The sequence below is a fragment of the Clostridium sp. D53t1_180928_C8 genome (assembly GCF_015667795.1).
In the GTDB taxonomy this organism is placed as follows: Bacteria; Bacillota; Clostridia; order Clostridiales; family Clostridiaceae; genus Clostridium.
The window spans coordinates 1-57671 of sequence record NZ_JADPEL010000021.1 but is presented as its reverse complement, the minus strand read 5'-3'; the positions used below and the strand labels follow the sequence as shown (position 1 = coordinate 57671).

The 57671-nt window shown below is 28.2% G+C and carries 56 protein-coding genes and 1 riboswitch (1 of these 57 running past the window's edge); of the genes, 48 read left to right on the top strand and 8 right to left on the bottom strand.

What is annotated here, in order from left to right; genetic code table 11:
- The 9 genes from I4V51_RS13025 to I4V51_RS12985 form a co-directional block, all read left to right on the top strand.
- Positions 1 to 524: the 3' portion of an ABC-2 family transporter protein gene (locus tag I4V51_RS13025; protein ID WP_195988867.1), read on the top strand. It extends 268 nt beyond the left edge of the window; 524 of the gene's 792 nt are visible here — the last part of the coding sequence; its start codon lies off the left edge, out of view; it ends in the stop codon at positions 522 to 524.
- 172 nt (positions 525 to 696) lie between these two features.
- A complete protein-coding gene (locus I4V51_RS13020) occupies positions 697 to 1407 on the top strand; it encodes a GNAT family N-acetyltransferase (RefSeq protein ID WP_195988866.1) in 711 nt (236 codons plus the stop codon).
- A gap of 341 nt (positions 1408 to 1748) precedes the next feature.
- Complete coding sequence (gene asrA, locus I4V51_RS13015; RefSeq protein ID WP_195988865.1) at positions 1749 to 2792, top strand: anaerobic sulfite reductase subunit AsrA; 1044 nt, start codon at positions 1749 to 1751, stop codon at positions 2790 to 2792.
- Positions 2785 to 3576, top strand: coding sequence for an anaerobic sulfite reductase subunit AsrB (gene asrB, locus I4V51_RS13010; RefSeq protein WP_195988864.1), 792 nt, complete (start codon positions 2785 to 2787; stop codon positions 3574 to 3576). Before asrA ends, asrB begins: the two co-directional genes overlap by 8 nt.
- 13 nt (positions 3577 to 3589) lie before the next feature.
- Positions 3590 to 4639 (top strand): sulfite reductase subunit C, encoded by a 1050-nt coding sequence (gene asrC / locus I4V51_RS13005; RefSeq protein WP_195988863.1) that lies wholly within the window; start codon positions 3590 to 3592, stop codon positions 4637 to 4639.
- A gap of 124 nt (positions 4640 to 4763) precedes the next feature.
- Entirely contained in the window at positions 4764 to 5804 is a 1041-nt protein-coding gene (locus I4V51_RS13000) for a LacI family DNA-binding transcriptional regulator (RefSeq protein ID WP_195988862.1), read from the top strand.
- A gap of 229 nt (positions 5805 to 6033) precedes the next feature.
- A complete protein-coding gene (locus I4V51_RS12995; protein ID WP_195988861.1) occupies positions 6034 to 7692 on the top strand; it encodes an alpha-glucosidase in 1659 nt (552 codons plus the stop codon).
- A 99-nt stretch (positions 7693 to 7791) separates the two neighbouring features.
- Entirely contained in the window at positions 7792 to 9459 is a 1668-nt protein-coding gene (locus tag I4V51_RS12990) for a PTS transporter subunit IIBC (protein WP_195988860.1), read from the top strand.
- A gap of 1 nt (position 9460) precedes the next feature.
- Positions 9461 to 10246, top strand: coding sequence for an endonuclease/exonuclease/phosphatase family protein (locus tag I4V51_RS12985; RefSeq protein WP_195988859.1), 786 nt, complete (start codon positions 9461 to 9463; stop codon positions 10244 to 10246).
- Positions 10247 to 10341: 95 nt separating this feature from the next.
- Here I4V51_RS12985 and I4V51_RS12980 read toward each other — a convergent pair whose 3' ends face one another.
- On the bottom strand, positions 10342 to 10524 hold the full coding sequence (locus I4V51_RS12980; RefSeq protein WP_133015732.1) for an alpha/beta-type small acid-soluble spore protein: 183 nt from the start codon (positions 10522 to 10524) through the stop codon (positions 10342 to 10344).
- 226 nt (positions 10525 to 10750) lie between these two features.
- Positions 10751 to 11341, bottom strand: coding sequence for an ECF transporter S component (locus I4V51_RS12975; RefSeq protein WP_195988858.1), 591 nt, complete (start codon positions 11339 to 11341; stop codon positions 10751 to 10753).
- Between the two features lie 258 nt (positions 11342 to 11599).
- Here I4V51_RS12975 and I4V51_RS12970 point away from each other — a divergent pair, with 258 nt between their 5' ends.
- The 14 genes from I4V51_RS12970 to I4V51_RS12905 all read left to right on the top strand — a co-directional run bounded on the left by I4V51_RS12970 (position 11600) and on the right by I4V51_RS12905 (position 25966).
- A complete protein-coding gene (locus I4V51_RS12970; protein ID WP_195988857.1) occupies positions 11600 to 11938 on the top strand; it encodes a hypothetical protein in 339 nt (112 codons plus the stop codon).
- 7 nt (positions 11939 to 11945) lie between these two features.
- On the top strand, positions 11946 to 13208 hold the full coding sequence (locus I4V51_RS12965; protein WP_195988856.1) for a hypothetical protein: 1263 nt from the start codon (positions 11946 to 11948) through the stop codon (positions 13206 to 13208).
- A gap of 26 nt (positions 13209 to 13234) precedes the next feature.
- Positions 13235 to 14521, top strand: coding sequence for a peptidoglycan DD-metalloendopeptidase family protein (locus tag I4V51_RS21405; protein WP_279325454.1), 1287 nt, complete (start codon positions 13235 to 13237; stop codon positions 14519 to 14521).
- A gap of 397 nt (positions 14522 to 14918) precedes the next feature.
- The gene (locus I4V51_RS12955; protein WP_195988855.1) at positions 14919 to 15113 is read left to right on the top strand and encodes a hypothetical protein; all 195 of its coding nucleotides are present in this window, start codon (positions 14919 to 14921) and stop codon (positions 15111 to 15113) included.
- 147 nt (positions 15114 to 15260) lie between these two features.
- Positions 15261 to 15965: a hypothetical protein gene (locus tag I4V51_RS12950; RefSeq protein WP_195988854.1), complete on the top strand. Its 705-nt coding sequence runs from the start codon at positions 15261 to 15263 to the stop codon at positions 15963 to 15965.
- A 109-nt stretch (positions 15966 to 16074) separates the two neighbouring features.
- Positions 16075 to 17358 (top strand): trigger factor, encoded by a 1284-nt coding sequence (gene tig, locus I4V51_RS12945; RefSeq protein WP_195988853.1) that lies wholly within the window; start codon positions 16075 to 16077, stop codon positions 17356 to 17358.
- A 157-nt stretch (positions 17359 to 17515) separates the two neighbouring features.
- Positions 17516 to 18112 carry an ATP-dependent Clp endopeptidase proteolytic subunit ClpP gene (clpP, locus tag I4V51_RS12940; RefSeq protein WP_195988852.1) on the top strand — a complete coding sequence of 199 codons (597 nt, stop codon included), beginning with the start codon at positions 17516 to 17518 and terminating at the stop codon, positions 18110 to 18112.
- Positions 18113 to 18151: 39 nt separating this feature from the next.
- Positions 18152 to 19447 (top strand): ATP-dependent Clp protease ATP-binding subunit ClpX, encoded by a 1296-nt coding sequence (gene clpX, locus I4V51_RS12935; protein WP_195988851.1) that lies wholly within the window; start codon positions 18152 to 18154, stop codon positions 19445 to 19447.
- Positions 19448 to 19589: 142 nt separating this feature from the next.
- Positions 19590 to 21242 (top strand): ATP-dependent protease LonB, encoded by a 1653-nt coding sequence (lonB, locus tag I4V51_RS12930; protein WP_195988850.1) that lies wholly within the window; start codon positions 19590 to 19592, stop codon positions 21240 to 21242.
- A gap of 249 nt (positions 21243 to 21491) precedes the next feature.
- A complete protein-coding gene (lon, locus tag I4V51_RS12925; protein WP_195988849.1) occupies positions 21492 to 23822 on the top strand; it encodes an endopeptidase La in 2331 nt (776 codons plus the stop codon).
- Positions 23812 to 24411 carry a ribosome biogenesis GTP-binding protein YihA/YsxC gene (gene yihA / locus I4V51_RS12920; protein WP_195988848.1) on the top strand — a complete coding sequence of 200 codons (600 nt, stop codon included), beginning with the start codon at positions 23812 to 23814 and terminating at the stop codon, positions 24409 to 24411. Before lon ends, yihA begins: the two co-directional genes overlap by 11 nt.
- Before the next feature lie 242 nt (positions 24412 to 24653).
- Positions 24654 to 25016, top strand: a complete 363-nt coding sequence (locus I4V51_RS12915) for a hypothetical protein (protein ID WP_243281506.1) — start codon at positions 24654 to 24656, stop codon at positions 25014 to 25016.
- Positions 25017 to 25039: 23 nt separating this feature from the next.
- Positions 25040 to 25351 carry a hypothetical protein gene (locus I4V51_RS12910; protein ID WP_195988846.1) on the top strand — a complete coding sequence of 104 codons (312 nt, stop codon included), beginning with the start codon at positions 25040 to 25042 and terminating at the stop codon, positions 25349 to 25351.
- A gap of 108 nt (positions 25352 to 25459) precedes the next feature.
- Positions 25460 to 25966: a hypothetical protein gene (locus tag I4V51_RS12905; RefSeq protein WP_195988845.1), complete on the top strand. Its 507-nt coding sequence runs from the start codon at positions 25460 to 25462 to the stop codon at positions 25964 to 25966.
- Between the two features lie 146 nt (positions 25967 to 26112).
- Here the strand turns inward: I4V51_RS12905 and I4V51_RS12900 are convergent, their stop codons facing one another.
- Complete coding sequence (locus tag I4V51_RS12900; protein WP_195988844.1) at positions 26113 to 27036, bottom strand: hypothetical protein; 924 nt, start codon at positions 27034 to 27036, stop codon at positions 26113 to 26115.
- Positions 27037 to 27110: 74 nt separating this feature from the next.
- Positions 27111 to 27518: a Fur family transcriptional regulator gene (locus I4V51_RS12895; protein WP_195988843.1), complete on the bottom strand. Its 408-nt coding sequence runs from the start codon at positions 27516 to 27518 to the stop codon at positions 27111 to 27113.
- Between the two features lie 232 nt (positions 27519 to 27750).
- Between I4V51_RS12895 and I4V51_RS12890 the strand changes: the two genes are divergently transcribed.
- Complete coding sequence (locus I4V51_RS12890; RefSeq protein WP_195988842.1) at positions 27751 to 28077, top strand: hypothetical protein; 327 nt, start codon at positions 27751 to 27753, stop codon at positions 28075 to 28077.
- A gap of 216 nt (positions 28078 to 28293) precedes the next feature.
- Entirely contained in the window at positions 28294 to 28518 is a 225-nt protein-coding gene (locus I4V51_RS12885; RefSeq protein ID WP_195988841.1) for a hypothetical protein, read from the top strand.
- 45 nt (positions 28519 to 28563) lie between these two features.
- Here I4V51_RS12885 and I4V51_RS12880 read toward each other — a convergent pair whose 3' ends face one another.
- On the bottom strand, positions 28564 to 30030 hold the full coding sequence (locus I4V51_RS12880; protein WP_195988840.1) for a nicotinate phosphoribosyltransferase: 1467 nt from the start codon (positions 30028 to 30030) through the stop codon (positions 28564 to 28566).
- A 123-nt stretch (positions 30031 to 30153) separates the two neighbouring features.
- Here I4V51_RS12880 and I4V51_RS12875 point away from each other — a divergent pair, with 123 nt between their 5' ends.
- The 5 genes from I4V51_RS12875 (at position 30154) to I4V51_RS12855 (ending at position 36686) form a co-directional block, all read left to right on the top strand.
- Positions 30154 to 32148, top strand: a complete 1995-nt coding sequence (locus I4V51_RS12875) for an ATP-dependent helicase (RefSeq protein ID WP_195988839.1) — start codon at positions 30154 to 30156, stop codon at positions 32146 to 32148.
- 66 nt (positions 32149 to 32214) lie between these two features.
- On the top strand, positions 32215 to 32601 hold the full coding sequence (locus I4V51_RS12870; RefSeq protein ID WP_195988838.1) for a hypothetical protein: 387 nt from the start codon (positions 32215 to 32217) through the stop codon (positions 32599 to 32601).
- 129 nt (positions 32602 to 32730) lie between these two features.
- Entirely contained in the window at positions 32731 to 33915 is a 1185-nt protein-coding gene (locus I4V51_RS12865; protein WP_195988837.1) for a M20 family metallopeptidase, read from the top strand.
- Positions 33916 to 34092: 177 nt separating this feature from the next.
- Positions 34093 to 35061, top strand: coding sequence for an RluA family pseudouridine synthase (locus I4V51_RS12860; RefSeq protein ID WP_195988836.1), 969 nt, complete (start codon positions 34093 to 34095; stop codon positions 35059 to 35061).
- Positions 35062 to 35081: 20 nt separating this feature from the next.
- Positions 35082 to 36686 carry a polysaccharide biosynthesis protein gene (locus tag I4V51_RS12855; RefSeq protein WP_195988835.1) on the top strand — a complete coding sequence of 535 codons (1605 nt, stop codon included), beginning with the start codon at positions 35082 to 35084 and terminating at the stop codon, positions 36684 to 36686.
- A 70-nt stretch (positions 36687 to 36756) separates the two neighbouring features.
- Here I4V51_RS12855 and spoVB read toward each other — a convergent pair whose 3' ends face one another.
- Entirely contained in the window at positions 36757 to 38256 is a 1500-nt protein-coding gene (gene spoVB, locus I4V51_RS12850; protein WP_195988834.1) for a stage V sporulation protein B, read from the bottom strand.
- A gap of 287 nt (positions 38257 to 38543) precedes the next feature.
- Here spoVB and I4V51_RS12845 point away from each other — a divergent pair, with 287 nt between their 5' ends.
- The 17 genes from I4V51_RS12845 (at position 38544) to I4V51_RS12765 (ending at position 56128) form a co-directional block, all read left to right on the top strand.
- Positions 38544 to 39824, top strand: coding sequence for a hypothetical protein (locus I4V51_RS12845; RefSeq protein WP_195988833.1), 1281 nt, complete (start codon positions 38544 to 38546; stop codon positions 39822 to 39824).
- A 198-nt stretch (positions 39825 to 40022) separates the two neighbouring features.
- Positions 40023 to 40517 carry a hypothetical protein gene (locus tag I4V51_RS12840; protein ID WP_195988832.1) on the top strand — a complete coding sequence of 165 codons (495 nt, stop codon included), beginning with the start codon at positions 40023 to 40025 and terminating at the stop codon, positions 40515 to 40517.
- A 25-nt stretch (positions 40518 to 40542) separates the two neighbouring features.
- The gene (locus I4V51_RS12835; protein WP_195988831.1) at positions 40543 to 42219 is read left to right on the top strand and encodes a B12-binding domain-containing radical SAM protein; all 1677 of its coding nucleotides are present in this window, start codon (positions 40543 to 40545) and stop codon (positions 42217 to 42219) included.
- A 221-nt stretch (positions 42220 to 42440) separates the two neighbouring features.
- The gene (locus tag I4V51_RS12830; RefSeq protein WP_195988830.1) at positions 42441 to 42767 is read left to right on the top strand and encodes an ATPase; all 327 of its coding nucleotides are present in this window, start codon (positions 42441 to 42443) and stop codon (positions 42765 to 42767) included.
- The gene (locus tag I4V51_RS12825) at positions 42754 to 44703 is read left to right on the top strand and encodes a V-type ATP synthase subunit I (protein WP_195988829.1); all 1950 of its coding nucleotides are present in this window, start codon (positions 42754 to 42756) and stop codon (positions 44701 to 44703) included. The genes I4V51_RS12830 and I4V51_RS12825 overlap by 14 nt, the downstream gene beginning before the upstream one ends.
- A gap of 12 nt (positions 44704 to 44715) precedes the next feature.
- Positions 44716 to 45198, top strand: a complete 483-nt coding sequence (locus tag I4V51_RS12820) for a V-type ATP synthase subunit K (protein WP_042396194.1) — start codon at positions 44716 to 44718, stop codon at positions 45196 to 45198.
- 52 nt (positions 45199 to 45250) lie between these two features.
- On the top strand, positions 45251 to 45835 hold the full coding sequence (locus I4V51_RS12815; RefSeq protein ID WP_195988828.1) for a V-type ATP synthase subunit E family protein: 585 nt from the start codon (positions 45251 to 45253) through the stop codon (positions 45833 to 45835).
- An 11-nt stretch (positions 45836 to 45846) separates the two neighbouring features.
- Entirely contained in the window at positions 45847 to 46848 is a 1002-nt protein-coding gene (locus I4V51_RS12810; RefSeq protein WP_195988827.1) for a V-type ATP synthase subunit C, read from the top strand.
- Positions 46841 to 47152: a V-type ATP synthase subunit F gene (locus I4V51_RS12805; RefSeq protein ID WP_195988870.1), complete on the top strand. Its 312-nt coding sequence runs from the start codon at positions 46841 to 46843 to the stop codon at positions 47150 to 47152. The genes I4V51_RS12810 and I4V51_RS12805 overlap by 8 nt, the downstream gene beginning before the upstream one ends.
- 17 nt (positions 47153 to 47169) lie before the next feature.
- Positions 47170 to 48945, top strand: coding sequence for a V-type ATP synthase subunit A (locus tag I4V51_RS12800; RefSeq protein ID WP_195988826.1), 1776 nt, complete (start codon positions 47170 to 47172; stop codon positions 48943 to 48945).
- Positions 48938 to 50320, top strand: a complete 1383-nt coding sequence (locus tag I4V51_RS12795; RefSeq protein ID WP_195988825.1) for a V-type ATP synthase subunit B — start codon at positions 48938 to 48940, stop codon at positions 50318 to 50320. The genes I4V51_RS12800 and I4V51_RS12795 overlap by 8 nt, the downstream gene beginning before the upstream one ends.
- A 3-nt stretch (positions 50321 to 50323) precedes the next feature.
- A complete protein-coding gene (locus I4V51_RS12790) occupies positions 50324 to 50971 on the top strand; it encodes a V-type ATP synthase subunit D (RefSeq protein ID WP_195988824.1) in 648 nt (215 codons plus the stop codon).
- 202 nt (positions 50972 to 51173) lie between these two features.
- Positions 51174 to 52127: an MraY family glycosyltransferase gene (locus tag I4V51_RS12785; protein WP_195988823.1), complete on the top strand. Its 954-nt coding sequence runs from the start codon at positions 51174 to 51176 to the stop codon at positions 52125 to 52127.
- A 60-nt stretch (positions 52128 to 52187) separates the two neighbouring features.
- A riboswitch (SAM riboswitch) is annotated at positions 52188 to 52388 on the top strand.
- Between the two features lie 158 nt (positions 52389 to 52546).
- A complete protein-coding gene (gene metF / locus I4V51_RS12780) occupies positions 52547 to 53434 on the top strand; it encodes a methylenetetrahydrofolate reductase [NAD(P)H] (protein ID WP_195988822.1) in 888 nt (295 codons plus the stop codon).
- Positions 53435 to 53450: 16 nt separating this feature from the next.
- Positions 53451 to 53906 (top strand): S-ribosylhomocysteine lyase, encoded by a 456-nt coding sequence (locus I4V51_RS12775; RefSeq protein ID WP_195988821.1) that lies wholly within the window; start codon positions 53451 to 53453, stop codon positions 53904 to 53906.
- Positions 53907 to 54140: 234 nt separating this feature from the next.
- Positions 54141 to 54860, top strand: coding sequence for a LytTR family DNA-binding domain-containing protein (locus I4V51_RS12770; protein WP_195988820.1), 720 nt, complete (start codon positions 54141 to 54143; stop codon positions 54858 to 54860).
- The gene (locus tag I4V51_RS12765) at positions 54860 to 56128 is read left to right on the top strand and encodes a GHKL domain-containing protein (RefSeq protein ID WP_195988819.1); all 1269 of its coding nucleotides are present in this window, start codon (positions 54860 to 54862) and stop codon (positions 56126 to 56128) included. Before I4V51_RS12770 ends, I4V51_RS12765 begins: the two co-directional genes overlap by 1 nt.
- A 71-nt stretch (positions 56129 to 56199) precedes the next feature.
- Here the strand turns inward: I4V51_RS12765 and I4V51_RS12760 are convergent, their stop codons facing one another.
- Both I4V51_RS12760 and I4V51_RS12755 read right to left on the bottom strand, forming a co-directional pair.
- Positions 56200 to 56340, bottom strand: coding sequence for a hypothetical protein (locus I4V51_RS12760; RefSeq protein WP_195988818.1), 141 nt, complete (start codon positions 56338 to 56340; stop codon positions 56200 to 56202).
- Positions 56318 to 56899 carry an accessory gene regulator B family protein gene (locus I4V51_RS12755; RefSeq protein WP_195988817.1) on the bottom strand — a complete coding sequence of 194 codons (582 nt, stop codon included), beginning with the start codon at positions 56897 to 56899 and terminating at the stop codon, positions 56318 to 56320. Before I4V51_RS12755 ends, I4V51_RS12760 begins: the two co-directional genes overlap by 23 nt.
- A gap of 267 nt (positions 56900 to 57166) precedes the next feature.
- Here I4V51_RS12755 and I4V51_RS12750 point away from each other — a divergent pair.
- Positions 57167 to 57671: hypothetical protein (locus I4V51_RS12750; RefSeq protein WP_195988816.1), on the top strand; the 505-nt coding region annotated here is incomplete at its 3' end.

Below are 57671 nucleotides of genomic sequence, written 5' to 3'. Positions count from 1 at the left end.
CTATAGTTGAAGGTAAATTTGATAAATATTTAGTTAGGCCATTAAATCCATTATTTCAAGTAATAGTAGAAAAATTTCAACCAGATGGGTTTGGAGAGATAATTATAGGAACTATTCTTTTGATTATTTCATGGGTAAAATTAAATTTAGATATATCTATAGGTAAAGTTATTTCATTAATAGTTGTTATAATATTTGCAAGTTTCATATATACAGCTATAAAGCTTGCAGTAACATCTATTGCATTTTGGGTTAAATTTGCTCAAAGTTATCTATTTATGGTTTATCAATTAAGCACCTTTGTTAAATATCCTATTACTATCTATCCAGCATGGGTTAAGGGAATATTAACATTTATAATACCATTTGCCTTTACAGGATATTTTCCTAGTGCTTATTTCTTAGGAAGAGAAAGTTTTATTACAGGGATATTATTAACTTGCATAGTGGGAGTGGTTAGCTTGTTTGTTGCTTATAGAATTTGGTTAATTGGAATGAAGCGATATGAAAGTAGTGGTAGCTAAATTAAATATAATACCCCAAATAATAAATAAGATTATATATTAGATAAAATATTAAAGTTAACAGGATTATATGATGGTAAAAGTGATATAGTCTTGTTTTATTTTATATATTTATAAATTAAACTTTGAATGTGGTATAATAAACCATATTGTTTTAATGGGAGGGTATATGATGAACAATGAATTAAAGTTTTTATATAGTAATTATTTGCTTCATGTTGATATGATAGAGTGTATTAAAAATCAAGGATATAGAGTAATAGAGTCAAATAATAAAGGGATATTAATTAGTGATAAAGATAATGTAGTAGTGATGTTAAGTGTTATAGATATTAATAGTGGAAAAGAGTTTATAAGTAAAATACCTAAGGAAGCTAAAATGATTGTTGCACATCAAGAGTTTTATATAAACTATTTAAAAGAAATATTTAATGTAACAGATGAAATGAAGTGTTATCAAAGTGTTTATACTAAAAAATCTCCATTAACTATAGAGAATAGTAATATTGAAATAAGAATATTAAATGAAGAGTATGCTGAATATGTATTTAATAATTATTCAAGTAAAGATACTATTGATATGGAGTATATAAGAGATAGAATTAATACTAATACTATGTTAGGAGCCTTTATCGATGAAAATCTTGTTGGATTTATTGGAACTCATGAAGAAGGTTCTATTGGGATATTAGAGGTATTACCATACTATAGGAATAGAGGTATAGGAGAATGTTTGCAGAAATATGCAACTAATTTGGCTTTGTCGCAAGATAGAATACCTTATGGACAAATTAAAATTAATAATTTAGAGTCTATTAGACTACAAGAAAGATTAGGATTTGAAATTTCAAAAGATATTGTTTGGTGGTTAATGATAGAATAAAAATAACAAGAAACCTAGAATAAGTGCTTCTAATTAAGTAGTTATCCTAGGTTTTTTGTATAAGTAGATTTTTTATTATCTTTCATTTTATAACTTATATAGAATTAGGGTAATTAAAATTTTTGTTTTGTATAATGTTAATTTATAAATATATTTTTATATAGAAATTTGATTAACTGAATTGTTGGAAAATTAATGTAATCATAAAATTTTTAAATGATAATTATCATAAAGTTCAATTGTTAATTTAATAACAAAAGTAGTATAGTGAAATTGTAGGAAGCAAATAAATAAAAAATAAAGCTTTTTACATCGTTAAACTAAGTTTTGGAGGGATACATATGGGATATAAATTATTATCAAATGAGATAAATAGTTTGTTTGAAGAATTAAAAAAGGAATACAGGATATATGCACCAAAGAGATTTACAAAGCAGGGAAGATATTCAGATACGGATATAATTAAGTATGATGAGATTAATTCTTTTGAAGAGATTATTTATAGGGAAAAATCAACATATCCAGCAAAAGAGATAATTACACCAATTAACCAAACGTTATACTTCTTTACTGAAGATGAATTTAGAGAAAGTAAAAATCCATATGGTGATAAAAAGATATTAATATTTGCAAGACCTTGCGATATAAATGCACAAAAAAGACAAGATAAAATTTATTTAGAAAACGGTGGATTTGAAGATGTCTTTTATAAAAGAATTAGAGAAAAAGTTAAATTTGTATGTATGGAATGTGTTGAAGGGTTTGATACTTGTTTCTGTACAGTTATGAATAGTAATAAGACAGATGATTATAGCCTAGCTGTTAGATTTGACGAGAATTCGGCATTATTCAACATTAATGATGACGAATTTGATAAGTATTTCACAAATTTTGTTGAAGAAGAATTTGAACTTAAATTTATAGAGAAAAATATTGCAGAGGTAAATCTTCCAGAAATAGAAAGTAAAGAAGTGTTAAATAAATTAAAAGAGCACGCAATGTGGAAAGAATATGATAAAAGATGTATTCAATGTGGAAGTTGTACTGTAGCTTGTCCTACATGTTCTTGCTATACAACTAGAGATATAATTTATAATGAAAATGCTAATGTTGGAGAAAGAAAAAGAGTACAAGCATCTTGTCATATTGATGGTTTTGATGAAATGGCAGGAGGTCATAAGTTTAGAACTACTGCTGGTGATAAAATGAGATATAAGGTATTACACAAAATACATGATTATAAAGAAAAGTTTGGAGATACTCATATGTGTGTAGGTTGTGGAAGATGTACAGATAGATGTCCAGAAAATATTTCTATTACAGCAACTATAAATAAAGTAGATAAGGCAGTTAAAGAAATTATTGGAGGGGAAAGTAATGAGTAATATATTAACACCAAAGGCATGTAAGATTATTGATATAAGAAAAGAAAGTAATTTAGAATATACATTTAGGGTTGAGACTGATATTAAGGTTGAACATGGACAATTTTTACAACTATCAATTCCTAAAGTTGGAGAAGCGCCAATATCAGTTAGTGGATTTGGTGATGGGTATTTAGATTTTACTATTCGTTCAGTAGGAAAAGTAACAGATAAAATTTTCACTTTACAACCAGGAGATACATTATTTTTAAGAGGTTCTTATGGTAAGGGATGGCCAGTTGAAAAGTTGAAGGATAAGAATGTAATCATAGTAGCAGGGGGGACAGGAGTTGCTCCAGTAAGAAGTATGATAAATATGTTTTATAATGATGAAACATATGCAGAAAGTGTTAATTTAATATTTGGTTTTAAAGATGAAAATTCAGTGCTTTTTAAAGATGAATTAGGATTATGGAAAGAAAAGTTTAATACTATATATACATTAGATAAAGGTGAAAAAGAAGGGTTTGAAAATGGATTAGTTACAACACATTTATCTAAGTTACCATTAGAAAGATTTAAAGATAACTATGAAGTAATAATAGTAGGACCACCAATGATGATGAAGTTTACAGCTTTAGAGTTTGTAAAATTAGGAGTTCCAGAAGATAAAATATATGTTTCGTTTGAAAGAAAAATGTCTTGTGCAATAGGAAAGTGTGGACACTGTAGAATAGATGAGACTTATGTTTGTTTAGAAGGACCAGTATTTAACTATACTAAAGCAAAGAGCTTATTAGACTAGGAGGAGTTTTATTATGAATCATGATATAGATATAAAGAAAACTAGAGTAAATTGTTTCCGTCAATCAAAGGTTCCTGGAGAGTTTATGTTACAAATGCGTATTCCAGGTGGAACAATAAATGCAAAATATTTAAGTGATGTAGAGCATATAGCATTAACTTGGGGAAATGGAACTTTTCATATAGGAATGAGACAAACTTTTAATATTCCAGGAATAAAATATGAAAATATACCGGCAGTAAATGAATATATAAAAGAGTATATTAAAGAAGTAGAAGTTGATGAATGTAACTGTGATATGCCTATAAATGATAAAGGATACCCTACAATAGGTGCTAGAAATATAATGGCATGTATAGGAAATACTCATTGTATAAAAGCAAATGTAAATACAAAAGAATTAGCTACAAAAGTAGAAAATTTAATCTTCCCATCACATTATCATATTAAGGTATCAATATCTGGTTGTCCAAATGATTGTGGAAAAGGGCATTTTCAGGATTTTGGAATAATAGGACAAGCAAGAATGGAATATCATAAAGATAGATGTATAGGATGTGGAGCTTGTGTAAGAGCTTGTGAGCACCATGCAACAAGAGTTTTAAGTTTAAATGAAAACGGATTAGTTGATAAAGATCCTTGTTGTTGTGTAGGATGTGGAGAATGTGTATTAGCATGTCCAACAAGTGCTTGGACACGTAGTCCTAAAAAGTTCTACAGAATAGTTATAGGAGGTAGAACTGGAAAACAAAATCCTAGAATGGGTAAAACATTTGTTAATTTTGCAAGTGAAGAAACTGTACTTGGTATATTTGCAAATTGGCAAAAATTCTCTGAATGGGCTTTGGATTATAAACCAGAATATTTACATGGTGGACATTTAATTGATAGAGCAGGATATAATAAGTTTAAAGAAATAATTTTAGATGGAGTTGAACTTAATAAAGAGGCCTTAGTAGCAGAAAATATATATTGGGCAGAAACAGAATATAGATCAAATATAAATGTTAAACCAATAGGTATGCATAAATCAATAAGCAGTACAAGACCAATTAGAAAATAATTAATTTAGATATAGCACAGTATAATATTCAAATTAACCAAGAATATTATACTGTGCTTCTATTTATTTTATAAGAAATTTATACTATAATAAGGCTGAGATGAGAAAGAAATATGGAGGGTTTATGAAGGTAACAATAAAAGATGTAGCAAGAGAAGCTAAAGTGGCAACGTCTACAGTTTCTAGAGTTTTGGCAAATAGTAGTAAAATAAGTGAAGAAACAAAAGAAAGAGTAAATGAAGCAATAAAGAAGTTAAATTATACACCAAGTGTTGTAGCGAGAAGCCTTGCAAATAATAAAACAAGAATATTAGCTGTTTTATTACCAGGAGGAGCAGAGGTATCTTTTGAAAATCCGTTTTTTGTTCAAGCCATGAAAGGTATAAGTATGTATTCTCAAAAGGAGAATTATTATATAATGTATGCTTTTAACGATAGCAAAAAAGATGATGAAGAATGGATAAAAAAATTTACAGAAGGAAATCTTGTAGATGGTTTATGCTTATTTAATGTAAAAGAGAATGATATAACTATTAATTATTTAAAAGAGAAGTGTTTTCCATTTGTGGTAATAGGGAGACCAGATGAAATTGATGATGTTTTATGGGTTGACAATGATAACTTTGCAGCTATGTATAATCTAACTCAAAACTTAATAAAAAAAGGTAATAAAGAAATAGCATTTATAGGTGCCAAAAAGGAAATGAATGTTTCTAAAGATAGGTTAAATGGATATAAGCAAGCTTTATTTAGTAGAAATGTAGAAGTGAAAGATTCATTAATAATAGAGATGGATGATTTCTCGGAAGAAAATGGATACATAGGTGCTAGGAAAATCTTAGAGAAAAATAAAGTATCAGCATTTGTGACAACAGATGATTTATTGGCTTTTGGAGTTCAAAGGGCTATTAAAGAATTAGGTAATGAAGATATAGCTATAGTTGGATTTAACAATATTCCCATGGCTCAATATAAAAATCCACCATTAGCTTCAGTTGATATTAATTCAGAAAAGCTAGGAAAGTATGCAACAAAATTACTAATTGATAAATTAGAAAATAGAGAAAGTAAAGGATATTATGTTGTTGAAACTAATCTTATAGAGAGAGAATCGTTGTTGAAAAAAGGTAATGTAAAGTTTAATGCAACCGATTGCATAAATTAAAGAAAAAGAGAGATAATTAAGTATAATTTAAAAATTTGGCTGAAAATGGGATAATTTAATTCTTGTAAACAATTTCTGAAGGTGTTATAGTAAATTCATGGAACTGGTAACGATTTAGTAAGTTGTAAAACAGTTGGACAAGTTAAAAATAAAAATATGTACAGTAGTTAATACTGTACATATTATTTAAATAGTTGTGCAACCGATTGCACGTAAGAGGGGTGTTTTAATGAAAAGAGTTTGGTGGAAAGAAGCAGTAGGATATCAAATATATCCTAGAAGTTTTAAGGATTCCAATGGGGATGGAATAGGAGATTTAAAGGGAATAACTTCTAAGTTAGATTATTTGAAAGAGTTAGGTATTGATGTAATTTGGATATGTCCTATGTATAAATCACCAAATGATGACAATGGTTATGATATAAGTGATTATCAAGATATTATGGATGATTTTGGAACAATGGATGATTTTGATGAATTACTAGGAGAAGTTCATAAAAGGGATATGAAACTTATAATAGATTTAGTTGTAAATCATACTAGTGATGAACATAAATGGTTTATAGAATCTAAGTCATCAAAGGATAATCCAAAAAGGGATTGGTATATTTGGAGAGAAGGAAAAGAGGGGAATGAACCTAATAATTGGGAAAGTATTTTCAAGGGGTCTGCATGGGAGTTTGATGAAAATACTAAAGAATATTTTTTACACTTATTTACAAAAAGACAGCCGGATTTAAATTGGGAAAATAAAGAACTAAGAGAAGCTATTTATAGTATGATAAATTGGTGGTTGGATAAAGGGATTGATGGTTTTAGAGTTGATGCAATAAGTCATATAAAAAAAGAAGAAGGATTAATGGATATGGATAATCCGGAAGGGTTAAAATATGTAGAATCTTTTCAAAAACATATGAATGTAGAAGGAATACATAAATACTTAGGTGAATTAAAAGAAAGAACTTTTGATAACTACGATATTATGACAGTAGGAGAGGCTAATGGAGTAGAGGCTGAAGAAGCGGATCTTTGGGTTGGAGAAGAGAATGGAAAGTTTAATATGATATTTCAATTTGAACATTTACACCTATGGGGAGCTGAAAGTGAAAATAACTTTAATGTAAAAAACTATAAAAAGGTATTAACAAAATGGCAAAAGGCATTAGATGGAAATGGATGGAATGCGCTATATATAGAAAATCATGATATTCCTAGAGTGATTTCTACATGGGGAAATGATGAGGAATATTTAAGAGAATGTGCCACAGCTTTTGGGTTAATGTATTTTATGCAACAAGGAACACCGTTTATATATCAAGGTCAAGAAATTGGAATGACAAACGTAAAATTTGATTCAATTTATGATTATAATGATGTAAAAGGGATAAATATATATAAAGAAAAGATAGATGAAGGCTTAAGTAAAGAAGAGGCTTTAAAGTATGTATGGGCAGTATCAAGAGATAATTCTCGTACACCAATGCAATGGGATGATAGCGCTAATTCAGGATTTACTGAAGGAAAACCATGGATTAATATTAATGAAAATTATAAAAATATAAATGTAAAGGTACAACTAGAAAATAAAAATTCAATTTTAAATTTCTATAAAGAAATGATTAAAATAAGAAAAGAAAACAAGACATTAGTTTATGGTAGTTATGATCTTATTTTAGAGGATGATGAAAAAATTTATGCTTATACAAGAACTATGGAAAATGAAAAATTCATTATAATAGTGAATTTATCACATGATAAAGTGAGATACTCATATAATGAAGAGTTAAAGTATGATAATTTACTATTAAGTAATTATATTGTAAATTATCATGAAAATATTAATGAATTCATTCTAAAACCATATGAAGCAAGGCTTTACATGATATAAGTTATGAAGAGAAAAAATTAAGAATTATAGTATTTTAAATATTAAAAAAATTATATAATGAAGAATTTATAAAATTATTCATTGAAAAGGGGAATTAACATGGGTAAATCTAAGAAAAAAGGAAAATTATTATCTTTCGACTTTTGGCAAAAATTTGGTAAAGCATTATTAGTAGTTATTGCTGTTATGCCGGCAGCAGGTTTAATGATAACCATAGGAAAATTATTGGGAATGTATTTTGAGGCCGATATAATTCAAGCAATATCTAGAGTAATGGATAATATAGGATGGGGAATTATTGGAAACCTACATATATTATTTGCAGTTGCAATAGGTGGATCATGGGCTAAAGAAAGAGCTGGTGGAGCTTTTGCAGGTCTACTATCATTTGTTCTTATTAATCGTATTACAGGTGCAATTTTTGGTGTAAGCAGTGAAATGTTAGCAGATAGCACCGCTACAGTTAAATCTTTATTAGGTGCAACATTAGTTGTTCCAGATTACTTTACAAGTGTTTTAGGATCACCAGCACTTAATATGGGAGTATTTATAGGTATTATTTCAGGTTTCTTAGGAGCAACATTATTTAATAAATATTATAATTACAATAAGTTACCACAAGCATTAAATTTCTTTAATGGAAAAAGATTTGTTCCTTTTGTTGTTATTTTATGGTCAACAGTTACAGCTTTAATTCTTTCTATAGTTTGGCCTTTTGCACAAGGTGCTTTAAATAGTTTTGGTATATGGCTTGCTAATTCAAAAGATACAGCCCCTGTATTAGCACCATTTGTATATGGAGCATTAGAACGTTTATTACTACCATTTGGACTACATCATATGTTAACAATTCCAGTAAATTATACTGAATTAGGTGGCGTTTATACATCATTAACAGGTGCAGCAGCAGGCACAGTAATTGCAGGGCAAGATCCATTATGGTTTGCATGGATAACAGATTTAATTAACTTTAAGTCTGCAGGTAATATGTCTGAATATAATAATTTATTAGCAACAGTAACTCCAGCAAGATTTAAGGTTGGGCAAGTAATTTTATCAACGGCATCATTATTAGGGGTTGCATTAGCAATGTATAAAAATGTAGATCCAGATAAAAAGAAAAAATATAAATCAATGTTTATTTCAATTGGATTAGCAGTGTTCTTAACAGGGGTAAGTGAACCAATAGAATTCTTATTTATGTTTATATCACCAGTGCTTTATGTTGTATATGCAATATTAACAGGTTTAGCATTTGCATTAGCTGATTTAATTAATTTAAGAGTACATGCTTTTGGTGCAATAGAACTTATAACTCGTATACCTATGATGATTAATGCTGGATTAATTGGAGATGTTATTAACTTCATTATTGCTTGTTTAGCATTCTTTGGAATTAACTATGGAGTATTTAGTTTCTGCATTAAAAAGTTTAAAATTCCTACACCAGGTCGTTTAGGAAATTATGATGAAGAAGAGTCAAATGATTCAAAGAGTGAAGCTGCAATAGATAAGGCTACAGCAAATGATGTTTTATCTTTAAAAATAATTTCTTTATTAGGAGAAAAAGAAAATATTGAAGATGTTGATGCATGCATGACACGTTTAAGAGTAACAGTTAAAGATATAGATAAGGTTGCAGATGAGAAAGAATGGAAAAAGAATGGGGCTTTAGGATTAATTTTAAAGGATAGCGGAGTTCAAGCTATTTATGGCCCAAAAGCTGATGTATTAAAATCAAATATTCAAGATATATTAGGAGTTTAATATGAAACTTTTAACTTTAAATTGCCATTCATGGCAAGAGGAAAATCAGATTGAAAAAATTAAATATTTAGCAAAGGTCATTAAAGAGGAGCAATACGATGTAATAGCTCTTCAAGAAGTAAGTCAAAAAATAGCTTCAAAAAATGTAAACTCTAAAATTAAAGAAGATAATTTTGCTAAATTATTAATTGAAGAATTGAATAACATTAATGAATATAAATATAACTTTGTATGGGATTACTCTCATATAGGCTATGATATATATGAAGAAGGGTTAGCAATATTAACATTACATGATATTAAAGATTTTAAATCGTTTTATATTTCGAAAAGTGAAGATAAAACAAACTATAGAAGTAGAAATATAGTTAATATAACAATCGATATTCAAGGAGAATTAATTGATTTTTATAGCTGTCATACAGGGTGGTGGAACGATAGTATAGAACCTTTTAAATATCAAGCAGATAAATTATTAGAGAATATAAGAAATGATAGATTATCTTTTGTTATGGGAGATTTTAACAATAATGCATTGGTGAAAAATGAAGGATATGATTATTTAATAAATAAAGGTCTAATTGATACTTACTTTATGGCACAAGAAAAAGACGCTGGAATTACTGTTATTGGAGAAATTGCAGGATGGGAAGCACAATCTGAAAAGAAGAGATTAGATTTAATACTAAGCAATAAAGAAGTGGATGTAAAAAAATCTAAGGTAATATTTAATGATATAAATAGAAGTGTAGTTTCAGATCACTATGGGGTAGAAGTTATTATATAAGAAAAATAAAAACAAATATTTATAAAGGGAGAGAGTGTAAATATTAATAATATTTACACTCTCTTGTTTGTTTTATTAACTTATTTTTAGTTAGCTTATTTTATTCCTTGTTCGTATTGTTCAACCATTCTCTTAACCATTTCTCCACCAACGCTACCGCATTGTTTTGAAGTTAAGTTTCCGTTGTAGTCTGTGAAAGGAACTCCCATTTCGCTTGCTACTTCATTCTTAAATTTTGATAATCCGTTTTTTGCTTCTGGTACTAACTTTTGAGCCATAAAAGACCCTCCTTTAAATAAATTAATATTTATTTTCATTTGTAAGTAAATCTTTTTTACTTACACTAGTATTATGTGCAGAGTCAATTTATATAATCTATTAAAATCAAGGTAATAGAGGAAAAAAAGAGTATTTTAAATTTAAAATGGAATTTAATATTAATTGTAACAAAATAATAAAAATAATACATAGCCATAAGTATATATACTAGCTATGTATTATTTCTTAATTTCTTTTTATTTTTAACATTGTAACAACTATAGGAATTGTAATTAATGCTGATACAATGGCTTCTGGAACTCCGTTAGTTAAACCAACTGTAAGTAAAGTTCCTGCTACAGCTTGACGTGAAATTTCTCTAGCTTGAGCATATCTATCTAAATATAAGATATAAGTTAAACCTAATACACCGATTGTATTAGTTAATGTTCCTAAAATTGATGCAAATCCTGCACATATTCCCGTGCTTTTAATTTTACTTTTAAGCAGTTTAAATGAATAATATGATACTATTCCGATTAACATTCTTGGAATTAATGCAACTATAGGATTCCAAAAAATAAAAGATGTTAATCCTGGTGCAGTAATGTTTTGATACATGGAAAATAAACCAAAAATTAACCCTACTGCAATTCCTACAATAGGACCTTCTAATAATGCACCGATAATTACAGGAACGTGCATTATAGTAAGACTAAATATTGGTAAACGTATTAAACCCAACCCGCTTATGCCAAGAAATATTGAGATTCCACCTAGTGCACCAATAAGAACGAGCCTTCTAGTTTTAGAACTAGAATTAGTATTTCTTTTCATTAGTTTCTCTCCTCATATTTATAAAATTTATTAAAATAATACTCAAACTTTAATTTAATATAAAAATACAAATTTTTCAATAACCAAATAGATTATTTATAGATAATTTTATTAATAAATATTTGTGAAAATAGACAATTATTATTTAATTTGTTTTTTTAGTGAAAAATAGCTAAAAAAATAAAATAAAATGTTGAATAGTGTAAAATACATGATATATTATGAGTAGAGTAAAATATTTATATAAGGAGTAAAGAAATGAAATTATTTGAAATTAAAGATTTAGTTTTTAATAAAGAGGATTTTTTAGATGATATAAGTGAATTTGAGGATTTATTACCTATAATAGAAGAATTACAAAATGAGTTAATATATGAAGAGATAGAATGTGTTGGTGAAAATGACTGCTGTGGAAAATCTAATAAAAATTATATAATTGAAATTCAAGGATTTTTAAATGAAGAAGATGAGTTTGTTACTAAAAAGGAACTTGAAGAAAAACCAGGGTTATCAAACTATAAGTCTCTAGATTTATTTGTTATTAGATTATATAAATGCGTATCTTGTGGAAAGTGGATTATAGATATTTTGGAGTAAAAATATAATGGAAGAGTTTAAAAAAAGTATAAAAGTAGGGTATGAAAAAATTAAGAATAGTTTATTAGGTTTAATTACAGATATTAAGAATATTAAAAATATAGGATTTAATTTAGTATGGCAAAGAAATAAATCTAAAATTATTATAGTTTCTATATCTATAATTTTTGTTTTTTTATTTTTAATTACCAGATTTAGTTTATCTAAAGAAGAAGTACTAAATAAGTTTCAATCCGCTTTAATTAATGGGAATTCTTCTATGTTATCCCGTTATGTAAAGTTAGAAGATGAAAGAGTATCTTCGAAAGATTTACAACCTCTTATTGATAGTTATAATAAAGATCAAGTAAGAATAAAAAAGATAGTTAATGAAATAAGTAAAAACGGTAAAAGTGGAAACTTTACATTAAAGATTAAAAGGGGATTTTTAAAAGAAAAATATTATATCAATATTAACGATGTTACTGTTAAATTTATTAGTAGTGATAAAAATGTTGAAATAGAGTTTTCCAATAAAAGATTCAATTTAGTTGATGAGGCTGAATTTAATATTGTTCCAGGGTTTTATAATATTATATACACTTGTAAAACGGATTATGGAGATATTACTAATAAAAAAATACTTAATTTAATGGAAGATGATACTGTAGAGATAAATGTTGATGGGAACTATATAACATTATATACAAACTTTGATGATGCGAAAGTGTTTATTAATGGTGTTGATACTGGATTAATAGCCAAAGATATTAAAAATTATGGGCCTATACCCAAGGATAAGGATATTAAACTGTATCTTGAGAAGGAATTCCCATGGGGGCTTATAAAAAGTGAAGATGTATTGATAAATAATAATCAATATATTAAGCTCGATATAAATATGGTTAATGAGACATTAAATAATATGATTGATGAAATAGTAAATAGTTTCTATAGTAGTTCATTTGAGGCATTGAATACTAAAGATAAAAACATTATCTCTAATGCGACTGAAGAAGTAAAAACAATGGTTTATAGCTATATTAATGAAAAGAGCTTTTTGTTAAGCAATAATTATGAAATAACAGATTTAGCTGTAGAGATTGAGAAAAGTGATTTTAAATATGAAGAAAATAAATATAAGGCTAGCTTAGTTACTAAAGTTAATTATAGTGTATACAAAAAATTATTACCATTTGTTAAAAACTCTAATGAAAGTTCCTTTATTTTAAATTTAGAATATGAAGATGGAACTTTTATAATTAAAGGAATACAGAAAGTAGATATATAAAGATAATATAAAATGTGGGAGAAAATATGAATAATAGGAAAAAGGTTATATATGCAGTTATTATATGCATGATGATAAACAATACTTATGTATTTGCAGAGAAAAGCGATTCAATAAAAGAAGAGATAGAAAATAATAAAAATAAAATTGAAAGTCTTGAAGATGAAAAAGAAAAAGTAAATAGCTCAATTGAGGAAGAAAAAAATCAATTGAGTGGAGTAGAAGAACAGATAAAGGAAAAAGAAAATGAACTTTATAAACTTCAAAAGGAAATTAGTGAGTATCAGAAACAGATAGATGAGATACAATCAGAAGTGAATAAGTTAAATAATGCTATTAATGAAAGTAAGAATACAGTAGAAATAAAGAAAAAATATATTGAAGAGCTAAAAGAGGAACAAAAAAGGATTCAAGAATTATTGGATTCAAGAGTAAGAAGTGTGTATAAGGTTAATTTGGCACAGCAATATATTTATATGATTATTAAAAGTAAAAATATTTTTGAAGTTTTTCAGAATTTAACAAGTATTTCTAGAATAATTGATTTTGATAAGGATTTAATAAAAAAATCAAAAGTTAATCAAGAAAATATGGCTGCTGAAATTGAAGAGATAAATTTAAAGATACAAGAGCAGGAAGAAAATCAAATAGCAATAAAAGAAAAACAAGCTGAAATAGTTAGTGCAAAAAATAGTGTTGTTGCAATACAAGATAAAGAAGAGGAAAAAAAGCAGGAGCTTTTAGCACTTCAAAATGATAAGTTAAATAGTATTGCATCTTTAGAGAATAATAATGTGGCCATAAATAATCAAATAAATGATTTAGAAAGTCATAATAGTGAACTAGAAGCTGAATTAGATAGAATTATTAATAATGTTGCTGGAGGAACTGGAAATGATGATAAATTAGATGATTTACCTATAGAAAATGGCTTTTTACGTCCAATTCCAGGTCAAATAACTAGTTATTATGGATATAGAGTTAATCCTGTTACTGGTGAGTATAAGTTACATAAAGGTATAGATTATGCAGGAAATTATGGAGATCCTATTAAAGCTTCTAAAAGCGGAGTTGTTGAATATTCAGGTTGGATAAGCGGATATGGGAAGACTATAATATTAGGTCATGGTAATGGAGTTCAGACTTTATATCCTCATGCACAGACTTTAAAAGTTTCCGTTGGTGATACAGTTTCACAGGGAGATGTAATTGCAGAAGTAGGTTCAACTGGAAATAGTACAGGCCCTCATTTACACTTTGAAATAAGAATTAATGGGGAAGCAGTTGACCCATTAAATTATATACCTTATTAAATATAAATGTATTATGTAAAAAAGGTTATGTCATACATAACCTTTTTTGTATAATAAGTTTAAAGTAAGACAATAATAGTGAAGAAAGCTTTAAACAAGATGTTTTACAAATAAAAAAACCTGTGCTAAGCACAGGTTTAAGGGATTACAATCACTTAAGAAAGGGAATAAGTGATTGTGTGGGGTTTTATTAAAACTCTACAATATAAAATTATAGAGCGGTATGGGCTTTTTGAAATATTTATTAATTAAATACTATATCATTATTATACAATAGTATTTAATAAAATCAAATAATTTTTACAAAAAAAGTTGAAAAAAATTTTTTTATGTATAAATTTAGAATAAAAGCATTATATAATTATGTTAATATATTGAGAAATAGGAGGAAAATGGGATGGGATATAGAGGAGAAATTCTTAAAGATAAGCCTGACTATGAAGATTATAGTGAAAATGAAGTTAAATTGACTATAGAAGAAATGAGAGAATTAGGTATGTTAAGGTGCGGTGGGTGCTGTAGTAGTAAAGGGGATAAGACTGATAAGTGTAATGGATGCAGTAAGTCAAAAAAATGCTGTAAATCAAGATAATGGAATGTCGAATAATAAGGTAGAAAAGAATGGAAAAGAAGAAAAATAGTGAAATATATATATAAGAGTAAATAAAAGTTTATAAAATACCCTTATTATGGTAAAATAGTGGTTGTGAATATTTTTGTTCTGTGTAGGAGGTGCGATATGGCCAAACCAAGTATATTTAGTAGAGATTATGAAAGAATTATGAAAAGGAGAAAAAAAAGAAGAAATATAAGTATATGTTTTGGAATATTGGCTTTAATAATAGGCATTACAGTTATGAAATATGATATGCAGAAAATAAGTGCAACTTTTAAGAATATAGCATTTAATAAAGAGTTAAGATTAAATAGTGAAAAAATAGAAAATGTTAATGTTATGTTAAATGATAATAATATTATATTAAAATTTATTAAAGGTAACGACATAGATAAAATAATTGATGTTGAATCAGACAATGAGATAAGATCAATTGATATTAATAAAGATAAGGCTTTGATTATAGATAGAAATCAAAATCTATATTTGGTTAATACAAAAAAAGAGGTCATAGATTTAACTTTGAATGAGTATATTACACAAAATAATCAAAAACTTTCAAAAATAGAAGTGCTAAGTAATAATCCGAATTATATATGGCATGATCAAGGTAAGATAGTAGATGATGAAAAAATTGTTTACATTACTAATATACCTACATTAAATGAGGACTTGAAACAATGTGTTTCGATTGTTACAATAAATAATAATATACATACTATCAAAGAAGATTTTCAAGGTCATTATATTAATTTATATGAAATCAATGATAATGCCATAAAGGTTGAAATTGATGGTGATATTAGGTATATTACTAGTGAAGAGTAAATTATTAAGTAATTTTGTGAACAAACATTTGTAAAAAATAGCTTAATTGTGTTATAATAAGCTAGTTGTATTAATCAAACAAGAGATACTTTTTTAGGAGGAATATACAATGGAAGCTAAAATGGAAAAAATCGATGTAAATATCGTTAAATTTGAAGTAAAGGTTGAAGCTGAAAAATTTAATGCTGCTTTAACAAGAGCTTATAAGAAAAATGTTAAGAATTTCAATGTGCCAGGATTCAGAAAAGGTAAAGTTCCTATGAATGTGGTTAAAAAATATTATGGAATAGAAGTTCTTTTAGAAGATGCTGTTAACTTTGCAATAGAAGGATCATACAGTGAAGTATTAAAAGAAAATAATATAATACCAGTTGATTATCCAAAGGTTGATGTAATCGAAGTTGGAGAAGGTAAAGATTTTGTTTACACTGCAGAAGTTACTGTTTATCCAGAAGTTGAATTAGGTGAATACAAAGGTTTATCAATAGAAAAGAAAACTTATGAAGTAACTGAAGAAGAAATTTCAAAGAAGCTTAAAGAAATGCAAGAAAAGAATGCAAGAGTTGAAACTAAAGAAGAGGGAACAGTTGAAAATGGAAACATAGCTGTTATCGACTTCAAAGGATATGTTGATGGGGAAGCGTTCCAAGGTGGAGAAGGAAAAGATTATTCTTTAGAAATTGGTTCTAAGACTTTCATAGATACATTTGAAGAACAATTAGTTGGAGCAAAAGTAAATGATACAGTAGAAGTTAACGTTACTTTCCCAGAAAACTATGGAAAAGAAGAGTTAAACGGAAAGCCAGCTAAATTTGAAGTTACTATAAAAGAAATAAAAGTTAAAGAATTACCAGAGTTAGACGATGAATTCGCTAAGGAAACATCTGAATTTGAAACTATTGCAGATTTAAAAGCAGATATAACTAAGAAGTTAGAAGATGCTAACACTGAAAGATCAGAAAGAGAATTCGAAGAAGCTGTTATTACTGCTGTAGCTGGAAATGCAAAAGTTGAAATTCCAGAAGTTATGGTAGAAAAAGAAGTAGATAAGATGGTTCAAAACTTACAACAAAGATTACAATATCAAGGTTTAAGTTTAGAACAATACTTCCAATTCACTGGAAGCGACGAAGCTAAAATGAGAGAATACATGAAAGCAAATGCTCAAACTAAAGTAAAAGTAGATTTAGTTTTAGAAGCTATAGAAAAAGCTGAAAATGTTGAAGCTACAGAAGAAGAAATAAGAGCAAAAGCTGTAGAAGTAGCTAAGATGTATTCTGCATCTGAAGATGAAAAAATGGTTGACTTATTAATGCAAAGCCAACAAGCTGCATTAAGAGCTGACGTTATTACAAATAAAACAATGAAATTATTACTTGAAAACAATAAATAGTCTTATATTAATTGCCAGAAGAAATTCTGGCAATTATTCAAATATTTCTTTAACAAAATAAAGTAAATTTTATATAATTTTAATATAATTACTTTTAATTAGTTGGATATATTATAAAGTAAGAAGGGTTTTAAAGAGAAAAGGAGGGAAAACAAATATGAGCAATTATGTTCCATATGTTGTAGAACAAACAGGAAGAGGAGAAAGATCTTACGATATATTCTCAAGACTTTTAAAAGACAGAATTGTAATGCTTAGCGGGGAAGTAAATGATGTTACTGCAAATTTAGTAGTCGCTCAATTGCTATTTTTAGAAAGTGAAGATCCTGATAAGGATATTTATCTTTACATAAATAGTCCAGGTGGATCAATAACTTCTGGTATGGCTATTTATGATACTATGCAATATATTAACTGTGATGTAAGTACAATTTGTATCGGTATGGCAGCTTCTATGGGAGCTTTCTTATTATCAAGTGGTGCTCCAGGAAAGAGATTTGCTCTTCCAAATAGTGAAATAATGATTCACCAACCATTAGGAGGATTCCAAGGTCAGGCTACTGATATTGATATTCATGCTAGAAGAATATTAAAGATAAAAGAAACTTTAACTAGAACAATGGCAGAATCAACTAATGGTAAAGTCGATTATGAAACTATGGTTCAAATGTGTGAAAGAGATAATTTCATGAGTGCAGATGAAGCATTAAAAATTGGATTAATCGATGAAGTTATTGTAAAAAATAAAAAATAATTAGTTTTTGGCATTAATAGGCCAAAGTGAGGTGATGTTATGGCTAAATTTGAAGATAAAAAGCAATTAAAGTGTTCATTTTGTGGTAAAAATCAAGATCAAGTAAAAAGGTTAATTGCCGGACCAGGGGTATATATATGTGATGAATGTATAGATTTATGTTCTGACATAATTCAAGATGAATTTGAAGATAATGTAGAATTAGATACTACAGCATTACCAAAACCAACCGAAATCAAGGCTTATTTAGACCAATATGTAATTGGTCAGGATAGAGCAAAGAAAGCATTATCAGTTGCTGTTTACAATCATTATAAGAGAGTTAAAGCTAATATGATAGATGATGATATTGAACTTCAAAAAAGTAATATATTATTATTAGGTCCAACTGGATCAGGTAAAACATTATTAGCACAAACATTAGCTAAATTCTTAAATGTTCCATTTGCAATTGCAGATGCAACAACATTAACTGAAGCTGGATATGTAGGAGAAGATGTTGAGAATATTTTACTTAAATTAATACAAAATGCTGATTATGATGTTGAAAAAGCAGAAAAAGGTATTATTTATATTGATGAGATCGATAAAATTGCTAGAAAATCTGAAAACCCATCTATAACAAGAGATGTTTCTGGAGAAGGGGTTCAACAAGCATTATTAAAAATACTAGAAGGAACAACAGCTTCTGTTCCGCCACAAGGTGGAAGAAAGCATCCTCATCAGGAGTTTATTCAAATTAATACTTCAAATATATTATTTATTTGTGGTGGAGCTTTTGATGGCATAGAAAAAATAATTCAAAAGAGAACAAGAATAAGCACAATGGGATTTGGAGCCGAAATTCAATCTAAAGAAGCTAAAGATGTAGGAGAAACTTTAAAAAATATTCTTCCAGAAGATTTATTAAAGTTTGGATTAATTCCAGAATTTGTGGGAAGATTACCTATGGTTGTTTCTTTAGAATCTTTAGATCAAGATGCTTTAATTAACATTTTAAGTCAACCTAAAAATGCATTAGTTAAACAATATAATAAATTGTTTGAAATTGATAATGTAGAATTAGAGTTTACTGAAGATGCTCTTAAAGCAATTGCAGATGAAGCAATTGCTAGAAAAACTGGTGCAAGAGGATTGAGAGCAATTGTAGAAGATGTAATGATTGATGTTATGTTTGATGTTCCATCGGATGAGAATATAGGCAAAGTTATTATTACTGAAGAAACAATTAAATCCAAACAATTACCTGAGTTGGTAAGATTAGGTGAAAATGAAGTTAGACCAGTTTTAAAAGCTAAAAAAACTAAAAAAAGAAAAGGCATGGAAACAGCATAATAAAACACCTCTAGATTTCTAGGGGTGTTTTCATTTTTCTTTTTATTTGAAAATATAATTAATTACTAGCAATTATGGAATAATAGAACTATTAAAGGTTAATAATACAAATAGAGTTTATAAAAGTGGAGGGAAGAAATTTATGAGTGAAATAATGATAATTTTACAATTCATAATGATGATTCTATTTATAGTATACCTATTTAATAGTAATAAAGCTAATCATTCTAAAACCGTAGTAGTAGATAAAGAAAATAAAAAGGAAATGGAAAAGCTTCTTAAAATGAGAAGAATAAAGTTAACAGAACCTTTAACTGAAAAAAGTAGACCAATTAATTTTGAAGATATTATAGGTCAAGAAGAGGGAATAAAGGCCTTAAAGGCTGCTATATGTGGACCTAATCCTCAACATGTTATTATTTATGGACCACCTGGAATAGGTAAAACAGCAGCAGCGAGATTAGTATTAGAAGAAGCTAAAAAGAAAGAAAAATCTCCCTTTAAACGAGATGCTAAATTTGTTGAGATAGATGCTACAACAATAAGATTTGATGAGCGGGGGATAGCAGATCCGTTAATAGGTTCGGTTCATGATCCAATTTACCAAGGGGCTGGAGCACTAGGTGTTGCAGGTATACCACAACCCAAACCAGGAGCAGTAACAAAAGCCCATGGTGGAATATTATTTATTGATGAGATAGGAGAGTTACATCCTATAGAAATGAATAAATTGCTGAAGGTATTAGAAGATAGAAAAGTTTTTTTAGATAGTTCTTATTATAGTTCTGAAGATCCTAATATGCCTACTTTTATAAAAGAAATTTTTGATAATGGATTACCAGCTGATTTCAGACTTATAGGTGCAACAACTAGAAGTCCTGAAGAAATTATTCCAGCTATAAGATCTAGATGTGTAGAGGTGTTTTTTAGAGGCTTACAAACTGATGAAATAAGGGAGATAGGAAGTAGAGCTATAGAAAGGGTTGGGTTAAAAGCTACAGATAAAGGCTTAGATGTTATTAGTAGACATTGTTCTAATGGTAGAGAGGTTGTTAATTTAGTTCAGTTATGTGCAGGTATTGCTATTAATGAAGATAGAGAAAATATAACTGAAGATGATATTAAGTGGGTAATAGAAAATGGTCAATATACAGAGATACCTGATATAAGAGTTCCTAATGAACCACAAATTGGAGTAGTTAATGGTTTAGCAGTACATGGAGCTAATATAGGTATGTTGATGGAAATAGAGGCTACAGCTAGAAAGGTATCAGAAAGAAGCGGAGAATTAAAAATTTCAGGAATTATTGAAGAAGAAGAAATTACTATGAGTAATAGAAAAATAAAAAGAAAAAGTACGGCATATTCTTCAATACAAAATGTATTAACTGCTTTAAATAATATTTTTGATTTAAAATGTGAACAATATGATATTCATATAAATATACCAGGAGGAATACCTGTAGATGGTCCTTCTGCCGGAATAGCAATTGCTAGTGCAGTTTATAGTGCAATAATAAAAATGCCTATAGATAGCAAAATTGCAATGACTGGTGAAATAAGTCTATTAGGTGCTGTTAATCCTATTGGTGGAGTTAATGCCAAAATATTAGCGGCTAAAAAAGCTGGTGCAATGAAAGTATTAATTCCAGAGGCTAATTGGAATGATAGTTTTTATGAATATGACGGAATAACAGTAATTAAGGTATCACATATTAAAGAAGTAATAGACTTATGTATAATTGAAACTCCAAATTCAAAAATAGATATTTTATCTGCAAAAGGAAAAGAATAATTTAAGAAAATTGCGAAGCAATTTATAGTTAAGGACCTTACGGCCAGTTAAGTTTTTTTGAATAATGCTTAGCTAATTTTAAAAGGATACCCCCTTATTCTAAGAGGTGAATGTATAATTTCCACCTTAACTTTTATTTTGCTTCGTAATTTAGATATTTGGTGTATGAAGTTGAAAAAAGATGTATTTATGTGTATAATGGAAAAGTTAAATGTATTAATAAGATAGTCTTTAGAATGGAGGGGGAAAATGAATACAGATTCAATTTTATTACCGTTAATTCCTCTTAGAGGTATTACTATTTTTCCCAATATGATTATACATTTTGATATTGGTAGAGAAAAGTCTATTGCTTCATTAGAGGAAGCAATGCTACAAGAGGGTAAAATATTTTTAGTTACACAAAAAGATCCAGAAGTTGAGTTGCCAACTGAAAAAGAGGACATGTACTCAATAGGAACTATATGTAAAATAAAGCAAATACTTAAGCTTCCAAAAGGAACTACAAGAGTATTAGTTGAAGGAATAGAAAGAGCTACACTGTTAGAATTTGAAGAAAAGGATAATCATCTTAGGGGGATTATCGAAAAAATATCAGAATCGGAAAAAGAGGTTGAAACTAATGAAGATTTAGCCTTTAGAAATCAGCTTGGTAAGGCATTTGCTGCATATATACATGTGACAGAAGGTGATGATAGTAAAGTTCTTCAAATGATGGAGCAAGAAAAGAATTTAGGTAAAGTTACAGATTTAATTGCAGCTTATATACAACTAGAGGACGAAAAGAAGCAATTAATATTAGAAACTATCAATGTTCATGAAAGAATAGAAAAGCTACTTGTCTTTATCGATGAAGAAATACAAATAATTCAAATTGAAAAAGAGATAGGAAATAAAGTAAAAACTAAGCTTGATAAAAGTAATAAAGAATATTTCTTAAGAGAGCAAATAAAAGCTATTCAAGAAGAGCTTGGAGAAGATGAAGAAAAAAGAGAGATAAATAAATATACCGAACAATTAAAGAAGCTTAAAATGCCAAAGGAAGTTAGAGAAAAAGCAGAATATGAGCTATCAAGGCTAAAATCATCTAACTCAAGTGAGGGAAATAGCATTAGAAGTTATTTAGATTGGGTAGTTGCATTACCTTGGAATAAGTGTACTAAGGATTCTTTTGATATAGAAAAGGCTTCTAAAATACTTGATGAAGAACATTATGGATTAGAAGAAGTTAAAGAAAGAATTTTAGAATATTTAGCAGTGAAGCAATATACTAAATCTTTAAAAGGACCTATTTTATGTTTGGTTGGGCCACCGGGAGTAGGGAAAAGTTCTATAGCTAAATCAGTAGCTAAATCATTAAATAAAAAATTTGTAAGAATTTCTTTAGGTGGAGTTCGTGATGAGGCTGAAATAAGAGGGCATAGAAGAACTTATATAGGTGCAATGCCAGGGAGATTGGTTTATGCCTTAAAAGAGGCTAAAGTAAGTAATCCATTGATTTTATTAGATGAAATTGATAAATTAAGTTCAGACTATAAGGGTAATCCAGCAGATGCATTATTGGAAGTTTTAGATCAAAATCAAAATAAGGCTTTCAGAGATGCATTTATGGAAGTTGAAATTGACTTATCAAATGTTTTATTCATAACAACTGCAAATTCTTTAGATACTATACCTAGAGCTTTACTTGATAGAATGGAAATAATTCAGGTATCAGGATATACTTATGAAGAAAAGTTCAATATTGCTAAAAATCATCTGCTTAAAAGGGCTATGGAAGAGTATGGTGTTGATGAAAAAACAATAAAAATTTCTGATAATACTATAAAAGAAATAGTAAATGGATATACTAGAGAATCAGGGGTTAGAACTTTAGAAAGACAAATTAATAAGGTTATTAGAAAAGCTATTACTGAATTAATTAAAAGTAAGAAAAAGAGTTTAACAGTTTCTACAAGTAAGTTAGAAAAGTATTTAGGTCCAGTTGTGTTTGAATTTGAAAATGAAGAAAAAGATGATAAAATTGGAGTGGTTACTGGACTTGCTTGGACTGCATATGGTGGAGATACTTTACCAGTTGAAGTTGCAGTTATGAAAGGAAATGGTAAACTAGAATTAACTGGACAATTAGGTTCGGTAATGCAGGAATCTGCTAAGGCTGCATATAGTTATGTAAGAGCTAATAGCGATAAATATGGCATACCTGAAGATTTCTACAAGAAAAATGATGTCCATATCCATGTTCCCGAAGGGGCTGTTCCTAAAGATGGACCTTCTGCAGGTGTAACAATAGTTACTGCATTAGTATCTGCTTTATCAAAAAATAAGGTAAAGGGAAATATAGCTATGACTGGAGAAGTTACTTTAACAGGAAGGGTATTAGCTATTGGTGGTGTTAAAGAAAAATGTTTAGCAGCACATAGAATAGGAATTAATACAATTATTTTACCAAAAGAAAATAAAAAGAATGTAGATGAAATACCTGCTTCAATTAAAGGTAAATTAGATTTAATATTTGCTGATAACGTTGAAGAAGTATTACAAAATGCATTAATCGGAGTTGATAAAATTGATAATTAAAAAATCTGAGTTTATTATATCTGCTGTTAAGAGAAATCAATACCCAATTGATGGTAGAAATGAAATTGCCTTTGTTGGAAGATCTAATGTAGGTAAGAGTTCTATAATAAACGCTTTAACAAACAGAAAAAAACTTGCTAAGGTATCTCAAACACCTGGTAAGACAAGGCTTATAAACTTTTTCTTGATAAATGATGATTTTTATCTAGTAGATTTACCTGGGTATGGATATGCTAAGGTATCTAAAAAGGAAAAAGAAAGCTGGGGAAAAACTATTGAAATGTATCTAACAGATAGGGAAGAATTAAAGAGAGTTATACTTTTAGTTGATTCAAGACATAAACCTACAGCTGATGATGTCATGATGTATGAATGGATTAAACACTTTGATTATGATTGTATAGTTATAGCAACAAAGAGTGATAAACTTTCTAATAATGATCTTGGAAAAAGTAGAAAGTTAATAAAAGAAACATTAGGGCTTGGAAGTACAGATAAATTTTACTTCTTCTCATCTTTAAATAAAAAAGGAAAAGATGAGCTGATAAACAATATATTTGAGGATTTATCAGAAGAAGCACAAGCATAAATGAAATAGCTACCCAATAAGGGTAGCTATTTTTTTTATAAAAATTATCACATTTAATAGCTATTTAGAATAATTAGTAGAGAGGGGAAATGTTAGGGAGGCATCAAAATTAAAATTAAGAAATTTTAAGAAAAAAATATCATGAAAAAGATGAAAATGGTGTCAAATAACATTGAGAAGAATAGTATATAGTATAAAAACAAAAAAATCAAATCCTTAGGAGGAATGTTAATATGCCTAGTATGCATGATATGATTGATGAATTAAATGACATTGAATGTCCAAGCTATCCTCCAGTAGATCAAGGCTGTAATGGCTTTGGAGGTAATGGTAATTTAGGATGCGGCTTTGGAAGCTGGATCTGGATATTATTAATTTTATTCTATGCTGGACAAGGTGGATGTGGCGGATACGCTGGAAACACTGGATGTGGATGTAACACAAGTAGTAATTGTTGTTGCGCAGGAAATACTGCAAATAATGGTTTCTTTGGTGGATTAGGAAATTGTGGTGGAGGATATTTATTCTTGCTAGTTATCCTATTCTTATGTAATGGTAGCTTTGGATGCGGAAATAACGCAGTACCTTATGCTGGCCTAGTATAATTTAGTAGGAAGGAGGAATAGTTATGTCAAAGAAAAAACACAATAAATGTTGTTGCCAAGAATGTTGTTGTGAACCTTGTTGTTGTGAACCTTGCTGCAATAATGCTGTAGCAAATAATGCAGGAGGATGTGGAAATATATTTGGTGGATTAAATAATTGTGTAGCACCAATTATATTCTTATTAATTGCTTGTGGTTCAGGACTTCTTAATAACAACTGCTCATATCTAATAATCTTATTATTCTTACTATGTGGTGGATCCTATGGTAGCCTATTTGGAGGAAATAATAACGTAGGAAACAACTGTTGCTGTGAAAGTAACTGCTGCTGCTAGTTAAGAGGATGGAGGGTCTTATGACCCTCCAAAAAAATGTCCTAAATTATAAACATATATTATTTAATTACATATAATGGAGTAAAGAAATTAATTGGAGGAAATTATATGTCTAAGCGTAAGCATAAAAGCAGAGCCGATACTAGGCGTGAAGCTGCAAATGAAAATAGAAATAATGCGAATATGAATAATAATGCGAATATGAATAATAGGCAAACATATAATAATGGACCATTTGGAATAAATCCTAATCAATTATTAAGCAGCATGTTTGGTAATATAGACATGAATCAAATAAACAGTTTATTACAGTCTATGAATACACAAGGATTTGATTTTAATAATTTGAATTTAGGAAATTTAATGGGGTCTATGAATCCGATGGGAAGCTCCATGAATCAAAATTCTAATGGAAGGAATTTTGATAAAGAATCAGATAATTATGAAGAGGAAGCTAGTGAAGTTGTTAATAATGATATATTAGATGGGAAAATTGATAGAAATGATGAAAATATACAAATGTTAAAGGCTATTAGGAGTATTGTAAATGGAGAAAGAGGAGCTTTTATAGATAAGATAATTTTGATGTATAATGATGGAGCGTTTGATGAGTAATATTAATAATAAGTGAATAAAATTAAGAGAAAGGTTAATACTATTACTGTACCGGAGAGTATTCTCCTATAGCAAATGAAGAGAAATCTTCATTAAAGCTAAACCCCCCCATCCCCCTTTTAGGCCGCTTTTATAGCGGCCTTTTATTAGTACTTAATTATTGAAGAGATTTTATATTCGTCTAATTCGTCTAACTCAGCTTTTACATGTAGAGTAAGTTCTTCTATTTTTTTGTTTGAATCAGTAAAATTAACTTTTTCAAAAGAAAGAATCCAATATAGTGCAGTAGCTTTTCCTGAGTCATCCCATGAAATATCGTAGAAATAGCCTTTTTGAAATGAATATCTGTAAGTCGATTTATCTAAGTTCCACAATATACCTAATTCTTTGCTAGGAATATATGAAGTAAATATATCTGGTGCATCATCTAACTCATAATCAGCTTCAACAATATTTATAAGTGTTTGTATGTTTCCAAGAGACGGAATTTTAGGATTGCTAAATGTAATATCTTTTAAAGAGTGTGAATTTAGTATATATCCGTTGGTACCTTTGTCGCCAGTAGTGGAGTTTGTTGTATAGATCTTGGGCGTTCTTGAATTATTATAGTCGAGAATTCCTAAAATGTTATTTTGAGAAAATATTACTTCTTGAAACATAGTATCTACCCATTGGAATATATAAAAAGTAGGTTTGTTATTTTTAAAACCACTAATAATCAATTCAGGGATTTTGTTTCTATTTAAATCTAAGTATGAAATATTTATATTACAGGAAGAGGTTATATCTAATAGAGAGTAATCAAATTCATTGCTTTTTAATAATATTTCTCCAAAGGAATTTTTTATTTTTATAGAATATGTTGAATTGGTTGATATAACGGTTAATTGATCATTTTCACCATCACAATCAAAGTCATATTCTTTAGTATCGTCAAGAGTTTTATTAGAGATAGTTTGCGTATTTTTAGAATATGTATTACTTATAATATGTATACTTGTACATATTATAAAAATAGCAACAATTAATGCTATAAAAAAATTCTTTTTTAATTTTATAAAATTGAACATAGTATCACCTCAGTTAAGTATATGTTGATATGAGGTAATAAATACGTATATAATAAAAAAAGCCAGTAGATATTCTACTGACATTCTTTACATAAGCCATAAAAGAAAAGCTTATTCCATTTAACTTTATATTGAGTATTTTCTTCAACCATTTTATTTAATGGAGAAAAATCAACATCGTGCAAATCATCTACTTTACCACAAGTAATACATTGTATATGACCATGCTCGCTGCAATTACCATCATATCTAAAATTACCTTCACCAACATTTAATTCTTGTACAAGTCCAATTTCTACTAGAGTTTTTAAGGTTTTATATACAGTGGCTAAACTCATAGTAGGGTAACTTGGTTGTAAAGATTTATAAATAGTTTCAGCTGAAGGATGTTCACTAGTGCTTTTTAAGTATTGATAAACAGCTAGTCTTTGGGGTGTTAATTTAAGCTTTTTTTCTTTAAAGGTTAGAATTATATCTTCCATAAGGTACACCATCCTATATTTATTTAATAACATTATATTAAAAATTATAATTATTTGTCAATAACATTTATTAATTGATAACTTAAACTTATTAAAATTTCATTGTAAAATTATATACATTATGATATTTTATAAGAAGAGTAAGAATTAATAATTACATATTTAATACATTAATTATTAATTGTATAAAATATAATTTATAATTAATGTTGATATAAGGAGGATAAAGTATATGGCAAAATATAAAGTAGGCGATGAACTATTAATAATTAATGATCCAAACGCTGAAAATGAAAAATTAAAGTCTTTAACTAAGTTAACAGTTGATGGAGATTATGCTCAAATTTCTTGGGGATTAAAAATCATAAAGGTTGAATACGATAAACCATATGTTACATTAACATATACTAATGTTGATGGAGAATTAAATAAAGTATTTGCTGAGTGTAGAGATATTGAAAACTTCGATCAACAAAAAGTTTTAGAAAAAGCTTTATTAAAAGCATTCCAAAACGAAATAATTAAGATATCAGTTGTTAAAAACTCTGCAGTAAAATAATTTTAATATGAGATATTTAAATATCAATTTCTTCTATGGAGAAATTGATATTTTTTTATCAAAAAAATATAAAAATATTGATTTAATGAGAAAATATGTTATATTATAAATAAATAGTATAAACATTATAAAAATGGGATAAGGGTTTATTTATGTATAAATATGTTATATAATAGCCTTGTGATTTCGTTTACAGATAAGGTGGGGGTATGGGTTATGAGTAAATGTCCATTTTGGTCAAGCAAGAAGGAGAGGGTAAGTTGTAGTAATGAGTGTCCAATGAGTCCGGGTAGAAACAACGATGAGCTTTGTCCTTTTGTAGAACATTTAGTTGGAGAAAAGGTTATTTTTAAAGAAATTATTGATGATGATTTTATATATTCGCAAGATTCAAATTTCGAATATATGATTCCATCCTATGTTGGATATAAGGATGAATAAGTATAATAGTCACTGAAGTAAAAAGGTATCAGTGACTATTATTTTTTAATGATTATTTTCCATTAAAAGTTCTTGTTTTAAGTTCCAAAGCTTTTGAGAAAGATCTACATAATAAGTATGAGGGTTTTCAAATCTTAAAATTTCAGGCCATAATTTAGATATTTCTTTTTTAGAAAAATCTTTAATTTCTAATACTGAAGGTGAAGAGTATACTTGTTCACCTTTTTCAAAAATCTGAACTAATAATTCTTTTGCATAGAAGTTATTTATCTTTTTTCTTTTCCATGTATGAATCGGATCGAATATTTCAAGTTCTGAATTTTCATCAATACTTTCATTGTTTAGAGAAATAATGTCAGCTATTGCAGTGTGATTGTTTTTATCAAATAATCTGTATACTTTCTTGAATCCAGGATTAGTTATTTTTTCGCTATTTTCGCTAATCTTTATTTTAGGAATTATTGTTGAGTCTTTTTCAACAGCGACAAGTTTATAAACACCACCAAATACAGGTTCAGATTTAGCTGTTATTAATCTTTCACCAACTCCAAATGCATCTATACAAGCCCCTTGTGAAAGAACATCTCTGATTATATGTTCATCTAAAGAATTAGATACAATTATTTTACAATCGCTATAGCCAGCAGCATCAAGTATTTTTCTACATTTTTTAGTTAAATAAGTTATATCTCCAGAATCAATTCTTATTCCTTTTGGTCTCTTGCCAAGAGGTTTTAAAATATTATCAAAAACCTTAATAGCGTTAGGTAGTCCTGATTTAAGAACATTATAAGTATCTATTAATAAAGAGCAATTATCAGGATATGTTTGTGCCCAGGCTTCAAAAGCTTCGTATTCAGTATCGAATAGTTGAACCCAGCTATGAGCCATTGTACCAACTGCTGGCACATTGAAGTATTTATCGGCAATTGTACATGCTGTAGAATCACAGCCACCTATTATAGAAGCTCTTGCACCATATATAGCACCATCATAACCTTGTGCACGTCTAGAGCCAAATTCCATAACAGTTCGTCCATCAGCAGCTCTACAAATTCTATTTGCCTTAGTAGCTATTAATGTTTGATGGTTTATAGTTAAAAGTATCATTGTTTCAACAAATTGAGCTTGTACCACAGGACCTCTAACTGTTACTAAGGGTTGATTAGGGAAAACAGGGTTTCCTTCAGGTATAGCCCAAACATCACATTCGAACTTAAAGTTTCTTAAGTAATCTATAAATTCTTGTGAAAAAATATTTTTTTCTTCTAAATATTTAATATCTCCTTCAGTAAATGATAAATTATTTAAATATTGAATAAGTTGATCAACTCCGGCCATAACACAGTATCCACCACCATCAGGTACTCTTCTGAAATACATATCAAAATATGCTATTCTATTTTGTACTCCTTTATTAAAGTATCCATTAGCCATTGTTAATTCGTAAAAATCTACAAGCATTGTAAGATTTCTTTCGTTAGTAACGTCAAATCTCATTAAATTTTCCATTTTTATCTCCTTTATTGAAAAATACCTAAAGATATTGTACATCTATATATAAATTATTACAATATAGTTATTTGTATTATAATAGTGGTAATAATTAAAGTATATTAAATTTAAGGAGCACATATGAAGATAGAGTTAGACAATTACCAAATGAAAGCAATAAATACTAAGGATAAAAATGTATTGGTAGTAGCAGCTCCTGGAAGTGGGAAAACAACAGTTATAATAAATAGGGTCAATTATTTAATTGAAGAAAGAGATGTAAGAGTTGGAAATATAATTGTTATAACATTTACTAGAGCAGCTGCTGAAAATATGAGGTATAGATATAAAAATATTTTTAAAAAGGATATTGCACCCTTTTTTGGAACCTTCCATGGGTTGTTTTATAAGATTTTATTAAGAGAAGGATTTGATATAAAAATAATAGATGGTGGTAAAGGGCATGGGATAGTAAAAAATGTATTAGGAAAATATTTTGATGATGTAAATGATGATAAAGTTAGAGATGTTTTAAATAATATATCATTATTCAAAACATCATTAGGAAAGTTAGAAGATTTTTCTCCGTCAATATCTATGGAAGTTTTTAAGGAATGTTATGAAAAATATGAGGAACAGAAAGAAAAGGAAAAACTTTGGGATTTTGATGATTTGTCTGTAAGAGTAATATATTTATTAAAAAGTAATTTAAATATATTAAAAAAATATAGAAGTTTGTTTAAATATGTTCTAGTTGATGAGTTTCAAGATTGTGATGAGTTACAAATAGAGTTTTTAAAAATGATTAATGATGAAAATGAGTTATTTGCAGTAGGGGATGAAGATCAATGTATATATTCTTTTAGAGGTTCTAAACCAGAGTATATGGTTGAATTTGATAAATCATTTCTTAATGGAAAAAAAGTATATTTATCAACAAATTATAGAAGTAAAAAAAATATAATTGATATATCTAAGAAGTTAATTACTAATAATTTAGGAAGAAATAATAAGGAAATATTATCTTTTGAATCAGAAAAAGGAATTATTAGATTTATAAAGCCATACAATGAGTTTCTGCAAGGTGAAGAAATTGTTAATATTATTAAAGGTTTTATTGGGGAAGATTATAGTAATAATGCCATATTGTATAGGACTAATATGGAAGCTAGAAGTTTAATTGACACCTTTACAAGAAGAAAAGTTCCTTTTGTTTTATTAGATAAAGGATATAATTTTTTTGAACATTTTATATGCAAAGATATTATAAATTATTTAATGCTGTCTATAGATCCTTATAATAAGGAGGCTTTCAGTAATATAATAAACAAACCTTTTAGGTATATAAGTAAAAGTAATTTAAGTTATGTGGGAACTTATAAAGAGTATAAGAATGTGTTTGATATTCTTATAGATAAAAGTGATACTGCACCGTTTCAAGCTAAGAAGTTAGATGATTTAAAAAAGGATATTGCATATTTGAATAAAATTTCATTAGGAAGTGCTGTGCAATATATAATATCTTCTCTTGGATACATTGATTATCTTAGAGAATATTCAAATAAGTATAATCAAAATTTTAATGATTTAGAAGATGTATTAGAAGAGTTTAAAGGTGCAATAGAAGGGTTTAGAAGTATAGCAGAATTTTTATCACATGTACAAAATGTTAAAGAAGAAATAGAAAAAAGCAAAGTGGTTCAAGATGGAGTAATTTTAAGTACAATACATGGTGTAAAAGGTATGGAATTTAAAAATGTATTTATTATTAATTGTATGGAAGAAACTATTCCTCATAAGTCATCAATTGAAGAAAATTTAGAAGAAGAAAGAAGACTTTTCTATGTTGCAATAACTAGGGCTATTAAAAATCTCTATGTATTTTCTCCTAAAACTATAAGAGGTAAATTTAGTGATGTATCAAGATTTGTTTTAGAGAGTGGTTTAGAAGAGGAGAGTAATTTAGTTGATTATGGGATTAAGAAAGGAGATTCTATTTTTCATAGAGAATATGGAGATGGAAAAGTTAAATCTATATCCGGGGATAAAATAACCTTAGAATTTAAAAATGATATTGATAGAAGTTTTTCTTTAAGAATATTAATGGAAAATAACTTAGTAATATTAATTAAATAACTTTAATTAATATTTTATAAAATTGGTAATAATAAAAATGTAATATATAAAAAAGGTGGCTTTGTTATGGAAAAGTATAAAAAATATATGAAGCTAGTTTTATTTACAACTATTATTACTTTAGGATTAGGTTGTTTTAATAAATTAGTATTAGCTTATTCACCTGAAGAGGGAAAAAAGATAGAATCATTTATTGAAAAAAATAATGATTTAATTACTTCTGAAGAGAAAGAAAATTTAAATGAGATAATATCCAAGTTAAATAAATATATAGTTTTGTCTCAAGAAGAACGAGAATATGTTCAGGAGTGTGAATTAAATGTAATAAGAAAAAAACTTGGAGATGCACAATTTGAAGAATATAAGAAATTGATAGAAAAAAGGTCTTCAGGTGCAGAATTCCAACAACCAGAGAGATTTAGACTTTATGAATTAGAAAAAATGCTAAGATAAATTAAGAAAAAACTAGAAGGAATATCAAAGTATTTGAATAAACAGGGTTCATACTATATAATTAATCTAGATAGGCTTATATTTTTTAATATAAGCCTGTAAATTTTTTTAGGAGAAGTTTTTATAATTATGAAAAATTTTGATATAGAAGCAAATAGTATAAAAGAAGAATTAATAGAGATAAGAAGAACTCTGCATCAATATCCAGAATTAGGATTTGAAGAAACTAATACATCTAAATTTATAAAAGAATTTTTAACTAAAGAAGGAATAGAGTTTAAAGAGTTTGCAGGTACGGGAGTATGTGGAATAATTAAAGGAACTAAAGAAGGAGTTAATGATAAGGTAATAGGATTAAGAGCGGATATAGATGGATTACCTATGCAAGACAAAAAAAGTTGTAGCTATGCATCAAAGATTAGTGGGAAAATGCATGCTTGTGGACATGATGGACATACAACTATTTTATTAGGTGCAGCAAAGCTATTAAATAAAAATAAAGATAAATTTAATGGAACTATAAAATTAATATTTGAGCCTGCAGAGGAAACTACTGGAGGAGCAAAAGTTATGATAGCAGAAGGTGTTTTAAAAGATCCTGCTGTTGATGTTATGTGTGGTTTGCATGTTGAAGAAATATTAGATGCAGGAATGATAATGGTTAGAAGAGGTACAGTAAATGCTGCATCTAATCCATTTACTATTACAATAAAGGGATCAGGTGGACATGGGGCTTACCCAGATACAGCGGTTGACCCAATAGTTATGGCAAGTCATGTTATTACTTCTCTGCAAAGTATCGTTAGCAGAGAAATAAAGCCTGTAAATCCTGCAGTTGTTACAATAGGTAGCATACATGGTGGAACAGCACAAAATATAATTCCTAGTGAGGTAAAGCTAGGTGGAATAATAAGAACTATGACAAATGAAGATAGAGAATTTGCTAAAAGAAGATTAAAAGAAATTGTAAATGGAATTTGTACAACTTTCAGAGGTAGTGCAGAAATTGAGATAGAAGAATCATATCCTTGTTTATATAATGATGATAATATGGTTGAAATACTAGAGACTTCTGCAAAAAATATTATAGGTTCTGAAAATGTTAAAGTACAAAAAAATCCTAAATTAGGAGTAGAAAGTTTTGCGTATTTTGCAAATGAAGTACCATCAGTATTTTATTTCCTGGGAATTAGAAATGAGAAAAAAGGAATAATACATCCAGCACATAATAGTTTATTTGATATAGACGAAGATGCATTGCCTATTGGAGTAGCAATTCAATGTGAAGTTGCTATAAATTATTTGACAACTTAAAAAAATAATATTAATCTAATAAAATGGGAAATTGTCAAAAGATGATGAATTTATAACTCTGACTTAAAGAAGAGTTGTTTCATAAATGAATCTCTAAATCTTCGATTTAGCAAGATGAATTTACAACTCTGATTTAAAGAGGAGTTGTTTCATATACATAATATAGGAGTTGATTTTTTGAAAATTGAAATAGGAACAAATGAGGCAGGGCAAAGACTAGATAAGTTTTTGAGAAAATATTTAAAGGATGTACCTTTAAGTGCTATTTTTAAAGCATTAAGAAAGGGTGACATAAGAGTAAATGGAGTTAAAAAGAAAGAAAATTATTCTTTAGAATTAGGCGATGTTATCGAAATAAGATACCTTCAAAGCAAACAAGAGAAAAAAGAAGATTCATTTATAAAAGTAAATTATAGTGGGCTTATGGTTACATATGAAGATGAAAATATATTAATAGTTGAAAAATGGCCTGGTGTTTTAGTTCATCCAGATCAAAAGGGTGCAGAGCCTTCACTTACGGATTATGTATTATCATATTTACATGGAAAAGGTGATTACTTACCAGAAAAGGAAAAGACATTTACTCCAGCACCGTGTAATAGATTAGATAGAAATACTTCTGGTGTTGTTATATTTGGAAAGAATTTTGAAGCATTAAGAACAATGAATGAAATGATAAGAGAAGGTAATGTAAAGAAGTATTATAATGCTTTAGTTAAAGGAAAAATAAGAGATGGAATATATAAAGGATATATTTCTAAAAATGAAAATGAAAATATATCAAAAGTTTTTGATGAGAAAAGACCTAACACAAAAGAAATTGCTATGGAAGTAAAGACAGTTCAAACTAATGGGGCATACTCATTACTTGAAATTGACCTTATTACAGGAAGAAGTCATCAAATAAGAGCTCATTTAACTCATTTAGGAAATCCTATAATAGGAGATTTTAAGTATGGAGATAGAAAGTTAAATTCATTCTTTGATAATAAATTCGGATTAAATTATCAGTTCCTTTATGCGTATAAACTTATATTTAAAGGAGCAGATGGGAAGTTAGAGTATTTAAAAAATAAAACCATTGCAGAAGCACTCCCACCAATGTTTAAAAAGATAAAGAAGGATGTATTTAAATTTAGTATATAGAACGTATAAAGGGGAATGTTATGGAAGAGAAGTCAGTGGGGCGTAGTTTTCTTATCTTATCTGTGGCTGGGATATTAGTAAAAATACTTTCAGCTGCATATATACCATTATTAAGAGCTATAATTGGTAAACAGGGAATAGGAATATATAATGCAAGTTATAGTTATTTTGTGTTTATATTAGCCATTACAAGCTTAGGTGCTCAGCCAGCTGTTGCAAAAGTTGTATCAGAATTAAGGGCATTAGGACATGAAGAAGATGCATTAAGGGCTATGAAATTGGCAAGAAGGTATTTAGCTATAATTGGAGCAATAATTACAATTGGGTTTATAGTACTTATAGAACCGATTGCAAGACTAACCAAATGGGATAATGTAACTTTGTCATTAATGTTTCTAGCTCCAACAGTATTTTTTAGTTGTATATTAGCTACATATAGAGGCTATCTTCAAGGAATTGAAGAAATGAAAACTCTAGCTATATCACAAGTTGTAGAACAAATTGTAAATGTAGTACTAAGTTTAATTTTTGCAGTTATTTTTATCAATATAAGTATTGAATGGGGAAGTGCAGGGGGAACTGTTGGTACTACTATAGGTGCGGTTGTAGCACTTATATTTATACTTGTAGTTTATGATAGAAAAAGATTTTCAGAAAAGGCAGAAGAGGAAAATAAAGCTGAAAAACATATTAGTGATAGAAAAATTCTAAAAAAGCTTATTAATTATGGAGTTCCTATTATATTAGTTGCTGCTCTACAAAATTCTAGTGGAATGATAGACACTATTAATGTAAAGGGAAGACTTCTTTTTGCTGGATTTGTTGATAGTAAGGCAGAAGAGTTGTTTGGAATTTTAGGTTGTTATAATACCTTATTATATGTTCCATTATCAATTGTTACAGCTTTAAGTGCAGCTGTTTTTCCGAAAATAATTCAAGCTTTTACAATGAAAAAGAAAAAAGAGTTAAAATCACAAATAGCATATAGCTTTAGATTAACATATTTAATTACAATTCCAGCAGCTATTGGATTATCTATGCTAAGTAAAGAAGTATATATAATGATTTATGGAAGTACAGAAGGATATCAATTATTAATGTATGGATCAGTTGTGTTAATTTTAATGGCACTTTCTGCTATTCAAAATACAATTCTTCAAGGAATAAATAAACTATATTTAGTATTAAGTACAGCTTTCTTAAGTATTATAATAAAATTTGTTATTAATTATATATTAGTTGGAATGAAAGATGTTAATATATTAGGGGCAGTTTTTGCAAGCTTCTTTGCATTCCTTGTTCCTGTTATAATAAATCATATTAGATTAAGAAAAATATTTAAAATGAGAATTCCTATAATTAAATTAGGTATTATTCCTTTCATGGCATCTTGTGTTATGGCTTTAAGTATTTATTTATGTAGAATTCCTATTAATAGAATAATGAATATACTTGAAGGTGGAAGACTTTTAACTAGTTTAGTTACAATGATATTAATAGCTATTGGTGGTACTGTATATTTTATTACTATGATTTTATTAGGTGGAATAAAGAAGAAGGATTTAGATATGATTTCACCAAGATTGTTTACTTTATTACCAAGATTTTTAAGAAAAAATATGTAAAATAAAATTATAAAAGATTCATTATCTTATTATAGACAATGAATCTTTTTTTATTAAAAATTAATTTTATTTAGTCTTCTTCAAGTCCGAATCTGCTGAGATAAGCAAAAATGCAAAATGTTAAAACTATTACTATAATATTTTTACTTATAAATAATCCGTCTAGAAGTCTAGTAGTAAATAAATTAAGCATCAAGTAAACTAGTATTCCTGTAAGTATGAAAATAATTATATTAAATAAAGATAAATTTAATTCAATATGTTTATTTACTTCGTGTAAATTTATTATTAATCCTAAAGTTGAAGTAACAAATATAGTTATAACGTAAGAAAAAATATTTATACTAGGAATAGCTGTAAAAACATAAAGGCAGACTATTTCAGCAATAGAAACAATTATAGAGTTTCTCAAAATAATACTTTGTCTATTAAGACCATTTAAAATACCAAACATAGTATTCGATACAAAGAAAATAGGTGCTGATAAAGAAGCAAGTCTAATGTATAATCCTAAATCATCTCTTTTATAGAACATCTGTCCTAGAGATTCCGGAATAAGTTGGCATATAACAGTTGTAGCCATTCCTAATAAAAAGGCAATTTTTAATACAGTTTTAATTCTAACGGAAGCATTGTAATAATCAGAATTACTTATGCTTTGAGATAAGTCTGGAACTAATAATGTATTTATAGAGTTTACAACTATAAGAGGAAATGTAACTATAGTTAATGCCATACCATTAAATCTTCCAATTAAGTTTAGTGCAGAGCTATAATCTAAACCTGAAGCTACAAGTTGTCTAGGTACAATCAAAGTTGAAATTGTAGAAAATGCATTTCCAAGAAATCCATTTAAGCAAAGTGGTAATGAAATTATTAATACATTAAATAGAAGCTGAGCTTTACTTTCAGGTTTTTCATAGCTAGGAGGTATGCGATTTACTGTATATCTATAGTAACCATAAAGTAAAAGCAAGCTTTGAAGCTCTCCTAAAGCTAATGAAACATATGCTAAAGTTACAATTGATGCTAAAGTTTTTGCGTGAAAAATCCATATTAATAAGGTTATTGTTATTATTCTCATGGCTTTTTCAGAAATATCTATAACTGCAGGAACCTTTATTTTAGAAGATCCATAAAAAAATCCCTTTAAAATATTAGAAAGTGCTATAAAAACCATTGCTGGACAAGTTACCTTTATGGCATTTATAGTTCTTGGATCTTTAATTCCATATTGACTTATGTATGGAGCTAGAAAAAAGACTATCAGGCCTATAGCTATTGCCCAAATTATATTAAAAAAAGCGACAGAACGAATAGTTTTAAATAAATTATTGTATTCACCCTTTGATTCATATATAGCAGCACGTTGAGATATAGCGGCGATTATTCCAGCTGTCATTAAACAAATAAAGAGATTATATATAGGCATTACTAAGCCATAAAGAGCTACACCTTCCGGGCCTGCAATATCTGCTAAGTAAATTGAAAAAATAAAGCCTAAAATTCCAGTTGCAATATTTGATGCTGTAAGGAAAAATGAGTTTTTAAAAAAATTATCTTGTCCCAAAATAATTTGCCTCCTTAAGTAAAGTTTATAAGCCTACAGTAAAAAATAGCTCTATAAAGTCAAAATATAAATAAAGATAGTACTGCAGTTTTATAAAGTATAGAGCTATTTAGATGTTAGATTTTAAAATTAATTACAATATATGTTTATTAAAGCTAAGAGCTAAGTACATTAATACTTATTCGGTAAAATAAGATAATATGATATAACTAGCTATTATTTAAATATTAAGTAATATTTTATTATGCAGAAAATATAAATAAAAATATAAAGGAGGGGGAGGATTTATGAAGAGGTTTTTAAAGTTTTTAGTTTTTTCAATAGTTATTGTAACTTTATCATTTGGAATTTATAAAATTAGTAATAGGTATGACTTGAATCTTATTTATAAAAATGTGGATTGGTCAATAAATACAAAGGCTTTGGAAGGAGCAGTCTCTTTTGATTTCGATAAAGAAAATAATTTATACATAGCATTTAAAGATACTATAAAGATGGTAAATGAGGATAATAAAGAAGATATTTTACTGTATGATAAAGAGTTAAATATATATGATATAGCATGTTATAATAATGATATTATAATAGCAACTGACAATAGAGTATTACTATATGACGCAAATAAGAAAAATTATATAGAGTTAATTAATAATCTGCCTAACAATGGCTTAAATTACAAAACAAACATTATTTTAAATAATGACTATTTATATATAAGCATAGGATCTAATACCAATTCTGGAGTTGTGGATGAAAATAATAAAAATGAAGATAAGGCATCTTTTGAATGGGAAGCAACAGGTATAGGATATAATAATAATTATGGATTTATTCCTTTTGGAACAATGTGTGAGGAAGGCCAGAAAATTAAAGAAAATATTATAAGCAATGCAAGTATCTTGAGATATGATTTAAATACTAAAGAATTTGTAACTTATGCTACAGGCATTAGGAATGTTGAAGGTTTAGCTATTGATAGTCTAGGAAAGTTAACTGCTATAATTGGGGGCATGGAAGATTGTGGAGTTAGGGCGGTTAAGGATGATGTAGATTATATATATGATATAAAAGAAAAATCTTGGTATGGATGGCCAGATTTTAGCGGTGGAGATCCTATTACATCTCCAAGATTTTCTGATGGAAGCAATAAACTTTCATTTGTTATAAATAATCACCCAACAGAAGTTACATTAGGGCCTAGATATCAACATGATAAAGTATCATCACTAAGTGGATTAACTATTGATTATGAGGGAAAGTGTTTTCCAAAAGATACAGTAATATTTGCAGATAATATAGATAATTATATCTATGTTTTAACAGAAAATAATACATCTAGAGCTATAGTTGCATTAGATAAGGAAAGTCATGTAGAGAAAATAAAATATAATAATGCAAATATATATATATTAGATAGTAAGGGTGGATGTTTATATAAGATAGGTGGAGTATTGAATAAAAATATATTTAATCTCCCAAATGTAATTTGGATATTCATTATAGTTTTTGTAATAGCAATAATATTAGCTTTAATATATAAGAGTAAACAAAAAAATAAAGTTAAATAAGAGTAAAAAATATTTTGGGAGTAATCTCAAAATATTTTTTGCATTAATATATATAAATGATGTAATATACATGTGGAAGAAGAAAATACTACAAAACCGAAATACATAATAAAAAATATGAATTTATAAAAATAATTTACATAATTATATAAATATAATAGTAAAATTTATTAATAGTAAAAATGGGGAGTGGTGTTTATGGGGAAAACAATTATATTAAATTTAAGTGACATAAAGTTAACAGGAGATGTATTAGATGTAGGGGAAAGCTATGGAGTAATATATAATATTTCTAAGGATGCTATAGATGAGGTGTCTGTTGATTTGCTAGAAGGGTCTATTGATGAAAATACTCATGGGGGATATGACACTTGCACAGTATTCTTTTATTTAAGTAGCATGTGGAGAGATGCTAATAAAATTAATTTGATTAAAGAAGCTAGTAAATTAGTTAAAGTTGGTGGAGAAATATATATATGGGATATAAATAAGGAAATTGGAGAAGTGTTTAATAATAAGGTTGTGGCAGTTTTACCATCTGGAAAAACGAAGGAATTTGAGTTTAAAAATTTAAACCCTATTTCTAAATCAAATATAGATGATACAAAAAGGATGTTGGGTGATATATATACAATAAAAGAAGAAAAAGTTTGGGAAGATATTTTTTTTGTAAAAGGAGAAAAAATAAAATAGTTAAACGAAGGAAAGGAAGAAAAGGATGAAGGTATTATTAACAGCTATAAACTCAAAGTTTGTTCATAGCAATTTAGCAGTTAGGTATTTAAAGGCATTTACGGAGGATATGGATTACGAATGTAAAATAAGAGAATTCTCTATAAATGATAGAGATGAAAAAATATTAGAAGAAATAATAAAGGAAAAAGCAGATGTAATAGCTTTTTCAACATATATTTGGAATATAGAAATAGTAAAGAGACTATCAAATTTAATAAAATTAGTAGATAAAAATATAAAGATTGTTTATGGTGGACCAGAGGTATCTTATGATAGCTTAAATATATTAAAGGAACTTCCTGGAGATTATGTGATTCAAGGAGAAGGGGAAAAAACTTATAGGGAATTTATCGAATACTTATTAGGATATAGAAGTATTACGGATATAAGAGGATTGTATTTTAAAGAAAATGATGAGGTTATAAGTAATGGAAATAGACCATTAATGAATATGGAAGAAATAGTATTTCCGTATAAAGAAGATGAAAATTTAGATAATAAAATAGTATATTATGAAGCTTCTAGAGGGTGTCCTTTTAATTGTAAATATTGTCTTTCATCTACTACACATGGTGTGAGATTCTTAAACGTAGATAGAGTAAAGAAAGAATTACAATATTTTATAGATAAAAAGGTTAGGTTAGTTAAGTTTGTTGATAGGACCTTTAATTGTAATTTTAAATTTTCTATGGCGATATGGGAGTTTTTAATTAATGCTGAAACTAATACACAATTCCACTTTGAGATCTCTGCAGATATATTAAAACCACAAGAATTAGAACTATTAAGAAAGGCTCCGAAGGATAGATTCCAGTTTGAAGTAGGAGTACAAACAACTAATGATGATGTATTAAATAGAATTAATAGATTTGTGAATTTTAGTGATATAAAAGAAAAAGTAGTTGAGTTGCTTGAAATTAAAAATATTAAACAACATCTTGATTTAATTGCAGGATTACCAGGAGAAGATATAACATCATTTAAAAAGTCATTTAATGATGTTTATAGCATAGGACCAGAAGAGATACAGTTAGGATTTTTAAAGCTACTTAGAGGATCATCCATGAGAGAAGAAGCCGAAGAATATGGAATGAAGTATTCACCATATCCGCCATATGAAATATTACAAACAAAAGATATATCTTACGATGAGCTTTTAGTATTAAAGAAAGTAGAAAGTATGGTTGATAAATATTATAACTCTCAAAAATTTAATAATATAATAAAATTTTTAATTACTAGTTTTGATACACCTTATGATTTTTATTTAGAATTAGGGAACTACTTTGATAAAAAAGGGTATTTTGATAGAAATATAGGTAATAGTGAATATTATAAAGTATTTTTAGATTTCAATATGGATATAACAAAGTTAGATAGTGAAGTGTTACGTGACATAATAAAATATGACTATTTAATATTCAACAAAAGAAGAGGTATGCCAGAATTTTTAGGAAGAGGATTAGAAAAATGGCAGGAAAATGAAATAAAGGATCTTCTTAGAGATGAGTATTCATTTAGAGAAAATTATATTGAAAGTTTTATTATAAATATAAATGATTTTGTAAAAAATAATTATGTAAACAAGGAAAAAGTATATTTCTTATGTTCATATGATGGAAAAATGGAGGATATAACTAGTAAAGTGAAAGGTATTTAACATATTTAACATTATGAAAATATTGTTAAAAAAATATATGAAGTTTTATAAAATAGATAATTGTTATAAAGTTAAAATGTTGTTTAGGGAATCTTAACAAAAAAAAGTTGAAAAATTGTAAAAACAGTGTATAATTATAAAAGAGATAAAAAGTAATTAATACTATATAAAGTATTAATATTTATATTATCCAAGTTGTATATAGTAAAGGTGGTGAGACTTTGGCATTAGAGGCAATTAATGAGATAAAAGAAGCTGAGAAAAAAGCAGAAGCGATAATTTCTGAAGCTAAACAAAATGCAAAAGAAATTGTTAGCAATGCAACTAAAGAAGCAGAGGTTAAATATGACCAAATAATAAACAATGCTAAAATAAAAGCTAATGATTTATTAAATGCAGCTTTAGAAGAAGGAAATAGCAATGCAGAACCTATCTTAAAAGTAGGAGAAAAAGACATAGAAGCTATACGTAATATGTCTCAAGAAGTAAAAGATAATGCTATTAATATAGTTGTTGAGAGGATAGTGAAGATTCATGGCAATAGTTAAGATGAACAAATTCACTTTGCTAACCTTTGAATCAAAGAAAGAAGAGCTTCTTCGTAGCCTTCAAGGCTTTTCTAATGTAGAGTTTATAAATCTACAAGATGAAAACATATTAGAAGCTAATGAGGAGCTACAATCTCTTTCAAAGGATTCTATAGATTCAAATATAGCAAAGTATGAAGAAGATTTATCAAAGGCTAAAATGACTCTAGACTTTTTAACTAGCTATATGCCTAAAAAGTCAGGATTAAAAGCATTAGAGGATGACAAGGAAAACTTAACTATTGATGAATTAGAAAAAGCGGTTAAGAATATTAACTGGAATGAAATTTATGCTAAAGTTAAGGAAAAGGAAGATGAGCTTCATAGCATAGAAAGCAAGATTACTAAGCTAGAAGGCGAAATTGAAGTTTTAACTCCATGGCAGGCCTTAGATATTTCTTTTGAAGCTCTAAATGAGCTAAATATGGTATCAACTTTTGTAGGGAGTATTTCAAAACAATATGAAGAACAACTTACTAAAAGTTTAGATGCTGAATATGTTGAAATTATCTCTAGAGGTAATAATGACATAAATGTTGTAGTTGTGGCTTTAAAAGAAAGACATGACGAAGTACTAAACCTTTTAAGAGGATTTGGATTTAGTTCATTTAAATCAGAGTATAATGAAATACCACAAGTGGTAATAACAAATCATGCTCATGAAATTGAAGAATTAAAATCAAAGATTTTCTTTGTTAAAGAAGAAGTAGCTTCTTTTGAAGAAGACTATAAGAAAATGAAGTTGGTTTATGATTATCTTACAAACGCAGTTTTAAGATATAAAGCTTCAAATAATTTCTTAAGAACTACTAATACTGTTGCAATTCAAGGATGGTGTGAAGTAGAGAAAAACGAAGAATTACAAAAAATATGTAAAAAAGTATTAAATGATGATTATTATATATCATTTGAAGAGGTAAAAGAAGATGAAGTTGAGGCAGTTCCAGTAAAGTTAAAAAATGGATTACTTAACAAAACATTCGAATCTGTTACTGAAATGTATAGTTTGCCAAAATATAACGAAGTGGATCCTACACCATTATTAGTGCCATTCTACTTAATATTCTTTGGGATGATGGTTGCTGACGTTGGATATGGATTAGTAATGTTAATTGGTGCATTCTGTGCAATGAAATTCTTAAAATTAAATAAGAAAAATGAAGACTTTGCTAGATTCTTCTTATTCTTAAGTATACCAACAATCGTTATAGGATTGATTTACGGATCATTCTTTGGTGATGCAGTTAAGATACCAGGACTTATAAATCCAACAGAAGATGTTAATACTCTTCTAGTTGCATCAATAGTATTTGGGGTTATTCAAATATTCTTTGGTTTATGTGTAAAAGCATATACACTTATAAAGTCAGGGAAACCTAAAGATGCATTTTATGATGTTGGTTCATGGTTAATTACTTTAATATCTATTGGAGTATTAGCAGGATCTATAGCGTTAAAATGGCCACCAATGTTCAAGTATATTGCAATAGCAGCTATGATATTTGGTATGCTTGTAATAGTATTAACAGGTGGTAGAGAAGAAAAGACAAAGGGAGCTCAAATAGGGCAAGGGTTATATGCTTTATATGGAATAACAAGTTATATTGGTGACTTAGTTTCATATACAAGACTTATGGCATTAGGATTATCAGGTGGATGTATTGCAGGAGCATTAAACTTATTAATGAAGTCTTTAACTGGTCCAGCAATAATATTATTACCTTTCGTATTCGTAGCAGCTCATGTGTTTAACTTATTATTAGGTTTACTTGGAGCATACGTTCATACAGCAAGATTACAATACGTAGAATATTTCTCAAAATTCTATGAAGGTGGAGGAAAAGCATTTACTCCATTCAAAGCATCAGAAAAATATATGAATTTAAAGGAAAATTAGGAGGATTTTAAAATGAATACATGGATACAATTTTTTATGGAAAATAACGGTGGTTTAATATTCGCAGCTTTAGGTGTTGCATTAGCAGTTGGTTTATCAGGTATAGGTTCAGCTAAGGGTGTTGGACTAGTTGGGGAAGCAGCTTCAGGATTAGTTACAGAAGAACCAGAAAAGTTCGGTAAAGCGTTAGTATTAGAATTATTACCAGGTACTCAAGGTTTATATGGTTTCGTTGTTGGTTTCGTTGCTTACACTAAGATGTCTTCAGGAATGTCTTTAGAACAAGGTTTATACTTAATCGGTGCTTGTTTACCAATCGCTTTAGCAGGTTTATTCTCAGGTATAGCTCAAGGTAGAGTTGCTGCTTCTGGTATCCAAATATTAGCTAAAAGACCAGAACACAATACTAAGGGAATCATCTTATCAGCGATGGTTGAAACTTATGCATTATTAGGATTCGTTATATCATTCATGCTAGTAAGTATGGCAATGTAATTTTACACGGCAATATAAGATTAGCGTCAATATAAGATTGGAGATATAAATTATGTCAAATGTAAAGAATATGACTTCTAAAATCCTAAAGGATGCAGAAGCTGGAAAGGAAAATATCTTAGCTACTGCTGAAGAAGAAAAGAACAAAATTCTTTCTAAAAAAGTAAGCAGTGCAAATGAAATTGCTAAGGAAATTTTAGAAAAGGCTGAAGTTGAAGCAAAGTCTAAAAAGGAAAGAGTAATTTCTAGCGCTAAATTAAAAGTTAGAAATAACAAATTAGCTGCTAAGCAAGAAATTATAGATGAAGTTTTTGAAAAAAGTATAGATAAGTTAACAAAGTTATCTAAAGAAGATTTCTTAAACTTTGTAAAGAATACAATTTCTTCAATGAACTTAAGTGGTAAGCAAACTTTAATCTTAAATGAAGAGGGATTAAAAATTGTTGATGCAGCTTTCATTGATGAATTAAATAAAAACGTAGATGCACAAATAACTTTAGGTGAAACAGCTGGAAACTTTAAAGGTGGTTTCATCTTAGAAAATAACGGCATAGAAATAAATAGCACTTATGAAGCTTTAGTAAGCTCATTAAGAGATGAGTTAGAGTTTGAAGTGGCAAAGGTGTTATTTAATTAAGGAGGGGTAGTATGGATGTAATGCAATTTACTCAAGCTCTTTCAAGAATTTGGGTATTGGAAACAAGACTCCTTGATAAGGCCAAAGTAGAGAGAATGCTAGAAGCTAATTCTGCTGATGAGGTTTTAAAAATACTTGGGGAAACTGAGTATGCAAATATAATGGGTAATGTTAAAAGAGCAAGTGATTATGAGGAAATTCTAAGCACAGAGCTTAAAAGAGTTTATAAATTAGTTTATGAACTATGCCCAGTAAAAGAAATCGTAGATCTAATGAGCATTAAATATAAATACCATAATATAAAGGTATTATTAAAAGGAAAATTCTTAGGAAAAGATTTTTCTAATATGTTAATAGATTTAGGAAAAGAAGATTTAAGTGATTTAAAGAGAAAAATTGATACAGATAATTTCAGAGACTTAAAAGGAAATGTTGAAAAGGCGGTTCAAGAAGTAATAGCTGATTTTGAAGCAAATAAAGATCCTCAAAATATCGATATTATTGTAGATAAATATATGTTTAAAGAGTTAGTAGAAATAAAAAAATCTTTAAACTACAAATTTACAGATAAGCTTGTAAATGCTATTATTGATGCTACAAATATTAGAACTTTACTAAGAATTAAAAAGCAAGGTAAAGGAAGAGAGTTTGCTTCAGAAGTTTTAGTTAGTGGTGGATCTATAAGCAAAGATACTTTAGTGTCTATACTAAATGAAACACCAGAAAATATTATTTCAAAATTAAGCACAAGTGTATATTCTGATTTAATAAAAGAAGGTGTTGAAGGGTACATAGCTACAAATTCAGCAAATCTTTTAGAAAAATTAAGTGATAATTATATTATGGATCTTATGAAAAGTGGAAAGCTTGTAACATTTGGACCAGAAAGAATATTATCATATATTTACGCTAAAGAAACAGAAATTAAAATAATAAGAATCATTATGGTAGGTAAGCTTAATAATATTGCTGAGGAAGTAATCAGAGAAAGGCTGCGTGATATTTATGTATAAGAAAATCGGTGTAGTTGGTGATAAAGACTCAGTTTTAGCATTCAAAGCTATTGGAATAGATGTATTTCCAGTTGTAGAAGCTGATGAAGCTAGAGTTGCTGTTGATAGAATGGCTATGAATGGATACGCAGTTATCTTCATAACAGAACAAGTAGCAGTAACAATAGAAGAAACAATTGAACGTTACAACAAGCAAATGCTTCCTGCTGTAATATTAATTCCAAGTAACCAAGGAACTTTAAATATAGGTTCAAAGAGAATTAGTGATAGCGTAGAAAAAGCTGTTGGTGTCAATATTTTATAGGAAGGCAGGTTAGAGATTTGAAGACCGGAAAAATAATCAAGGTTGCAGGTCCTTTAGTTGTTGCTGAAGGAATGGACGAAGCAAATATATTAGATATGGTTAAGGTTGGAGAAAAAGGTCTTATCGGAGAAATTATCGAAATGAGAGGCGATAAGGCATCTATCCAAGTTTACGAAGAAACTACAGGAATAGGGCCAGGGGACCCAGTTGTTACAACAGGTGAACCTTTAAGTATTGAACTTGGACCAGGACTTATAGAGTCAATGTTCGATGGAATACAAAGACCACTAGATGCATTTGAAAAAGTAGCTCAATCACCATTTTTAACAAAAGGGATTTCAGTTACTTCACTAAATAGAGAAAGAGTTTGGACTTTCAATCCTATAGTTAAAGTGGGAGACAAAGTTGAAGCTGGTGATGTAATAGGAACAGTTCAAGAAACTGCAGTTGTATTACACAAAATAATGGTTCCTTATGGAATAGAAGGTACTATTAAGGAGATTAAATCTGGAGATTTTACAGTTGTAGACACAGTTTGTGTTGTTGAAACTGCTAAAGGTGACAGAGAAGTTCAAATGATGCAAAAATGGCCTGCAAGAAAAGGTAGACCTTATGCACAAAAATTAAAACCAGAAGCTCCAATGACTACAGGTCAAAGAGTTATAGATACATTCTTCCCAGTAGCTAAAGGTGGAGCTGCTGCAGTACCAGGTCCTTTCGGAGCAGGTAAGACAGTTGTTCAACACCAAATTGCAAAATGGGGAGATGCTGAAATAGTTGTTTACGTTGGATGCGGTGAGCGTGGTAACGAGATGACAGACGTTCTTAATGAGTTCCCAGAATTAAAAGACCCTAAAACTGGAGAATCTCTAATGAAGAGAACAGTTCTTATAGCTAATACTTCAAACATGCCAGTTGCTGCCAGAGAAGCTTGTATATATACAGGTATCACAATTGCTGAATACTTCAGAGATATGGGATACTCAGTATCAATCATGGCTGACTCTACATCAAGATGGGCAGAAGCATTAAGAGAAATGTCTGGTAGACTTGAAGAAATGCCAGGAGACGAAGGTTATCCAGCATACTTAGGATCTAGACTTTCTGATTACTATGAAAGAGCTGGTAAAGTTGTTTGTTTAGGTAAAGATGGAAGACAAGGTGCTGTTACTGCAATCGGTGCGGTTTCACCTCCAGGGGGAGACCTTTCTGAACCAGTTACTCAATCAACACTTAGAATAGTTAAAGTTTTCTGGGGATTAGATGCTCAACTTGCATATAAGAGACACTTCCCAGCTATAAACTGGATTAACTCATATTCATTATATGCTGATACTGTTGATGGTTACTTAAATGAAACAGTTGCTGCAGATTGGTCTACATTAAGACAAGAAGCAATGACTTTACTTCAAGAAGAATCAGGTTTACAAGAAATCGTAAGCTTAGTTGGTATTGATGCATTATCAGAAAAAGATAGATTAAAATTAGAAGTTGCTAAGTCTATAAGAGAAGACTATTTACAACAAAATGGTTTCCACGAAATAGATACTTATACTTCATTAGATAAACAATACAAAATGTTAAAGCTTGTATTATTATTCAGAAAAGAAGCAGAAAGAGCTTTAGATGCAGGAGTTTACTTAGATAAGATCTTAGGATTAGAAGTAAGAGATAAAATTGCAAGAAGTAAATATATCCATGAAGATGAAATATCTAAGATGGATGATATTGCTGCTGAATTAAGAGCTGACATTGATACTTTAATCAACGAAGGAGGGGTTCTTAATGCTTAAGGAATACAGAACAGTAACAGAAGTTGTTGGTCCTTTAATGGTTGTTGAAGGAGTTAGCGGCGTTAAGTACGATGAACTAGTTGAAGTTGAAATACAAACTGGTGAATTAAGAAGAGGTAAAGTTCTAGAAGTTAATGGATCAAAAGCTATGGTTCAATTATTTGAAGGTTCTACAGGTATTAACTTAAAAGGAACTAAGGCTAAATTCTTAGGAAAGCCACTTCAATTAGGTGTATCAGAAGATATGCTAGGAAGAGTATTTGATGGAATGGGTCATCCAATTGACAATGGTCCCAAAATAATACCAGAAAAGCAATTAGATATAAATGGGGAAGCAATTAACCCAGTATCAAGAAACTTCCCATCAGAATTTATACAAACAGGTATATCTGCAATTGATGGATTAAATACACTTGTTAGAGGACAAAAATTACCAGTTTTCTCTGGTTCAGGTCTTCCACATGCACAATTAGCTGCACAAATTGCAAGACAAGCGACTGTTTTAAATTCAGATGCTAACTTTGCTGTTGTATTTGCTGCTATAGGTATTACATTCGAAGAATCTCAATTCTTCGTTGATGAATTTAAGAAGACTGGTGCTATAGATAATGCTGTATTATTTATGAACCTTGCTTCTGACCCAGCTATCGAAAGAATAGCTACTCCAAGAATGGCATTAACTGCTGCTGAGTTCTTAGCATACGAGAAGGATATGCATGTTCTTGTTATTATGACAGATATCACTAACTATGCTGAAGCTTTAAGAGAAGTTTCTGCTGCTAGAAAGGAAGTTCCAGGTAGAAGAGGTTACCCAGGTTACCTATATACTGACCTTTCTACATTATACGAAAGAGCAGGTAGAATTAATGGTAGAGGTGGTTCAATCACTCAAATTCCAATATTAACAATGCCTGAAGATGATAAGACACATCCAATTCCAGACTTAACTGGATATATTACAGAGGGACAAATAATCCTTTCAAGAGAATTATACAAGAAGGGAATTATGCCTCCAATAGATGTATTACCATCACTTTCAAGACTTAAGGATAAGGGTATCGGTAAGGGTAAGACTAGAGAAGACCATGCTGATACAATGAACCAATTATTCTCAGCTTATGCACAAGGTAAGCAAGCTAAAGAATTATCAGCAATCTTAGGTGAATCTGCATTATCAGATACTGATAAGAAGTTCGCTAAATTTGCTGAAGCATTTGAAGAACAATATGTTTCTCAAGGATTTGAAGCAAATAGATCAATTGAAGAAACTTTAAATTTAGGTTGGAAATTACTTAAGATTCTTCCTAAGACAGAGCTTAAGAGAATCAGAGATGAATATCTTGAAAAGTATATGCCAAAGGGAGATGAAGAGTAGAATATGGCAAAGTTAAATGTCAATCCTACTAGAATGGAGCTATCTAAGCTGAAGAAGAGATTAACTACTGCAGCTAGAGGACATAAGCTTCTTAAAGATAAACAAGACGAATTAATGAGACAATTCATTAACCTTGTTAAATATAATAATGAATTAAGAAAGTCAGTAGAAGCTGAACTTGAAGGTTCATTTAAAGATTTCGTTATGGCAAGTGCTGTAATGAGTTCAGAATTCTTAGAAGAAGCAGTTGCTTATCCTAAAGATAGTGTATCTGTTGAAGTAGGAACAAAAAACATAATGAGTGTTAATGTTCCACAAATGAAATTCCACAGACAATTACAAGATAGTGAAGGAAGCATTTATCCATATGGTTTTGCAAATACATCTTCTGAATTAGATGATGCTATAGGAAAGCTTGAATCTATACTTCCAAAGCTTCTTGAATTAGCTGAAGTTGAAAAATCAACTCAGTTAATGGCTGATGAAATTGAAAAGACAAGAAGAAGAGTTAATGCTCTTGAATACATGACTATTCCTCAATTAGAAGAGACTATTAAGTTTATAAGAATGAAACTTGATGAAAATGAAAGAGGAGCCCTTACTAGATTAATGAAAGTTAAGGACATGATCAACTCAAGAGCAGAAGCTTAATTTACACATTATCACATAAAAGAGGAGCTGTTATAAAACGGCTCCTTTATTATTATGAGGTATTAAAATAAATAGATGAAGTTTGAAATTTTTCCAAATGTAATATTATTTATTATATATTTGATAATAAACTCAATTAATAGTATAATGCTAATATAATACATAATATTGCATATTGTGATAAGTTTTAAGGAGAATGTTAATGAAATTTTTACTAGCGACAATAATAGCTTTTTTAACAGTATTTATTTTGACACCAATACTTATGAAATTAGCTTTTAGATATAATTTTACTGATAAACCAACTAAAAGAAAAATTCATAAAGGAGCAACTCCACTTTGTGGAGGAATTGCCATGTTTATTGGATTTTTTATAGCATATTTTATTGCTTTTCACAATTATAACTTTGATGAGAAGTATGGAATATTCATTGGATCATTATTGATTCTTTTAATTGGAATAGTAGATGATTATTATAAAAGTATAGGTAAAGAATTTGGTATTATTCCTAGACTTATAGTTCAACTTTTAGCAGCAGTAATAGTATTTAAATCAGGAATTGCATTTGAAGGTTTTACAAATCCTTTTACAGATAAATACATAACGTTATCACCAATAGTTCAATTTGTACTTACTATAACATGGATTTTTGGTGTAACAACTGTAATTAATTGGTCTGATGGAATGGATGGTCTAGCAGGAGGATTATCTTTTATTTCAGCAATGACTTTTGCAGCAACGGCTATAATATTAGGGCAACCTCCATCATTATTATTTTCATTAATAACAGCAGGAGTTGTATTAGCCTTTCTATTTTATAATAGATATCCGGCAAAAGTATTTATGGGAGATTCGGGAGCTAATTTCTTAGGATTTATTTTAAGTATTATAGCTTTAGATGGAGCGTTTAAAGGGGCTACTATATTAAGTTTAATGATACCGATATTAGCTTTAGCTGTTCCTATATTCGATAATATATTTGTAATATTTAAGAGATTTTCAGAGGGAAAACCTATATATCAGGCAGACAGAAGTCAGATTCATTATAGGCTTCAAGAAAAGGGACTTAATACTAATCAAATAGTAACATTTATAAGTATAATAAGTTTAACATGTAGTGTTATTTCTATATTAATTTTACTAATAAAATTTTAATGGAAGAAAAAAACAAATAAGTATTTACAAATTAAGAAAAATTTTGTATAATTTAATAAAATCTTATCAAGAGTGGTGGAGGGACTGGCCCGTTGAAACCCAGCAACCTATTAACAGTTACTAGTTAGAAGGTTAATAGCGAGTAGTTAAATTAAAAGAAATTATTTAGAATTTCATAATTAACTACTACCTAAAAACCAAAAACTATTAACTATATTAATGTGGTGCTAATTCCAACAGCTTAAAGCTGATAGATAAGGGTATTTTTATAGGCAAAGTGTTTTTTAACCTAAGGGAAATATCCTTTAGGTTTTTTTTATTTGGTAAAAAAGAATAAGTAATTTAAAAAAGAATAAAAATTTATTATGGGGACTTACTTGTTAGTACAAACTACTAACTAATTTAAAGGGGGCTTTTTTATGAAAATTAATGAATTATTTAACAACAAGGAACTGGTATTTTCTTTTGAAATATTTCCACCAAAGATTACATCACCAATTAGTACTGTTTATAAAACCTTAGAGGAATTAAAGGATTTAAAGCCAGACTTTATTAGTGTAACTTATGGGGCCGGTGGGAGTTTAACTAATAATAGAACAACGGAACTCTCCTCATTGGTAAAAGAAAAGTATGGAGTAGAATCAGTTGCACATTTAACATGTATATCATCTACTAAAGATGAAATAGATATTATATTAGATGATTTAAAGAGTCAGGGAATAGAAAATATATTAGCTTTAAGAGGTGATATTCCAGTTGGACAGGATCCTAAAGGGGAATTTAATTATGCATATGAGCTTATATCTCATATAAAGCAAAGAGGAGATTTTAACATACTTGGAGCATGTTATCCAGAAGGGCATGTTAGGGGAAGAGATTTAAAAGAAGATATGATGCACTTAAAATTAAAAGAAGAAATGGGGGCTACTCATTTTATTTCTCAACTATTTTTTGATAATAATTATTTTTATCATATGTTAGAAGAAAAAGATAAATTAGGAATGAAATCACCAATTCAAGCGGGTATTATGCCAGTAGTAAATAAGAATCAAATAGAAAGAATATCAACTTTGTGTGGAGCACATATACCTGAAAAGTTTATTAAAATCATGAATAAATATGAACATGATAAAGATGCATTAAGAGAAGCTGGTATTGCATATGCAGTTGAACAAATAGTAGATTTGGTTTCTAGCGGAGTAGATGGAATTCATTTATACACTATGAATAATCCATATGTAGCAAGAAGAATACATGATAATATAAATACAATTATAAATTCAATTAATAATAGAAAAGTTGTTTAAATTTAGGAGGGTAAATATGAAGAAAGTAGAGAGTTTTGAATTAGATCATAGAAAGGTAAAAGCACCATATATAAGAAAATGTTGTTTGATAAATGGTCCTAAAGGAGATTATGTAACTAAGTTTGATATCAGATTTTTACAACCTAATAAAGAAGCTTTTGGAACTGCAGCAATGCATGGATTAGAACATTTATTAGCATATAAACTTAGAGATACTCTAGATGGAATAATTGATTTATCTCCAATGGGATGTAGAACAGGATTTTATTTAAGTATTTTTGGAGATAGAGATGCTAGTGAAATTAAAGTTGCAGTAGAAAATTCTTTAAGTGAAATTTTAAAAGCAACAGAGATTCCTGCTGCTAATGATATACAATGTGGAAATTATAGGGATTTATCATTGTTTGGTGCTAAAGAGTATGCTAAAGAGGTATTAGAGAGGGGGTTTTCTTTAAATATTTATGGCGAATAAATTATTCTAAATAAAAGCACATTAAAAGGAAATTAGAATTAATAAAATAAATAGGCATATAATTTTACACATTTATATGTCTATTTATTTTTTTTAGTTTTAATAAAAAAATTAACAAAACTTAATTAGTATATATTAGAATGTAAAATAAAATATGATAAAAATTTAACAATATGGCAAAATGTCTAAATTTGTACTATAATATATTTATATGTATATTTTAGGAGGATAAGCATGAATATATTATTGGTCGAGGATGAAAGAATTCAACGAGAGGCATTAGCATCAATAATTAAAGCAAACTTTGTAGATGTTAGGATATATGAGGCAGCTTCTAAAAATGAAGCAATAAAAATTATTGATGAAAAGGACATACATTTATTTTTTATTGATATACAGTTGAAGGATTCTTCAGGATTAGATTTAGCTAAAAAAATACGTAGATATGAAAATCATGCTTTAACAGGTATAGTATTTGTAACTGGTGAACTTGTACATATAATAGAAGCATTTAAAAATATTCATTGTTATGATTTTATTGTTAAACCGTATAAGGAAAAGGATATCATAAAGATTGTAGATGTGTTTTTAAATTCAACACCACTAAAGAGTATTAAAGAGGGGCGTTATTCATTTATAGATGTTGACTCTAATATATCAGTGAAATTATATCATAATGATATTATTTATATTGAGTATATAAATAAGTGTTGCAATATTCATACTATAAGTGGACTATATAATGTGAAAAGGACTTCTTTAGTTAAGGTTTTAAAGAGTTTAAATGATGATGAAATAATACAAACACACAGATCATTTGCTATTAATATGAAGTATGTTACTGAAATTGAAAAGACATATGAAAAAGTATGGAATATTAAATTGAGAGGATGTGATGATGTGGTTTTATTAAGCTACACATATAGACAAGCATTTTTAAGGAGGATTGAATAATGGATATAGTAAGTATAGGTATTTCATTTATAGAGATTTTAACTATATTTTTAATATATAATATTTTAATAAATGATAGAATATTTCAAGAAATTTTAAAGATAGGTATTCTTTCAATAATAACTTCATTGACATATTCATTATTTGTAAATATGTATGATACTGATCCGTTAATAATTCTTATAGGTGTATTATTTTTAAACTCTATGTTAATAAGTAAATATGAAAAAAAGGATACTATAGTAACATTTATTGAATTTATAGTGAGTGCTTTACTTATGTTAGGCTTTGAATTAGTAATAAGCTTTATAGTATATGTAACAATGGGAAATGACGATTTAAGTCCAACAACTTATCTTGTGTTGGTAACATGTATAATGTCTATATTAATTTACTTATTAAGTACTAATAAAGCAATAAAAAGGGTAAAGTTTTCAAACTTTTTTTCTAAATATAAAAGTATAAATATAATAATACTAAATCTATTTGTATTCTTTTTATTAATAAAGGTATTAATGGCTAATAGATTAATGAGCACTAAGATTATTATTCCGATAACAATATTAGGGTTAATACTTATAGGAGTAAACTGTTATTTTTATGTTTATTTATATAAAACATTAAATGAAAAGAAGAAAAGTGAAATTAAAACTTCATTTAATCCACTTATAAATGATTTAATGGGTAAACTTAAAGCTAATGAGCATGAATATAAAAATCATTTAAATACTATCTGGAGTATAGCACAGGTTACAACACCAGAAGAAATAAAAGAAAAGTTACAAGAGTATATATCTAATATAGTAGATGATACAGAAGAATTTTCAATGTTGTTAAATGTAGAAAATACTATAATTAAAGCTGTTCTTTATAACAAGGGACAAAGAGCAGAGAAGTTAGGGGTCAAATATACATATAATATAAAAAGTAATTTTAAAGATATTTCTCTTGATAATTCAGAGCTTACAGTAATATTGAGTAATTTATTAAATAATGCTATCGAAGCAACTAGTATGATAAAGAAAAAAGAGTTAGAGGTAATTCTAGAAGAGGATAATAGATATTATATAATAAATGTGAAGAATATGACAGAAGGATTAAAAGGAGAAGACTTATCTAATATTTTTAAAATGGGGTATAGTACCAAAGGTGAAGGTAGAGGTTATGGATTATATAATGTAAAAAATATAGTAGATAAATATAGGGGGAAAATACAATTATCTTTAGATGGAGATATTATGAATATTAAAATTTTATTTGTTAAATAATTATGTACTGAAATAAATATATAATTAAATAGGAGATATATAATTAAAATTTATTATATATCTCCTAAGTATTATTTATCTTCTTTTTTCATAGGTGGAGTTGGTTCTCCCCATAATAAAAGACTATTAGGTGCTGCGAATGTAGCTACTTCACCTATAGTTGTAACTGTGCACATTAAAGCTGCAAATTTAGATGCTATTTTTTTTCTCATTTTTACAAACCTCCCTTAAAAAATCTAAAATTATATATAAAATTATTAATAAACCACAATTAATATAGTAATTTGATAGTAATAAGTTTGAAAAAGCAAACCAAGTTAATAAAGTAAAAGTAACTATGTCTTTAAATTTTAGCTTTTTATATTGTGTTTTAATTACTTTACGAAGAGGATTAACAGGATTGAATTTCCTTATAATTATAATACTTAATAATATTAGTAGTAAATGAAATGTGATATTTATTGGAGGTAGGATATATGCTAAGTAATATATCACAATGAAAGAGATATTACTTTGAACTACACAGCTAATGAAAGTTTTAGCATGGCTTCCACCAATAAAAGGTCTTATTAGCATTAATAAAGTTATCATTAATATGAATGCTGGCAACTTGTCCAATATTAATGCAACTAAAATCATAATAACAATTTTAGATGTTTCACCATAAAAAACTTCTAAGCCATATCTTATTCTATCGATTTCATAAATATCAGTTAATCCAACATTTGTAACTATAAAATCTAATTGTTTTTTTATAAATGGATTACTCAAAAGTATACCTCCTTAAGTACTACATAAATAATTATAATATAAATTACACTTAAATTCTATTAAAACCATAAATTTCATTAAATTTAGCATAAAAGGAAGAAAAAAAGAAGAGAAGGAAAAAAAAGATAAATATTTTCTAAATATGCACGATAATATCCTAATAACTAATAATAAGAATAAAAAAACTTTTGGAAAATGTAAAAATATGATAAAATATGGAGATGTATGGGGGTGGTTTAGATATTTACATTTATTGAATTCACAAGTATGTTGATGCTATATCACGTACTATTTATTGAAGAAAAAAGTAATATAAAAAAATATATTTTCAATTCAGTATTAGGAGGGATAATAGCAACTACTATATTTATGCTTTTAGATCAATATGGGTTAGTAGCATTTATTTCTATTTTCTTAATAGCCATAATCATAGTAAGAAAAATTTATAAAAAGAATATTATAGTGAATATAGTTGAATTGATTATTTCAAGTATTATAGTTAGCGCAACAGAGTTAATAATTATGAGTTTAATGATTTTAATAGCGGGGCATGATGATTTTCCACATTGGATATATTTTATTATGCTTTTAGTTACTATGAGTTGTGCTATATATATTAGTTATAAAATTATGAAGTTTAAGAAAATTAGAGTAGATGATTTTATAGAGAAATATAATTCAGTTCTTATAGTTTCTATTAATATAATAATAATATTTTTATTTTTTAAAGTTTTATTTCAAAATAAATTTATAGAAGGATTATATATAGTAG

Bases quoted from the DNA above. Each gene is read 5' to 3' on its own strand.
- tig (WP_195988853.1), top strand. From the start codon at position 16,075: ATGGAAGCTAAAATGGAAAAAATCGATGTAAATATCGTTAAATTTGAA.
- I4V51_RS12845 (WP_195988833.1), top strand. From the start codon at position 38,544: ATGAAGAGGTTTTTAAAGTTTTTAGTTTTTTCAATAGTTATTGTAACT.
- I4V51_RS13000 (WP_195988862.1), top strand. From the start codon at position 4,764: ATGAAGGTAACAATAAAAGATGTAGCAAGAGAAGCTAAAGTGGCAACG.
- I4V51_RS12775 (WP_195988821.1), top strand. From the start codon at position 53,451: ATGAAGAAAGTAGAGAGTTTTGAATTAGATCATAGAAAGGTAAAAGCA.
- I4V51_RS12885 (WP_195988841.1), top strand. From the start codon at position 28,294: ATGAGTAAATGTCCATTTTGGTCAAGCAAGAAGGAGAGGGTAAGTTGT.
- I4V51_RS12955 (WP_195988855.1), top strand. From the start codon at position 14,919: ATGGGATATAGAGGAGAAATTCTTAAAGATAAGCCTGACTATGAAGAT.
- I4V51_RS12840 (WP_195988832.1), top strand. From the start codon at position 40,023: ATGGGGAAAACAATTATATTAAATTTAAGTGACATAAAGTTAACAGGA.
- I4V51_RS12790 (WP_195988824.1), top strand. From the start codon at position 50,324: ATGGCAAAGTTAAATGTCAATCCTACTAGAATGGAGCTATCTAAGCTG.
- asrA (WP_195988865.1), top strand. From the start codon at position 1,749: ATGGGATATAAATTATTATCAAATGAGATAAATAGTTTGTTTGAAGAA.
- I4V51_RS12875 (WP_195988839.1), top strand. From the start codon at position 30,154: ATGAAGATAGAGTTAGACAATTACCAAATGAAAGCAATAAATACTAAG.
- I4V51_RS12985 (WP_195988859.1), top strand. From the start codon at position 9,461: ATGAAACTTTTAACTTTAAATTGCCATTCATGGCAAGAGGAAAATCAG.
- I4V51_RS12975 (WP_195988858.1), bottom strand. From the start codon at position 11,341: ATGAAAAGAAATACTAATTCTAGTTCTAAAACTAGAAGGCTCGTTCTT.
- I4V51_RS12825 (WP_195988829.1), top strand. From the start codon at position 42,754: ATGGCAATAGTTAAGATGAACAAATTCACTTTGCTAACCTTTGAATCA.
- I4V51_RS12910 (WP_195988846.1), top strand. From the start codon at position 25,040: ATGTCAAAGAAAAAACACAATAAATGTTGTTGCCAAGAATGTTGTTGT.
- I4V51_RS12865 (WP_195988837.1), top strand. From the start codon at position 32,731: ATGAAAAATTTTGATATAGAAGCAAATAGTATAAAAGAAGAATTAATA.
- clpX (WP_195988851.1), top strand. From the start codon at position 18,152: ATGGCTAAATTTGAAGATAAAAAGCAATTAAAGTGTTCATTTTGTGGT.
- I4V51_RS12855 (WP_195988835.1), top strand. From the start codon at position 35,082: ATGGAAGAGAAGTCAGTGGGGCGTAGTTTTCTTATCTTATCTGTGGCT.
- I4V51_RS21405 (WP_279325454.1), top strand. From the start codon at position 13,235: ATGAATAATAGGAAAAAGGTTATATATGCAGTTATTATATGCATGATG.
- I4V51_RS12815 (WP_195988828.1), top strand. From the start codon at position 45,251: ATGTCAAATGTAAAGAATATGACTTCTAAAATCCTAAAGGATGCAGAA.
- asrC (WP_195988863.1), top strand. From the start codon at position 3,590: ATGAATCATGATATAGATATAAAGAAAACTAGAGTAAATTGTTTCCGT.
- I4V51_RS12905 (WP_195988845.1), top strand. From the start codon at position 25,460: ATGTCTAAGCGTAAGCATAAAAGCAGAGCCGATACTAGGCGTGAAGCT.
- I4V51_RS12810 (WP_195988827.1), top strand. From the start codon at position 45,847: ATGGATGTAATGCAATTTACTCAAGCTCTTTCAAGAATTTGGGTATTG.
- I4V51_RS12795 (WP_195988825.1), top strand. From the start codon at position 48,938: ATGCTTAAGGAATACAGAACAGTAACAGAAGTTGTTGGTCCTTTAATG.
- I4V51_RS12805 (WP_195988870.1), top strand. From the start codon at position 46,841: ATGTATAAGAAAATCGGTGTAGTTGGTGATAAAGACTCAGTTTTAGCA.
- I4V51_RS12890 (WP_195988842.1), top strand. From the start codon at position 27,751: ATGGCAAAATATAAAGTAGGCGATGAACTATTAATAATTAATGATCCA.
- I4V51_RS12870 (WP_195988838.1), top strand. From the start codon at position 32,215: ATGGAAAAGTATAAAAAATATATGAAGCTAGTTTTATTTACAACTATT.
- I4V51_RS12915 (WP_243281506.1), top strand. From the start codon at position 24,654: ATGCATGATATGATTGATGAATTAAATGACATTGAATGTCCAAGCTAT.
- I4V51_RS12965 (WP_195988856.1), top strand. From the start codon at position 11,946: ATGGAAGAGTTTAAAAAAAGTATAAAAGTAGGGTATGAAAAAATTAAG.
- I4V51_RS12990 (WP_195988860.1), top strand. From the start codon at position 7,792: ATGGGTAAATCTAAGAAAAAAGGAAAATTATTATCTTTCGACTTTTGG.
- I4V51_RS12950 (WP_195988854.1), top strand. From the start codon at position 15,261: ATGGCCAAACCAAGTATATTTAGTAGAGATTATGAAAGAATTATGAAA.
- asrB (WP_195988864.1), top strand. From the start codon at position 2,785: ATGAGTAATATATTAACACCAAAGGCATGTAAGATTATTGATATAAGA.
- I4V51_RS12880 (WP_195988840.1), bottom strand. From the start codon at position 30,030: ATGGAAAATTTAATGAGATTTGACGTTACTAACGAAAGAAATCTTACA.
- I4V51_RS12765 (WP_195988819.1), top strand. From the start codon at position 54,860: ATGGATATAGTAAGTATAGGTATTTCATTTATAGAGATTTTAACTATA.
- I4V51_RS12785 (WP_195988823.1), top strand. From the start codon at position 51,174: ATGAAATTTTTACTAGCGACAATAATAGCTTTTTTAACAGTATTTATT.
- I4V51_RS12770 (WP_195988820.1), top strand. From the start codon at position 54,141: ATGAATATATTATTGGTCGAGGATGAAAGAATTCAACGAGAGGCATTA.
- I4V51_RS12820 (WP_042396194.1), top strand. From the start codon at position 44,716: ATGAATACATGGATACAATTTTTTATGGAAAATAACGGTGGTTTAATA.
- I4V51_RS12835 (WP_195988831.1), top strand. From the start codon at position 40,543: ATGAAGGTATTATTAACAGCTATAAACTCAAAGTTTGTTCATAGCAAT.
- I4V51_RS12900 (WP_195988844.1), bottom strand. From the start codon at position 27,036: ATGTTCAATTTTATAAAATTAAAAAAGAATTTTTTTATAGCATTAATT.
- I4V51_RS12970 (WP_195988857.1), top strand. From the start codon at position 11,600: ATGAAATTATTTGAAATTAAAGATTTAGTTTTTAATAAAGAGGATTTT.
- I4V51_RS12895 (WP_195988843.1), bottom strand. From the start codon at position 27,518: ATGGAAGATATAATTCTAACCTTTAAAGAAAAAAAGCTTAAATTAACA.
- I4V51_RS12995 (WP_195988861.1), top strand. From the start codon at position 6,034: ATGAAAAGAGTTTGGTGGAAAGAAGCAGTAGGATATCAAATATATCCT.
- lon (WP_195988849.1), top strand. From the start codon at position 21,492: ATGAATACAGATTCAATTTTATTACCGTTAATTCCTCTTAGAGGTATT.
- metF (WP_195988822.1), top strand. From the start codon at position 52,547: ATGAAAATTAATGAATTATTTAACAACAAGGAACTGGTATTTTCTTTT.
- I4V51_RS12760 (WP_195988818.1), bottom strand. From the start codon at position 56,340: ATGAGAAAAAAAATAGCATCTAAATTTGCAGCTTTAATGTGCACAGTT.
- lonB (WP_195988850.1), top strand. From the start codon at position 19,590: ATGAGTGAAATAATGATAATTTTACAATTCATAATGATGATTCTATTT.
- I4V51_RS13020 (WP_195988866.1), top strand. From the start codon at position 697: ATGAACAATGAATTAAAGTTTTTATATAGTAATTATTTGCTTCATGTT.
- clpP (WP_195988852.1), top strand. From the start codon at position 17,516: ATGAGCAATTATGTTCCATATGTTGTAGAACAAACAGGAAGAGGAGAA.
- I4V51_RS12980 (WP_133015732.1), bottom strand. From the start codon at position 10,524: ATGGCTCAAAAGTTAGTACCAGAAGCAAAAAACGGATTATCAAAATTT.